54 protein-coding genes and 3 riboswitches are annotated in these 52,821 nt (G+C 64.4%); of the genes, 27 read left to right on the top strand and 27 right to left on the bottom strand.

The window, feature by feature from the left end:
* Positions 1-126: 126 nt before the first annotated feature.
* Positions 127-1,221: a pyridoxal-phosphate-dependent aminotransferase family protein gene (locus AC3WJU_RS15560; protein ID WP_492260302.1), complete on the bottom strand. Its 1,095-nt coding sequence runs from the start codon at positions 1,219-1,221 to the stop codon at positions 127-129.
* 343 nt (positions 1,222-1,564) lie between these two features.
* Here AC3WJU_RS15560 and uraD point away from each other — a divergent pair, with 343 nt between their 5' ends.
* Together uraD and uraH are read left to right on the top strand one after the other, a co-directional pair.
* Positions 1,565-2,095: a 2-oxo-4-hydroxy-4-carboxy-5-ureidoimidazoline decarboxylase gene (gene uraD / locus AC3WJU_RS15555; protein ID WP_284991923.1), complete on the top strand. Its 531-nt coding sequence runs from the start codon at positions 1,565-1,567 to the stop codon at positions 2,093-2,095.
* On the top strand, positions 2,092-2,433 hold the full coding sequence (uraH, locus tag AC3WJU_RS15550) for a hydroxyisourate hydrolase (protein ID WP_265979873.1): 342 nt from the start codon (positions 2,092-2,094) through the stop codon (positions 2,431-2,433). The genes uraD and uraH overlap by 4 nt, the downstream gene beginning before the upstream one ends.
* 53 nt (positions 2,434-2,486) lie before the next feature.
* On the opposite strand, the gene AC3WJU_RS15545 is transcribed toward uraH, so the two are convergent.
* Genes AC3WJU_RS15545 through AC3WJU_RS15520 form a run of 6 tightly spaced genes read right to left on the bottom strand, consistent with a single transcriptional unit; the run spans position 2,487 to position 9,224 of the window.
* Positions 2,487-3,269 (bottom strand): 3-oxoacyl-ACP reductase, encoded by a 783-nt coding sequence (locus AC3WJU_RS15545; RefSeq protein ID WP_171983479.1) that lies wholly within the window; start codon positions 3,267-3,269, stop codon positions 2,487-2,489.
* Positions 3,270-3,312: 43 nt separating this feature from the next.
* Positions 3,313-4,677, bottom strand: coding sequence for an aldehyde dehydrogenase family protein (locus tag AC3WJU_RS15540; protein WP_492260301.1), 1,365 nt, complete (start codon positions 4,675-4,677; stop codon positions 3,313-3,315).
* Complete coding sequence (locus AC3WJU_RS15535; RefSeq protein WP_492260300.1) at positions 4,674-5,474, bottom strand: gamma-glutamyl-gamma-aminobutyrate hydrolase family protein; 801 nt, start codon at positions 5,472-5,474, stop codon at positions 4,674-4,676. The genes AC3WJU_RS15540 and AC3WJU_RS15535 overlap by 4 nt, the downstream gene beginning before the upstream one ends.
* A gap of 3 nt (positions 5,475-5,477) precedes the next feature.
* The gene (locus AC3WJU_RS15530) at positions 5,478-6,890 is read right to left on the bottom strand and encodes a glutamine synthetase family protein (protein ID WP_492260299.1); all 1,413 of its coding nucleotides are present in this window, start codon (positions 6,888-6,890) and stop codon (positions 5,478-5,480) included.
* A complete protein-coding gene (locus tag AC3WJU_RS15525; protein WP_284752949.1) occupies positions 6,887-7,621 on the bottom strand; it encodes a FadR/GntR family transcriptional regulator in 735 nt (244 codons plus the stop codon). The genes AC3WJU_RS15530 and AC3WJU_RS15525 overlap by 4 nt, the downstream gene beginning before the upstream one ends.
* A 58-nt stretch (positions 7,622-7,679) precedes the next feature.
* On the bottom strand, positions 7,680-9,224 hold the full coding sequence (locus AC3WJU_RS15520) for an amino acid permease (RefSeq protein ID WP_306962019.1): 1,545 nt from the start codon (positions 9,222-9,224) through the stop codon (positions 7,680-7,682).
* Between the two features lie 136 nt (positions 9,225-9,360).
* Between AC3WJU_RS15520 and AC3WJU_RS15515 the strand changes: the two genes are divergently transcribed.
* The 3 genes from AC3WJU_RS15515 (at position 9,361) to purM (ending at position 12,583) form a co-directional block, all read left to right on the top strand.
* Positions 9,361-9,744: a hypothetical protein gene (locus tag AC3WJU_RS15515; RefSeq protein ID WP_492260298.1), complete on the top strand. Its 384-nt coding sequence runs from the start codon at positions 9,361-9,363 to the stop codon at positions 9,742-9,744.
* Between the two features lie 62 nt (positions 9,745-9,806).
* A complete protein-coding gene (gene purF, locus AC3WJU_RS15510; protein WP_284991916.1) occupies positions 9,807-11,426 on the top strand; it encodes an amidophosphoribosyltransferase in 1,620 nt (539 codons plus the stop codon).
* Entirely contained in the window at positions 11,423-12,583 is a 1,161-nt protein-coding gene (gene purM / locus AC3WJU_RS15505; RefSeq protein WP_492260297.1) for a phosphoribosylformylglycinamidine cyclo-ligase, read from the top strand. Before purF ends, purM begins: the two co-directional genes overlap by 4 nt.
* Positions 12,584-12,653: 70 nt before the next feature.
* Here the strand turns inward: purM and AC3WJU_RS15500 are convergent, their stop codons facing one another.
* The 7 genes from AC3WJU_RS15500 to AC3WJU_RS15470 are packed head-to-tail and all read right to left on the bottom strand — an operon-like array spanning position 12,654 to position 18,555.
* Positions 12,654-13,439, bottom strand: coding sequence for a VOC family protein (locus AC3WJU_RS15500; RefSeq protein WP_492260296.1), 786 nt, complete (start codon positions 13,437-13,439; stop codon positions 12,654-12,656).
* 29 nt (positions 13,440-13,468) lie between these two features.
* Positions 13,469-14,449, bottom strand: a complete 981-nt coding sequence (locus tag AC3WJU_RS15495; RefSeq protein WP_492260295.1) for a TIGR03086 family metal-binding protein — start codon at positions 14,447-14,449, stop codon at positions 13,469-13,471.
* Complete coding sequence (locus AC3WJU_RS15490) at positions 14,446-14,796, bottom strand: ArsR/SmtB family transcription factor (protein ID WP_253257528.1); 351 nt, start codon at positions 14,794-14,796, stop codon at positions 14,446-14,448. Before AC3WJU_RS15490 ends, AC3WJU_RS15495 begins: the two co-directional genes overlap by 4 nt.
* 43 nt (positions 14,797-14,839) lie before the next feature.
* Entirely contained in the window at positions 14,840-15,640 is an 801-nt protein-coding gene (locus tag AC3WJU_RS15485) for an amino acid ABC transporter ATP-binding protein (protein ID WP_492260294.1), read from the bottom strand.
* On the bottom strand, positions 15,637-16,593 hold the full coding sequence (locus tag AC3WJU_RS15480; protein WP_284991910.1) for an amino acid ABC transporter permease: 957 nt from the start codon (positions 16,591-16,593) through the stop codon (positions 15,637-15,639). Before AC3WJU_RS15480 ends, AC3WJU_RS15485 begins: the two co-directional genes overlap by 4 nt.
* Entirely contained in the window at positions 16,590-17,534 is a 945-nt protein-coding gene (locus tag AC3WJU_RS15475; protein WP_492260293.1) for an ABC transporter substrate-binding protein, read from the bottom strand. Before AC3WJU_RS15475 ends, AC3WJU_RS15480 begins: the two co-directional genes overlap by 4 nt.
* On the bottom strand, positions 17,521-18,555 hold the full coding sequence (locus AC3WJU_RS15470) for a succinylglutamate desuccinylase/aspartoacylase family protein (RefSeq protein ID WP_441433525.1): 1,035 nt from the start codon (positions 18,553-18,555) through the stop codon (positions 17,521-17,523). Before AC3WJU_RS15470 ends, AC3WJU_RS15475 begins: the two co-directional genes overlap by 14 nt.
* A 112-nt stretch (positions 18,556-18,667) precedes the next feature.
* Here AC3WJU_RS15470 and AC3WJU_RS15465 point away from each other — a divergent pair, with 112 nt between their 5' ends.
* Complete coding sequence (locus AC3WJU_RS15465; RefSeq protein ID WP_059389925.1) at positions 18,668-19,294, top strand: GntR family transcriptional regulator; 627 nt, start codon at positions 18,668-18,670, stop codon at positions 19,292-19,294.
* Between the two features lie 156 nt (positions 19,295-19,450).
* Here AC3WJU_RS15465 and AC3WJU_RS15460 read toward each other — a convergent pair whose 3' ends face one another.
* The gene (locus tag AC3WJU_RS15460; protein WP_028265518.1) at positions 19,451-19,684 is read right to left on the bottom strand and encodes a DUF3073 domain-containing protein; all 234 of its coding nucleotides are present in this window, start codon (positions 19,682-19,684) and stop codon (positions 19,451-19,453) included.
* A 221-nt stretch (positions 19,685-19,905) separates the two neighbouring features.
* Between AC3WJU_RS15460 and AC3WJU_RS15455 the strand changes: the two genes are divergently transcribed.
* Positions 19,906-20,622 (top strand): septum formation family protein, encoded by a 717-nt coding sequence (locus AC3WJU_RS15455; RefSeq protein WP_306962038.1) that lies wholly within the window; start codon positions 19,906-19,908, stop codon positions 20,620-20,622.
* On the opposite strand, the gene clpB is transcribed toward AC3WJU_RS15455, so the two are convergent.
* On the bottom strand, positions 20,623-23,292 hold the full coding sequence (clpB, locus tag AC3WJU_RS15450) for an ATP-dependent chaperone ClpB (protein WP_492260292.1): 2,670 nt from the start codon (positions 23,290-23,292) through the stop codon (positions 20,623-20,625).
* 227 nt (positions 23,293-23,519) lie between these two features.
* Between clpB and AC3WJU_RS15445 the strand changes: the two genes are divergently transcribed.
* The 9 genes from AC3WJU_RS15445 to AC3WJU_RS15405 all read left to right on the top strand — a co-directional run bounded on the left by AC3WJU_RS15445 (position 23,520) and on the right by AC3WJU_RS15405 (position 30,243).
* Positions 23,520-23,858, top strand: a complete 339-nt coding sequence (locus tag AC3WJU_RS15445) for a YciI family protein (RefSeq protein WP_492260291.1) — start codon at positions 23,520-23,522, stop codon at positions 23,856-23,858.
* Between the two features lie 106 nt (positions 23,859-23,964).
* Complete coding sequence (locus tag AC3WJU_RS15440) at positions 23,965-24,432, top strand: SRPBCC family protein (RefSeq protein ID WP_059389922.1); 468 nt, start codon at positions 23,965-23,967, stop codon at positions 24,430-24,432.
* A gap of 16 nt (positions 24,433-24,448) precedes the next feature.
* Positions 24,449-25,318 carry a DUF4031 domain-containing protein gene (locus AC3WJU_RS15435; protein WP_284991902.1) on the top strand — a complete coding sequence of 290 codons (870 nt, stop codon included), beginning with the start codon at positions 24,449-24,451 and terminating at the stop codon, positions 25,316-25,318.
* Positions 25,315-26,094, top strand: a complete 780-nt coding sequence (locus AC3WJU_RS15430) for a 2-phosphosulfolactate phosphatase (protein ID WP_492260290.1) — start codon at positions 25,315-25,317, stop codon at positions 26,092-26,094. The genes AC3WJU_RS15435 and AC3WJU_RS15430 overlap by 4 nt, the downstream gene beginning before the upstream one ends.
* 100 nt (positions 26,095-26,194) lie before the next feature.
* Positions 26,195-26,524 (top strand): PadR family transcriptional regulator, encoded by a 330-nt coding sequence (locus AC3WJU_RS15425; protein ID WP_059389920.1) that lies wholly within the window; start codon positions 26,195-26,197, stop codon positions 26,522-26,524.
* Positions 26,525-26,526: 2 nt separating this feature from the next.
* A complete protein-coding gene (locus AC3WJU_RS15420) occupies positions 26,527-26,907 on the top strand; it encodes a DUF1048 domain-containing protein (RefSeq protein ID WP_059389919.1) in 381 nt (126 codons plus the stop codon).
* Between the two features lie 44 nt (positions 26,908-26,951).
* The gene (locus tag AC3WJU_RS15415; RefSeq protein ID WP_492260303.1) at positions 26,952-27,704 is read left to right on the top strand and encodes an ABC transporter ATP-binding protein; all 753 of its coding nucleotides are present in this window, start codon (positions 26,952-26,954) and stop codon (positions 27,702-27,704) included.
* Entirely contained in the window at positions 27,701-28,462 is a 762-nt protein-coding gene (locus AC3WJU_RS15410; protein ID WP_284991899.1) for an ABC transporter permease, read from the top strand. Before AC3WJU_RS15415 ends, AC3WJU_RS15410 begins: the two co-directional genes overlap by 4 nt.
* 41 nt (positions 28,463-28,503) lie before the next feature.
* Positions 28,504-30,243 (top strand): sialidase family protein, encoded by a 1,740-nt coding sequence (locus AC3WJU_RS15405; protein ID WP_492260289.1) that lies wholly within the window; start codon positions 28,504-28,506, stop codon positions 30,241-30,243.
* A 9-nt stretch (positions 30,244-30,252) separates the two neighbouring features.
* On the opposite strand, the gene poxB is transcribed toward AC3WJU_RS15405, so the two are convergent.
* The 7 genes from poxB to AC3WJU_RS15370 all read right to left on the bottom strand — a co-directional run bounded on the left by poxB (position 30,253) and on the right by AC3WJU_RS15370 (position 35,952).
* The gene (gene poxB, locus AC3WJU_RS15400) at positions 30,253-31,989 is read right to left on the bottom strand and encodes a ubiquinone-dependent pyruvate dehydrogenase (protein ID WP_492260288.1); all 1,737 of its coding nucleotides are present in this window, start codon (positions 31,987-31,989) and stop codon (positions 30,253-30,255) included.
* A gap of 109 nt (positions 31,990-32,098) precedes the next feature.
* Positions 32,099-32,500, bottom strand: a complete 402-nt coding sequence (locus AC3WJU_RS15395; protein ID WP_059389916.1) for a YccF domain-containing protein — start codon at positions 32,498-32,500, stop codon at positions 32,099-32,101.
* Between the two features lie 64 nt (positions 32,501-32,564).
* Positions 32,565-33,641, bottom strand: a complete 1,077-nt coding sequence (locus AC3WJU_RS15390) for an ATP-dependent DNA ligase (protein WP_284991896.1) — start codon at positions 33,639-33,641, stop codon at positions 32,565-32,567.
* Between the two features lie 65 nt (positions 33,642-33,706).
* On the bottom strand, positions 33,707-34,183 hold the full coding sequence (locus AC3WJU_RS15385; protein ID WP_284991895.1) for a hypothetical protein: 477 nt from the start codon (positions 34,181-34,183) through the stop codon (positions 33,707-33,709).
* A gap of 138 nt (positions 34,184-34,321) precedes the next feature.
* On the bottom strand, positions 34,322-34,783 hold the full coding sequence (locus AC3WJU_RS15380; protein WP_059389913.1) for an SRPBCC family protein: 462 nt from the start codon (positions 34,781-34,783) through the stop codon (positions 34,322-34,324).
* Positions 34,780-35,130 (bottom strand): ArsR/SmtB family transcription factor, encoded by a 351-nt coding sequence (locus tag AC3WJU_RS15375; RefSeq protein WP_059389912.1) that lies wholly within the window; start codon positions 35,128-35,130, stop codon positions 34,780-34,782. The genes AC3WJU_RS15380 and AC3WJU_RS15375 overlap by 4 nt, the downstream gene beginning before the upstream one ends.
* A gap of 225 nt (positions 35,131-35,355) precedes the next feature.
* Complete coding sequence (locus AC3WJU_RS15370; RefSeq protein ID WP_492260287.1) at positions 35,356-35,952, bottom strand: phosphoribosylanthranilate isomerase; 597 nt, start codon at positions 35,950-35,952, stop codon at positions 35,356-35,358.
* Between the two features lie 133 nt (positions 35,953-36,085).
* On the opposite strand from AC3WJU_RS15370, the gene AC3WJU_RS15365 reads away from it, so the two are divergent.
* From AC3WJU_RS15365 to AC3WJU_RS15345, 5 genes are all read left to right on the top strand, one after another.
* A complete protein-coding gene (locus tag AC3WJU_RS15365) occupies positions 36,086-36,736 on the top strand; it encodes a HutD/Ves family protein (protein WP_307055442.1) in 651 nt (216 codons plus the stop codon).
* Between the two features lie 76 nt (positions 36,737-36,812).
* A riboswitch (guanidine-III (ykkC-III) riboswitch) is annotated at positions 36,813-36,878 on the top strand.
* 9 nt (positions 36,879-36,887) lie between these two features.
* Entirely contained in the window at positions 36,888-37,202 is a 315-nt protein-coding gene (locus AC3WJU_RS15360) for a DMT family transporter (RefSeq protein ID WP_492260286.1), read from the top strand.
* Between the two features lie 2 nt (positions 37,203-37,204).
* Positions 37,205-37,570: a DMT family transporter gene (locus AC3WJU_RS15355; protein WP_492260285.1), complete on the top strand. Its 366-nt coding sequence runs from the start codon at positions 37,205-37,207 to the stop codon at positions 37,568-37,570.
* A gap of 69 nt (positions 37,571-37,639) precedes the next feature.
* On the top strand, positions 37,640-38,659 hold the full coding sequence (locus tag AC3WJU_RS15350) for an aldo/keto reductase (protein ID WP_492260284.1): 1,020 nt from the start codon (positions 37,640-37,642) through the stop codon (positions 38,657-38,659).
* Between the two features lie 36 nt (positions 38,660-38,695).
* Positions 38,696-39,346 carry an MBL fold metallo-hydrolase gene (locus AC3WJU_RS15345; protein ID WP_492260283.1) on the top strand — a complete coding sequence of 217 codons (651 nt, stop codon included), beginning with the start codon at positions 38,696-38,698 and terminating at the stop codon, positions 39,344-39,346.
* 37 nt (positions 39,347-39,383) lie between these two features.
* On the opposite strand, the gene AC3WJU_RS15340 is transcribed toward AC3WJU_RS15345, so the two are convergent.
* On the bottom strand, positions 39,384-41,117 hold the full coding sequence (locus tag AC3WJU_RS15340; protein WP_492260282.1) for a DEAD/DEAH box helicase: 1,734 nt from the start codon (positions 41,115-41,117) through the stop codon (positions 39,384-39,386).
* Between the two features lie 416 nt (positions 41,118-41,533).
* Here AC3WJU_RS15340 and AC3WJU_RS15335 point away from each other — a divergent pair, with 416 nt between their 5' ends.
* Positions 41,534-42,256 carry an SAM-dependent methyltransferase gene (locus tag AC3WJU_RS15335; RefSeq protein WP_492260281.1) on the top strand — a complete coding sequence of 241 codons (723 nt, stop codon included), beginning with the start codon at positions 41,534-41,536 and terminating at the stop codon, positions 42,254-42,256.
* On the opposite strand, the gene AC3WJU_RS15330 is transcribed toward AC3WJU_RS15335, so the two are convergent.
* Positions 42,253-43,737: an MFS transporter gene (locus AC3WJU_RS15330; RefSeq protein WP_492260280.1), complete on the bottom strand. Its 1,485-nt coding sequence runs from the start codon at positions 43,735-43,737 to the stop codon at positions 42,253-42,255. The two genes, AC3WJU_RS15335 and AC3WJU_RS15330, sit on opposite strands and share 4 nt — an antisense overlap.
* A 152-nt stretch (positions 43,738-43,889) precedes the next feature.
* On the opposite strand from AC3WJU_RS15330, the gene AC3WJU_RS15325 reads away from it, so the two are divergent.
* Entirely contained in the window at positions 43,890-45,155 is a 1,266-nt protein-coding gene (locus tag AC3WJU_RS15325; protein ID WP_284991887.1) for an alkaline phosphatase family protein, read from the top strand.
* A complete protein-coding gene (locus tag AC3WJU_RS15320; RefSeq protein WP_284991886.1) occupies positions 45,152-46,303 on the top strand; it encodes an alkaline phosphatase family protein in 1,152 nt (383 codons plus the stop codon). The genes AC3WJU_RS15325 and AC3WJU_RS15320 overlap by 4 nt, the downstream gene beginning before the upstream one ends.
* On the opposite strand, the gene AC3WJU_RS15315 is transcribed toward AC3WJU_RS15320, so the two are convergent.
* Positions 46,300-47,328: an Lrp/AsnC family transcriptional regulator gene (locus AC3WJU_RS15315; protein WP_284991885.1), complete on the bottom strand. Its 1,029-nt coding sequence runs from the start codon at positions 47,326-47,328 to the stop codon at positions 46,300-46,302. The two genes, AC3WJU_RS15320 and AC3WJU_RS15315, sit on opposite strands and share 4 nt — an antisense overlap.
* A 143-nt stretch (positions 47,329-47,471) precedes the next feature.
* Between AC3WJU_RS15315 and AC3WJU_RS15310 the strand changes: the two genes are divergently transcribed.
* A complete protein-coding gene (locus AC3WJU_RS15310; protein ID WP_492260279.1) occupies positions 47,472-48,692 on the top strand; it encodes a M20 metallopeptidase family protein in 1,221 nt (406 codons plus the stop codon).
* A gap of 25 nt (positions 48,693-48,717) precedes the next feature.
* Positions 48,718-50,010 (top strand): MFS transporter, encoded by a 1,293-nt coding sequence (locus AC3WJU_RS15305; RefSeq protein WP_492260278.1) that lies wholly within the window; start codon positions 48,718-48,720, stop codon positions 50,008-50,010.
* Positions 50,011-50,091: 81 nt separating this feature from the next.
* On the opposite strand, the gene AC3WJU_RS15300 is transcribed toward AC3WJU_RS15305, so the two are convergent.
* Positions 50,092-51,378, bottom strand: a complete 1,287-nt coding sequence (locus AC3WJU_RS15300; RefSeq protein ID WP_492260277.1) for an MFS transporter — start codon at positions 51,376-51,378, stop codon at positions 50,092-50,094.
* 102 nt (positions 51,379-51,480) lie between these two features.
* On the opposite strand from AC3WJU_RS15300, the gene trmB reads away from it, so the two are divergent.
* Positions 51,481-52,404: a tRNA (guanosine(46)-N7)-methyltransferase TrmB gene (trmB, locus tag AC3WJU_RS15295; RefSeq protein WP_284991880.1), complete on the top strand. Its 924-nt coding sequence runs from the start codon at positions 51,481-51,483 to the stop codon at positions 52,402-52,404.
* An 86-nt stretch (positions 52,405-52,490) separates the two neighbouring features.
* Positions 52,491-52,589, top strand: a riboswitch (glycine riboswitch).
* A 1-nt stretch (position 52,590) separates the two neighbouring features.
* A riboswitch (glycine riboswitch) is annotated at positions 52,591-52,694 on the top strand.
* Positions 52,695-52,821: the final 127 nt, after the last annotated feature.

Genomic DNA, 52,821 nt, shown 5'->3' with positions numbered 1-52,821 from the left:
GTCCTCCTGCAGATCATGATCTGCAGGAGGACTCTCTATTTTCGGCCAGGAGTGAGCGGGCATTTCGGAATTGGCCTTCATATGTGAGCGGGCGTCACGGCATGAGCGTCGATATGTGAGCGAGGGTCATGCCTTCGCGATCGCTTCTTCCAGCGCGCCAAGCACGAGCTTCACCGACGCCCTGTTGGCATTCGGCCCCATCATGCCGATCCGCCAAACGGTCGACGTAAACGCACCCGCACCGGAGCCGATTTCCATACTGAAGTTCTCCAAAAGGTAGGCGCGGACGGCGGCCGAGTCCACGCCGTCGGGCACTTTGACCGTGGTGAGGCTCGGCAATCGCGAGCCCTCCGCGGCAAACAGCTCGAGCCCCATCGCTTCGAGGCCGTCGCGCAACTCGGCCCCGGCGGCACGGTGCCGCGCTTGAACAGCCGCGAGCCCCTCGGCCAAGATGCGGTCAAGTCCCGCCTCTAGCCCCGCGATCATGGTCACCGGCGCCGTGTGGTGATAGGTCCGGCTTCCACTCGCCGCGCCAACATACCCACCCAGAAGGCCGATATCCAGGTACCACGAACGAGGCTCCCTGACGCGTCGCTCGAAAGCGCGCTCGGACACTGTGAACGGGGACAAGCCAGGGGGCGCTCCCAAACACTTCTGCGTCCCGGCATACCCGACGTCGATCCCCCAGTCGTCAGCCAGGAGTTCCAGTCCGCCGATGGACGTCACCGCGTCCACGATCAGCAAGGCGTCGCCCTTGCCGGCGCCAAGGGGCGCGACGTCGGACAGGACACCCGTGGAGGTTTCGGCATGGACAGCGGCAATCACCTTGGGATGGGGGTGCGCGGCGAGGACCCGCTCCGCATCCACCGGTTGGCCCCATTCATGGTCGACGCGGACCACCGTGGCGCCGCACCGCCGGGCGACCTCACACATGCGCTCCCCGAAAAGCCCGTTGACGGCAATTACTGCCACGTCGCCGTCGGACACTGTATTAACAAAGGCAGCCTCCATGCCGCCGGAACCAGTGGCACTCAATGGCAGGGTGCGGGCATTCCGGGTCCCCCACACCGTCCGAAGCCCCGCGCATGTCCGGTCCAGTCGCTCGATGAACACGGGATCCAGGTGCCCGATCACCGGATACCCCAATGCGGCCGTCACTTCCGGATAGCAATTGCTGGGACCCGGCCCGAACAGATACCGGGAAGTCAGGACCTCTGGCATGACGGAACTCCTTTGGCTCGTTGCTGACATTGTCCACCAGGCGACGAAGGTGAGCGAGCGTTTCGGTAGAACCCACCGAAGGTGAGCGAGCGTTTCGGGAAACGGCGGCATAAGTGAGCGAGCGTCGCAGAGAGGCCAAAGCGGGAAGGAGGGAGGACCGGGGTGCGGTATTCTCTTGACACCACGGCTGTCATTGGATTCACTATTACGTATGCTGAAATAACAGTTCCATGATGTGGAAGGCCTGGAGTGCGGAGGCGCGCAGGTCCATCCGGCAGGAATCGCCGGAGTTCCGCATAGCCAACACCATGGATGCCAGCACTCGCACGAGGAATGAACAAGCATGCAGCTTGAAGTATTCAACAGCGTGGACCGTGCGGACGCCATCGACGTCCTCCGCCCATGCCTCGACATCCAGCGTTGGGTGGAGCACGTCGCAGATGCGCGTCCGTTCAGCGGCTTGGACTCCTTGCTCGATTTCGCCCGGGAAACCGCCGAGCCGTTCACGTCGGACGAAGTGGCGGCCGCGATGGCCCATCACCCGCGGATCGGCGAACGACCCAAGGCGCAGACCACCGAAGCCGCGATGTCCCGCTCCGAACAGGCGGGCGTCGACCCCGGCGATGACGGAGTCGTCACCGCTTTGGCCGAAGGCAACCGAGAGTACGAGGCCAAGTTCGGCCGCGTCTTCCTCATCCGGGCAGCAGGACGGACAGCCAACGACATCCTGGCCTCCCTCCACGAGCGCCTGACCCATACCGCGGAAGAAGAAGACCTGATCGTGGCCGGACAATTGCGCGAAATCGCCCTGCTGCGTCTTGCCGGCGTGATCAGCGAAGACAGCGGGAGCAGCGAAGGAGAGCCCAGCAAATGAGTGTTTCCCAGATCACCACCCACATCCTGGACACCGGTTCCGGGCGCCCGGCGGCCGGCGTCGCCGTCGTTCTCTCCGTGCGCGACGGCGACAACTGGCGCCACGTAGCTAGCGGCACCACGGACGCGGACGGCCGGATCAAGGACCTTGGCCCTGAGAGGGTCGACGGCGGCAGTTACCGCTTGAACTTCGCGACCGGTCCGTATTACAAGGCACAAGGCGTTGACACCTTTTTCCCGGAGGTGGACTTGAGCTTCACGGTGTCCGACGCCGGTGAGCACTACCACGTGCCGCTCCTGCTCAGCCCCTTCGCGTTCTCCACGTACCGGGGCAGCTAACCCATCGGTTCCCCACCCACAGCTGGAGTGGGGAACCGACCTGGAAGCTTCCGCTAGTCGATCGGCGTGACGTAGGCTCCGGAGATTCCGCCGTCAACCATGAAGGTCGAAGCGGTAATGAACGAGGCGTCGTCGCTCGCCAGGAAGGCGACCGCAGCGGCCAGTTCCTCGGGCTCGGCGAAGCGGCCCAAGGGCACGTGGACCAAGCGCCGCGCGGCCCGCTCCGGATCGGAGGCGAAGAGTTCCTTCAGCAGCGGAGTGTTGACCGGTCCCGGGCACAGCGCGTTGATTCGCACCCCCTTGCGCGCGAATTCGACGCCGAGCTCACGGGTCATGGCCAGCACGCCGCCTTTGGACGCGCTGTAGGAGATCTGCGAGGTCGCCGCACCCATCACGGCCACGAAGGACGCGGTGTTGATGATCGAGCCCTTGCCCTGCTCCAACATGTAAGGCAGCGCGTATTTGCAGCAGTAGTAGACGCTCGTCAGGTTGACCTCCTGGACCCGGCGCCAGGCGTCGATTCCGGTGTCGAGGATGGATGCATCGTCCGGCGGCGAAATGCCCGCGTTGTTGAACGCGATATCGACGCTGCCGTAGTGGCTCTTGGCAGCGGCGAAGAGGTCGATGACTTCCTGCTCGTCTGTGACGTTGACCTTCACGAAGATGCCATCGACGGCGGCCGCGGCTGCTTCTCCGGCTGCCGGATCGATATCGGCGATGACCACGTTGGCACCCTCCGAGGCAAAACGCTTTGCGGTGGCCAGGCCGATCCCGCTGCCGCCGCCCGTGATGACGGCAGTGCGGTCCTTGAGTCGGTGTGAAATGAATTCGGTCATGGTGATCTCTCCTTGAATGATGGGGCTTCCAAAGTTGGTGGGTTCAGTGCGCGATGAAGACGTTCTTTACATCGCTGAAGGAATCGAGGGCATCGGGACCCAGTTCGCGGCCCAGGCCCGATTGCTTGAAGCCGCCGAACGGCGTCGAATACCGGACTGAAGAGTGGGAGTTCACCGAGAGGTTTCCGGCTTCCACCCCGCGGGCCACGCGCAAGGCCCGGCCAATGTCTTGGGTCCAGATCGATCCGGAGAGGCCGTATTCGGTGTCATTGGCAATCCGGACGGCGTCCGCCTCGTCGTTGAAGGGAACGACGACGACGACCGGTCCGAAGATCTCCTCCCGCACTGCCGGGTCGTCGAAGGAGTCGGGAGCCAGGACCGTGGGCGGGAACCAGAATCCCGGCCCCTCGGGCACGTCGCCTTGGAAGGCTATGGGCGCTCCCGAGGGCACAAAGCCTGCAACGGTTTCCCTTTGCCGGGCGGAAATCAAGGGCCCCATGACGGTACTTTCATCCGCCGGGTCGCCGACTTTGACAGCCCGAACGGCGGGCTCGAGAAGCTCCAAGAAGCTGTCGTAGGCCGATTTTTCCACCAGGATCCGGGACCTGGCACAGCAGTCCTGGCCGGCGTTGTCGAACGCGCCGCCTGGTGCTGCGGCAGCAGCGGCCTCAAGGTCGGCGTCGGCGAACACGATGTTCGCGCTCTTGCCCCCCAACTCGAGCGTCACGCGCTTCACCTGGTCGGCACAACCGGCCATGATCTGCTTGCCGACCCCGGTTGACCCGGTAAAGACGACCTTTCGCACCGCGGGGTGGGTCACGAAGCGCGCCCCCACAACGGATCCCTTCCCGGGGATGATCGTCAGCACGCCATCGGGCAGGCCGGCCTCGCGCGCCAGCTCACCCAGCCTCATCGCGGTTAGCGGCGTAAGTTCCGCGGGCTTGAGTACCACCGTGTTGCCCGCCGCGAGCGCCGGAGCGAAGCCCCACGCCGCGATCGGCATCGGAAAGTTCCACGGCACAATAATGCCGACAACGCCCAATGGCTCGTGGAACGTCACATCGAGGCCTCCGGCAACGGGGATCTGCCGCCCGAAGTGCCGCTCGGGAGCCGCCGAGTAGTAGCTGATGACGTCGCGCGCATTGCCCGCTTCCCAGCGGGCGTTGCCGATCGTATGCCCCGCGTTGCGGACTTCCAGTTGTGCGAGGTTCTCCAGATCGGCGTCGACGGCGGCCGCGAACCGGCGCAGGAGCAGTGCCCGGTCCGACGGCGACACGTTCCGCCAGGTCTCGAAGGCAGCGGCCGCGCGGGCAATCAGCGCGTCCGTTTCGGCGAGGGATGCCAGCTCAACGGTTTGAAGGAACTCTTCTGTGGCCGGATTGATGATGTCAAAAGTTGTGGCACTCACGCCCAGCTCTTTTCTGTCGCTGTGAATTCCGTCGATGGGTTGAGGCGCTCAGCGTAGAGTTCCCCGTCCCGGTACCTTCTGGCAGCCTCAATGAATCCTTCGAAGAGCCGCACGTCGGAACGATTTTGTTCAGGATGAAACTGAACGCCCAACGCCCAACTTCCTTGGGTCGATTCGACGGCCTCGACCGTCCCGTCCGCCGCACGCGCGGTGACGCAAAGGCCTTCGGCAACCCGGTCAAGAATCTGGTGGTGATAGACCGGCGCCGATGCCTTTTCACCTAGTAGTTGCGCGCTGATGCTGCCCGGCCGAGTAACGAACTCAACCTCCCCGTAGACTCCGGGAGCAGGTTGGTAGTTCGCCTCGGGCAGCACGTCCGGCACGTGCTGGATGAGGTTTCCGCCCAGGGCCACGTTGAGGATTTGCGCGCCGCGGCAGATCGCGAAGAGCGGAATGCCCTTCTCCAAGGCCGCCAGCGTCAACGAGATATCGTGCTCGTCCCGCTCGGGCTGGCTGCGTGTGCTCGGGTGGGGCTCGGCGTCGTAATTTCCGGGGTCGACGTCGGCGCCTCCCACCACAATGAGGCCATCCACGAGGTCAAGGACGGAAGTGTCGGTGCCGATGGGCGGCAGCAGGAGAGGGGTGCCGCCTGCCGCCACCACGGCTTCCAAATACGTTGCCGGCAGTACCGCTGCCCGCGCGTCCCAAATCCCCCATTTCGCGTTTTGAAGATAAGTGGTCAACGCGATGCGAGGAGGCCGGCTTGAACCTGGAGCCTGCGTCTGATTCTGAGTCATCGCCTACAGCCTTTCGAAGCCGCGGCGGAGCTCCCAGTCCGTGATGGCGGACTCAAAAGCTGCCAGTTCGACGTCGGCGTAGTTCACGTAGTGCCGCACCACTTCCTCGCCGAAGACTTCCTTGGCGATCACGGAGTTGGCGAACAGATCCCGCGCTTCCCGCATCGTCGTCGGCACGGTGGGAGCACCCGAGGTGTAGGCGTTGCCAAGGGTTGCGGGCTCGAGTTCGAGCTCGTTTTCGATTCCGTAGAGCCCGCCGGCAAGCATGGCCGACAGTGCCAAGTACGGGTTCACGTCGCCACCGGGCAGCCGGTTCTCCAGGCGCGCGCTTTGACCATGGCCCACGAGGCGCACCGAGCAGGTGCGGTTGTCGAGGCCCCAGGCCACCGCCGTCGGAGCGAACGAGCCTTTGACGAACCGCTTGTAGGAGTTGATGTTGGGAGCGTAGAACAGCGTGAATTCCCGCATCGTGGCCAGCACCCCGGCAATGAAGTGGTCGTAGGTCTTGGTGCGGGCGCCGGTGGCCTTGTCCCAGAAGACCAGTTCATCGTCGAGTCCACGAAGGGACAGGTGGATGTGGCAGGAATTGCCCTCGCGCTCGTTGGGCTTGGCCATGAAGGTAATGGATTGGCCCATGTCATGGGCGATGTCCTTGGCCGCGGTCTTGTAGACGGAATGGTTGTCCGCCGTGGTGACTACCTCGTCGTACTTGAAAGCGATCTCGTGTTGGCCGAAGTTGCATTCACCTTTGGCTGATTCCACGGTCATGCCCGCTGCGTACATCTCGTTCCGGATCCGGCGAAGCAGTGGTTCCACGCGACCCGATCCCAGGAGCGAGTAGTCCACGTTGTATTGGTTGGCAGGAGTGAGGTGCTTGTAGTCCAGGTCCCATGCTTGCTCGTAGGAGTCGTTGTAGACCACAAACTCAAGCTCGGTTCCGGCAAGTGCCTTCCAACCGCGTTCGGCAGCCTTGGCCGTCTGGCGCTTGAGCATGGCGCGGGGCGAAACAGAGACCGGAGTGCCGTCGGTCATGGACAGATCGCACTGGATCAGCGCACTCCCCTCGCGGTAGGGAAGGACACGGATGGTGTCCAAATCCATGTCGAAGAGCATGTCACCATAGCCCTTTTCCCACGAGGAAATGTCATAGCCATCCACGGTGTTCATTTCGGTGTCAACGGCGAGGAGGTAGTTGCAGCCTTCCGTGCCGTGCTCCAGGACGGAATCCAGGAAGAATTGCGCGTGAAGGAGCTTGCCCTGAAGCCTGCCCTGCATGTCGGTGAAGCCGAGAATCACGGTGTCTATGGCGCCCTCGGCAATCCGCGCCTTGAGTTGCTCAACGGTGAGCATGCGGTCATTGCGAGGGTGAACGGTAGTTTTCACGGTGTTCGAAATGTCGTTCATAGTGCTGCTCATTTCAGTAGTCCCTTGAGTAGTGCGGCAGTGGACTCGCAGTGCAATTCCATGACGCTTCGGGCCGCTGCAGGCTCGCCGTCGAGGATGGCCTGCACTATCAATCGATGCTCTTGGTTTGAATGTTCGATGTTCCGCTGCAGAAAGGGGATCTCCGCGAGGAACTCGTGGATCTTTGTCTGGATGGTAGTGCTGGCTTTATTGAGTTCGGACGACCCCGCAACAGCGGAGAAAGCCAGGTGGAGGCGGGCGTCGGCTTGCCTGTATTCCACCGGGGAACCCGCGTTTTCAACCTCGGCCAAGGAATCAATCAGGAGCTGACGCTGATCCTCGCTGAGCCGCATCGAGGCCGCCCGCTGGCAAGCCCCGGGTTCAATCACGGAACGGAAGATGAGGATGTCGCTGATTTCCCCCTGCCTGTCCTTGTTGTCGAGGCGCTCCGGCGGCCGGGCGTTGCCGACCGGTTCCACGATGGTTCCGCCGCCCCGCCCCCGGACGGTCGTGACGAAGCCCGCGGCTCGCAACGCGCTGATCGCTTCCCGCAGCGTGGCCCGGGAGACCTGCATGCGCTCGGCCAAGTCGCGCTCGGGCGGAAGGCGCTCACCGGTTTTGAAGATCCCCAACTGGATTGCCGATCCCAAGTGCTCAACGCATGACTCGAAAGCCATGTGTCCGCGCACGGGAAGCAAGACCGTCTCCAGGAGGGGGGATTCAATCGGTTCGGCGAACAACATGGTGGCCTTCCTTGGTGGGAGGCCGCCGGCGAGAACCGCCGGCGGCCCGCGTGTGTTGCTAGTTGAGCAGCTTATCCGCGTCGATCGTCAGGTGCTCCTGCTCGGCACTCGTCATGAACGTCCGGCGCCCCGTGGTGTACCAAAGCACGGTGGCAAGGAGGAAGACGACCACGACGGCGATGGGCGCGTAGTTGAACGTGTCGATGGTGATGTCTGCGACGGGCGGAAGAACGAAGAGGATCACGATGATGGCGACCCACACAATCGCTACCCAGTTGATGATGGGACTCCATTTCCCCAGGTGCCACGGGCCCGGTACGAAGTTCTTGTTGAGCCTGCGGAGCAACACGGGGGTGATGTACGCGATGTAGAGGCCAATGACGGCCACGCTCGTCACGGCAAAATACGCGGTGGTGTTGAACAGGGCTGGTGAGGCGAGCACGATCGCGCAGCCAACGCAGAGCCAGATGGAATTTGTGGGGGTGCCGCTCCGGGCGTTGACTTTGGCCCAGATGCGGGAGCCTGGCAGTGCATTGTCGCGGGAGAAAGCGTAGGTCATGCGTGAGTTGGCGGTCACTGAGGCCATGCCACAGAAGAATTGTGCGCCCACCACGATGGCCAGCAGGAATTTCGCTACGCCGGGGTTGCCCAATGCATCCAGGAAAATCTGCGCCGGGGGCAAGCCTGTTGCCGTAGCGCCAAGAGTGGTCAGGCCTTCCTCTGAGCCGTCCGGGATCGCCGCGACGAGTGAGTAGAGCAGTATCCAGCCACCAATGATGGAGATGACGACGCTCATGACAATCCCCTTGGGAGCCGCAATGGCTGCGTTCTTGGTCTCCTCGGCAACGTGGGCCGAAGCATCGTAGCCGGTGTAGGTGTACTGCGACATGAGCAGGCCCATGAGGAAGACGTACGGCCCGAAAGTGAAGCCGGTTTCGTTGTGCCACGCGGTCATCGTCCAGTCAAAGGACTGGTGGCTCGTGGGCATGAGCCACAGCGCCGCCACAATGATCGCGACACCCACGATGTGCCACCAGGCCGAGACATTGGACAGGAAACTGACAATCTTGACGCCGAAGCTGTTGAGCAGGGCGTGGATAACCATGAGGACGACGAACAGCGCGAACGTACCGCCCGGGGTGGGCTCAACGCCGAAAGTCAGCGCCGCGAAAGCCATCATTGTCGTGGCGCAGCCGAAGTCGATTGCGGCCGTGACGGCCACTTCACCGAGGAAATTGAACCACCCGACATACCAGGCCCAGGCCCGCTTGTTGCGTTTGGCGAGCCTGCCGGCCCAGAAATACAAGCCACCGGCGGTCGGGTACCGCGAACAAACCTCGGCCATGGAGAGCGCCACGCACAGGACTAGAACGCCAACCAGCGGCCAACCCAGGTTGATGGCAGCCGGACCGCCGGACTTGAGCGCAATGCTGAAGGAGGTAATGCAGCCAGCCAAAATCGAAATGATGGAAAACGAGACTGCGAAGTTGGAGAAGCCGGACATGCCGCGATGTAGCTCTTGCTTGTAGCCAAGCTCGGCGAGGGCCGCAGCATCTGCGTCTTGCACAGCCTGCACCTTCGCTGCCGTAGAACGATCACTCATGATTATTCTCTTTCTAAACGGAAGGGGGGAACGGGCCGACACCGCTCGCATCGATAGTGACCCACTTCACATCACTCTGTCAATGGTCTGACTTCAGACCACAAACCAACCTCCGCGAAACGGTAAGCTGGAAGGCATGGTTTCTGAGGGCTCGAACGCCGACGGCACGTCACAAAACAGCACGTCACACAACAGCGCGGCGCACAACGCCGCGGCAGACAACGGCACTCCGGAACGCCGCGGGATCACGGTCCGCCGTGCGCCGAAGTTCGTTCCCTTCATGGGACTCGGCGGGGTGCTCGGCATCATTGTTGCCGCGTTCGTTGCCTACGGGATCCCCGGCGACCAAAGTTTCGACACGGGGGCGGTCTTCGGTTTTTTCCTTGTGTCCTTCGCCGCGGGCGGCGTGCTGCTGGGCGCCGTCGCGGCCCTCGTCCTCGACAAAGTCAGCGTGCGGCGTTCCCAGCGTGCCGTCGTCGAGTCCGTGCCCAGCCCCACAGAGGACGACGCCGGGGCATAGGATCCGGGTCACAATGTCGCGTGAGGGAAAGTACCACGCCAACATCATGCGACAATTGACCAGTGGCACGTGGCGACGGAAAACTTTCTCATGATCTTCTCCCCGACGAAAAAGGACCTCAGGACGCTTGTGGCGTCTTCGGGGTCTGGGCGCCGGGCGAAGAAGTAGCAAAACTCACCTATTACGGGCTGTATGCGTTGCAGCACCGCGGACAAGAATCGGCTGGTATTGCTACCAGTGACGGCAAGCGCATCAATGTCTACAAGGACATGGGCCTCGTGTCCCAGGTCTTCGACGAGACAACCCTGAACACCCTCACCGGGCACCTTGCCGTCGGCCACTGCCGCTACTCCACCACCGGAGCAAGCCACTGGGCCAACGCACAGCCCACCCTGGGCGCAACCGCCACCGGCACCGTTGCCCTCGCGCACAACGGCAACCTGACCAACACGGCTGAGCTCCGGGAAATGATCCTCGAACTCAACGGCGGTCAGTTGACCGGCGAAATGAAGCAGGGCAACACCTCGGACACCGCCCTGGTCACTGCCCTCCTCGAAGGCGAAGAGGGCAAGACCCTCGAACAGACCGCGCTTGAGCTGCTTCCCAAGATCCGGGGCGGCTTCTGCTTCGTGTTCATGGACGAAGGCACCCTCTACGCGGCCCGCGATACCTTCGGCATCCGCCCCTTGTGCCTTGGCCGCCTCGAGCGCGGCTGGGTCGTCGCGTCGGAACAGTCCGCCCTGGCAACCGTCGGGGCCAGCTTCATCCGCGAGATCGAACCCGGCGAGTTCATCGCCATTGACGAAAACGGCGTCCGTTCCCAGCGTTTCGCGGAAGCGACGCCGGCCGGTTGCGTTTTCGAGTACGTCTACCTTGCGCGTCCCGACGCTTCGATTGCCGGGCGCTCCGTGTACGAGTCCCGCGTGGAGATGGGCCGCCAGCTGGCCCGCGAAAACACCCAGGTAGCGGACATCGTCATCCCGGTCCCCGAATCCGGAACCCCGGCAGCGGTCGGTTACGCCGAAGAATCCGGCATCCCGTTCGCCCACGGCTTCGTCAAGAACTCCTACGTGGGGCGCACGTTCATCCAGCCTTCGCAGACCCTGCGCCAGCTCGGCATCCGGCTCAAGCTCAACGCCCTCGAATCCGTGATCCGCGGCAAGCGCGTGGTGGTAGTGGATGACTCGATCGTCCGCGGCAACACCCAGCGCGCCATCGTCAGGATGCTCCGCGAGGCCGGAGCCGCAGCCGTCCACGTCAAGATCTCCTCCCCGCCCGTCCAGTGGCCCTGCTTCTACGGCATCGACTTCGCGTCCCGCGCTGAACTGATCGCCAACGGCGCCACCATCGAGGAAATCTCCCAGGCCATCGGAGCGGATTCGCTGGCTTACATTTCCGAAGACGGCATGATCGGCGCCACCCAGCAACCGCGCGAACGCCTCTGTACCGCCTGCTTCACCGGCCAGTACCCCATCGCACTTCCGGGTTCGGACAAACTGGGCAAGAACCTCCTGGAGCGCACCGACCTCGGCGGGCTGCCGACGTCGGGCATCTCCGCCGAAGCCGTAACCGCGGACTCGGACGACCCGGCCAACAAGCCCGGCGCCACGGGCTGCGATCCCGGACCCGACGCCGAGTTTGAGAACCTGCTGACCGACGCCGATAAGAAAGAGTCTGTATGACCTCCGCATCCTCCGCCGCTGAGAACACAACCGGCATCACCTACGCGTCCGCCGGCGTCGACGTCGAAGCGGGTGACCGCGCCGTCGAACTCATGAAGGACGCCGTCAAGGCGACCCACAACAGCTCCGTGCTCGGCGGCGTCGGCGGTTTCGCCGGCCTGTACGATGTCTCCAAGCTGCTCACGTACAAGCGGCCCCTGCTGGCCACGTCGACGGACGGCGTCGGCACCAAGGTGGCCATCGCCCAGGCCATGGACATCCACGACACCATCGGCTTCGACCTGGTGGGCATGGTGGTGGACGACATCGTCGTAGTCGGCGCAGAGCCGCTCTTCATGACCGACTACATCGCGTGCGGCAAGGTTGTCCCCGAGCGCATCGCGGACATCGTCCGCGGCATCGCCGCCGCTTGTTCCGTGGCGGGCACTGCCCTGGTGGGTGGCGAAACCGCTGAGCACCCGGGCCTGCTGGGTGAGCACGAGTACGACGTCGCCGGTGCAGCTACCGGTGTTGTCGAAGCCGACGCCCTGCTTGGCCCGGACCGCGTCCGCGCCGGCGACGTCGTGATCGGCATGGCTTCCTCGGGCTTGCACTCCAACGGCTACTCCCTGGTCCGTCGCGTTATCAACCACGCCGGCTGGGCCCTTGACCGCCAGGTCTCCGAACTCGGCCGCACGCTGGGCGAAGAACTGCTGGAGCCCACCCGCGTCTACGCCGCCGATTGCCTGGACCTCGCCCGCGCGTTCCCGGTCAGCGGCCTGGGTACTGCGCCCGGCGCCGTGCACGGCTTCAGCCACGTCACCGGCGGCGGCCTCGCAGCCAACCTGGCCCGCGTCCTGCCGCAGGGCCTCGTGGCCACGGTTGACCGCGCCACCTGGGAACTGCCGGCCATCTTCAAGCTGGTGTCCGAGCTCGGCAATGTTCCGCTGGCCGACCTCGAGCGCACGCTCAACCTCGGTGTCGGCATGGTGGCCATCGTGTCCCCCGAAATCGCCGACGCCGCCGTGGCCCGCCTCAACGAACGCGGCCTGCCGTCGTGGATCATGGGTACGGTGGCCGCGGACTCCGACTCGATCATCAAGAGCGGCCCGGACTACGTCCAGGGCGCCAAGGGCGTCGACGGCGGCGCCGTGCGCCTCGTGAACGCCTACGCCTAAGCGTTCTTCACGCAAAAAGTGCCCACCCCATTGCCGATCAGGCAGTTGGGTGGGCACTTTTGTTTGAGGCCTAGTTGCTTTCGGCGGCCATGACGCTGAAGGCTGCTCCGGCTGGATCACCGAGGACTGCCATGCGGCCGACGCCAGGGACGTCGAAGGCAGGCGCGAAGACCTGGGCGCCGAGCTCGACGGCCTTCGCCACGGACTCGTTCACGTCCGCAACATTGAAGTAGGTCATCCAGAACGGCGGCATTCCCTCGACGGGCTGCTTCATGGCGCCGGCCACGGACTTCCCGTCCACCACGAACTGGGTGTATTCCTGCAGGTCACCGGCCGCGGCCGTCTCGCTGGAGCACCCCGTGACGGACTCGTAGAATGCCACGGCCTTGGGGACGTCGTTCGTCTGCAGCTCGCTCCAGACCACCGTGCCCGGCTCATTGACCAGCCCGGCGCCGTGGTGGGTTCCGGCCTCCCAGAAGCCAATCTGTGCACCCGTGGGATCGGCTGCGAAGAACATCCGCCCGCTTCCGTTGGGGACGCTGTCCGGCGGGAAGAGAACGTTGCCGCCTGCCGCCGTTACGCGCTCAGCGGCGTCATCTACCGAATCGACGGCGAGGTAGTTGGCCCAGAAGGACGGTGCGCCGGCCGCGGCCATGTCCGGCATCTGCTGCATCATGCCCGCCACGTAGCGGTCCTGCAGCTTGGCCATGTAGTAGGTCATGCCGTTGCCGGCATCCATCGCGTCCAATTCCCAGCCGAACAGATCACTGTAAAAGGCCTTGGAGGCCTCAATGTCCGACGACGACAGGTCCACCCAACACGGGGTTCCCTGCTTGTAGCTATCAACCTGCGGCATTGCTATCCCTTCGTTGAGTAGCCTCGAGCTTAGGCGTGAACAGTCCGGCCGGTGAAAGCGACCAGGCGCTCCAGGCTGGATGCCGTCTCGGCGACTTCCTGGGCCTGGGCGAAGCTGCCGCTTGCGCGGACCTGCTCGCTGATGGTGTTCTGCGCGAGGACCTCGACGTAGTCGGTGAGCTCATCCGCCACCGACACCTCGAAGCCCAGGGCCTTGGAGAAGTCCCAAGCGTGGACCAGGAACTCGAGGTTGAGGATGGAGGCGACCATCGTGGCCGGCAGTTCGGCGAAGCCCATGTCAATGGTGCCTTCGAGTCCGCGGCGATAGAAGGCTTCCAGCGTCGGCTGGGCGAGGTCGGCGATGCGCACCTCGGGCGACTTCCCGGCGTCGTCGGCTACTTCGGCGCCCAGGGCCTTGGCGATGTTGGCAATTGAGCCGGCGAGGTGGTCAAGCAACTGCGACACGTTGAAGTCGGCGCACGGAGTCTGGGTCTGCGCGTCGGCTTCGGTGACGTGCGCCAGCACGCGCTGCACGATGGCGAGCGTGGCGTCCGCGGAGGTGAGCTCATTGAGATCGGCAGGGGCAGCTGCCCATTCGTCGGCACCGGCGTCGCCCGTGGACGCCTCGGCGAGGAGACGGTCGAGGTAGTGGTTCCAGCCCTCGGCGTGGCCTGCCAGGGCTTCCGGAGTCGGAAGGCCTTCGTGCACCAAGCGCACGGAGGTGCCGCCATCGGCCGGCTCAAGGGTGATGGCTACCGTGGAGACGTTGTCCGCCGGCGCTTCGGGCTGCTCCCAGCCCCAAGTGAAGACGACGCGCTTGCCCGGCTCGATTTCCGTGAACGTTCCCGCCGCGTGGTGACCCGGGGTGATGGTCCAGCGGTACTCGCCGCCAACCTTGAGGTCGACGCGGGCGGCAACGGTCTGCCAGCGGCGGAGGCGTGCGGGCTGCGTGATGAGTTCGAACGCCTGGTCGACGTTGAGGGGAAGAAGAACGGTCTTGTCGTAAATCATGATGATTCCTCTGTTGTTTGAAGGCGGTCGGTGGTGAAGTTTTGTGCGTCAGCGAGGAGCATGTCCAGCTCAGCGGTCCAGAACTGCTCAAAAAGCATCCGGAGTTCTCTCATGCCGTCGTTATCCAAGCGGTAGTAGCGGTTGCGGCCCTCTTTGCGGGCCGCAACGAGGCCTACCTGCTCCAGCAACAACAAGTGCTGCGAGACAGCGGATCTGCTCACCGTGAATTCGCCAGCCAGCTCCGTCACGGTGCGCTCGCCCGCCGCAAGCAGGTGCAACAGGCGCCGCCTGTTCGGCTCCGCGGCAACTTCCAGTCGGTCGAGCATGATTAATACGTTAGCCGTCACTAACGCATTCTGTCAACCACTTCCGAGAGCGCACTATCAACAACTACAGGACCGCAGACAAGAACGCCCTGGTCCGCTCATGCTGCGGGTTGCCAATGACGGCTTTGGCGGGACCTTCCTCAATGATCCGGCCGCCATGCATGAACACCACTCGATCCGCCACGTCGCGGGCAAAGCCCATCTCGTGCGTCACAACAATCATGGTCATTCCCGTCCGGGCCAGGTCCTTCATCACCCTGAGGACCTCGCCCACCAACTCCGGATCCAGCGCCGACGTCGGCTCGTCAAACAGCATCAGCTTCGGCTGCATGCACAGGGCCCGGGCGATCGCCACCCGCTGCTGCTGCCCGCCCGAGAGGTGCCGCGGATAGGCCCCCGCCTTCTCCGACAGGCCCACCTTCTCCAGCAAATCCAACGCCCGACGGCGGACATCCGCCTTGCGGTGCTTGAGCACCCTGATCGGGGCTTCCATCAGGTTCTCCAGCACGGTCATGTGCGGGAAGAGGTTGAAGTGCTGGAAGACCATCCCGATATCCGTGCGGTCGGCGCAGATTTCGTTGTGGGACTGTTCATGGAGCTTGTCCCCCTTGATCCGGTAGCCCACGGCCCTGTCCCCCACCCACAGCAGGCCACCGTCGATCTTCTCCAGGTGGTTCACGCACCGCAGGAAGGTGCTTTTCCCGGAGCCGGAGGCGCCGATCAGGCAGACCACTTCGCCGCTCTGGACGTGGAGATCGATTCCCTTGAGGACCTCATTGTCGCCGAAACTCTTGCGCACGCCTTCCGCGCGTACCAGCGGAAGCGCCTCCGGCGCCTTACGGCTTTCCTTCGTCTCGATAGTCATGACTGGCCTTCCTTTCCTGAGCCTTGTTTTCCTGAGCCTTGTGCGGAATGTACCCTGAAGAATTTCCGCAACCGCTCGGCGGCGGTCGGCGGGACGGAACGGGACGTTCCCCGGGCGAAGTGCCGTTCCAGGTAGCCTTGGCCCACCGTGAACACCGTGGTGACGATGATGTACCAGATACTGGCGACCAGGAGCAGCGGGACAACCTGCAGGTTCTTCGAGTAGATGATCTGGGCGGAGTACAGGAGCTCGGGGACCGCCAGGACACTGACCAGCGAGGTCATCTTGAGCATGCCGATGAACTCATTGCCCGTAGGCGGGATGATGACGCGCATGGCCTGCGGCAGGATCACCCTGATGAGGGTCTGGATGCGGGACATGCCGAGGGCACCCGCAGCTTCGCCTTGACCTTGATCGATGGACTGGATTCCTGCCCGGACGATCTCCGACATGTAGGCAGCCTCGTTGAGGCCCAGGCCAAGGATCGCCGCGGCGAGGGGTGTGATGATCTGGTTGGCGTCGAGGCTGACGCCGGGGATACCAAAGGTGATCTCCGGATACAGCGCCGACAAGTTGAACCAGAACAACAGCTGGACCAGGACGGGGGTGCCTCGGAAGATCGTCACATAGGCGCTTGCCGAGGCCTTGACCACGGGGTTTGCCGAAAGCTGCATGACCGCAAGCACTACGCCAAGCCCCACCCCGACAGCCATGCAGACAACCGTCAGGAACAGGGTGATGCCGATCCCGTTGACTATGGCAACGTCACGGAAATACAGGGCCACCTTGTCCCAGCCGAAACGGGGATTGCTCACCGCGGAAACAAGCAACAGGATCACGACGGCGCCTACCGCAGTGCCAGCCACCCATCGCCAGGGGTGCCTGGCCGAGACCACGGTGAACTGTCCGCGGTCCGTTGTTCCCATCTTCGGGACGGTGATCACGGTGCTCATTTCGCACCACTCGCGTCCACGGCATCAGCGCTGATGGTCACCGAGTCCGGGATTCCGTACTTCGCATTGATCGCCTTGTACGTGTCGCCAGCGATCAGCGCCCTGACCGCCGCGACCATCGCCTTGGTCAGGGGCGAGCCTTTGGGCATGGCGATACCTACCGGCGTCGGTTCGAAGTCCTGGTTGCCGGCGAGCTCGAAGGCACCGCCGGAAAGCTTGCTTGCGTAACCCATGCCAACAAGGCCTGAGAGGACGCTGTCCACGCGGCCGGAGATGAGTGCCAGGTTGGCTTCGTTCTGGGAGGGAAACAACTGGATGTCGATCGGCGCTTTGCCGGCGACGACGCACTGCTTCGAAAACGCCGGAAGGGTCTCGATCCCTTGCGTGGTCCCCTTTTCGCCACCCACCTTCGTGCCGCACAGCTTCATCGCGTCGAGGGCCAGCTTCTTGGGGTTGCCGGCCTTGACGGCAAGGCCGGAGCCGCTGCTTTGGTAGGAGGCGAAATCGGCATTCATCTTACGCTCGGCCGTGACATTGAAACCCGAGATGCCGACGTCGTACTTGTTGGAGCTCACGCCCGGGAGGATGGTGTCGAAGGTCGCGGGAACCATCTTGACTTCGAGCCCCAGCGTCTCGCCGACTGCTTTCGCAAAGTCCGCGTCCCAGCCGACAACCGTCTTGCTGTCAGCCGCGTAGAACTCATAAGGCGCGAAGGTGGGGTCGGTGCCGACCACCAATGTCCCCTTGGCCTTGACGTCCGGGGGCAAGAGATTCGCGGCGGACTTGTTGAAGGGCGCCGCCGGAATCGCAGCGTCCTTGCCGGGAATCGAACTGGCGGCGGCTTCCTTGCCGGCGTCGAGTGACGCAGTGGTGCAGCCGCTGAGCCCGACGGCGGCGGCCAGCAGCAGAGCGGATGTGGAGATGTATCTAGGACGGTTCATGATTGCCTTTCGCATAGCTTGTTCCATGGTCAACGGCGATGTTGACCACGGTGGTGCCGATATTGACGAGGGCGGGATGCCGAATGATTGCGACCACCCCGTCCATCGGTGAAAAGAAGTCTTTTGGAGGACGCTCGAGTTCTTCCACTGAGTGAACGCGGGCCACGAGCTCTCCGGCCGCGACTTTCTGGCCAAGTCCGACCACCGGCTCGAGGATGCCTGCCATGGTGGAATGGACCGCGGACTGGGCCGTGAGTTCGACCCACTGGATCGGCTCTCCGATCCCTGAGAGGCCGGCGTCCTTGAGCACGCCCCAGTGCCCAAGCAGCGAACGAAGTCCCGTCCGGGCCCTTGCGAGGATCGGCAGGGATACGGTTCCCCTCCCACCGAGTTCGGTCGAGATCATCGGCACGCCGGCCCGATCGGCCGCGCCGCTGATGGAGCCCGCCTTCAGCATGGGCTTCACCACGACGGAATAAGGGGCATTGAATGCGGCGACCGCCGCCACCTTCGCAGCCCATAGCTCCGGCGTCGGTCCTTGGTAGACGAACGCGGACGGCACATACTCCGAGGCGATCCCCCCGGAATGGATGTCCATCACAAAGTCGGCCATGGGGATGAGTTCCTGGGCCACGATCGAGGCGATCTGCAGTGCCGGTCCGCCGTCGGCGCGGCCCGGGAGGGCACGGTTCAGATTGACCCGGTCCACGCTGGAAACACGTCTTCCTTCGCGGACAGCAGGGATGTTGAGGGCGGGCAGGATGATCAATCTCCCGGTCACCTCATCAGGGTTCAAGGTGCGGATGAGTTCCTGGAGAAGGATCTGTCCTTCATATTCGTCGCCATGCGTACCGGCGATCAGGAGGACCGTGGGGCCGTCCCCACCACTCAGGACCGCGATCGGCGAAGGGATGACAGCGGCGTCATTCTCATTGTCCGAATGTTCGATCTCCAGGTAACCCAGCTGCTTGCCGACGGCGGCAAAATCGATGCCGGGTATGCGTGGAATGCGCAGGCTCATAGGGCAACTTTCTTCAGGGTTGGTAGAATTGGATTCACTGTATACAGTGAATCCTGTGATGTAAAGCACGTAGGATTGAACGAGTTTTGATACGAAAAAGGGGATGAGGCGAATGGCCACGCAAGCTGCCAAGGGGATGAGGCCGCTGAGCGAGCACGTCTACGACAGGATCAGCAATGAGATCGTCAACGGAGTGGTCGAGCCTGGCGCTCCCCTGGTCCAGGAACAGCTGGCCGAAGAATACGGCGTGTCCCGGACGCCGGTCCGCGACGCCCTGAACCGCTTGGTCCACGAAGGACTCGCCACTTTGGTCCCGGGCTCGGGGTATTTCGCGACGACGCTGACCCGATCAGCCGTCGAGGAAGTCTACGAAGTACGCAAGGCCCTCGAGATCATGGCCATCAGGCAGTGTGGGGCAAAATACACCAACCTTCAGCTTGCGAGGCTGGAGCTGCTTATCGCCGAGGGTGCGGCAAGCGCCGACCCGGAGGAACTGTTCACCGCCACGCGGGCGTTCCATTTGGGCTTGGCGGCGCCTGCGCCCAACGGATTCTTGCTGAAAACCCTCGAATCCGTCTGGGACAACCCTGTTCAACGGCTCATCAGCCGCTCGTACCCCTTGGACGACGCCAAGCTTGAGCGCGTGGCGGACGCCCACCGGAAGATCCTGGCCGCAGCGCGCGCCAACGACCTCGAAACACTGATCCCCCTGCTGGATCTGTGCCACGAGAAGGACTGACCGGCCAAAGGGCACGAAAAAGGCCCGTAGCGCACGCCAATCATGGCGCGCCCTACGGGCTCTATCGTTTTGGGAGGCATCCGGGGATGCCAAACGACCTCGTGTACGACGGCGGTACGCAACTCGATGCCGAAAGGCACCTGATTGTTGCTACAGCTATCCGATACGGCGGGTGTCTACCTCGTCGTCATCGTCTTCCAAGTCCTGTGCGTACTTGTCCTCGTAAGCCGAGTAGTCCGGCTCCGGCGGATCATCCGCGAATCGGCTCGTCGCACGACTTGATGGCCCAGTCAGCTCGCGCTGAAGGGCCGAATAGTCAGTGTTCGGGGAGTAGTACTTGATGTCCCGAGCCTGCTTGGTAGCTTTTGCCTTTTGACGGCCGCGCCCCATGGCGTGACCCCCTTTTGTACTTGGACCGGAGGTGGTCACCTTGGCGATCGGTGAGGCCCCGGAATGTTTGGTCAATTTGTCGTATGTCTAGATTACATGCTTTCTGGAGCAACTGCTTGCCACTTGCTTCGCGAAAGCGCCGTCACAGTTCCACCTGGCAGTATCTCCATTCATTGGCATGAAAAACTTGGGTAGAGTCGCCCTAATATGGGGCGGCAGGCATGAAAGGCGCGAACTCAGACATGGGCCAGGACAACATGATCCAGGGCAACAACGGTACGGGCGACAATGAGTCGCCGGTAGACCCTGGTTCCGGGACCTGGTATTCCGGGACTTCGGGCACGTACCCCGATGCAGGCATGCCTGGCGAAACCGGGCCCGAGGGCCCTGCTCCCTCCGAGAAAGGCTCGTCCCTGCGGACTGCCCTGGACGCCATAACGCGGTATCGGCTCATCATTGGCGGCATCGTGCTGGCCGTGCTGATCCTGATCGGCGTAGTGATCTGGGTCCTCGTCGGGGCACTGGCCAACCGCCCGGCGGCCGCGCCCATCCCCGCGCCGGCCACGTCCACCAGCCGCGGTCCCCTCCCGGCGGATGTGGAGGCAAAGGATTACCAATTGGGAGATTGCTTCGCCGATTTCGACTCCAACGCCATCAAGTCCAAGGTGGTGGACTGCACCACCGACCATTCGGCCCAGCTGGGCGCCATCTTCCGGTACAAGGCTGACGACACCTTCCCCGGCGCCACTGCCTTGCGTGACAAAGGCCGCGAAATCTGCCGTGACCTGGTGCTCAACGAGGCATCCACGAAGTACGCGCTCCTGCAGCAGAACGTGTACCCGAGTGCCACGAGCTGGGACAACGGCGACCGCCGCGTGGACTGCTTCATCGTGGTGAACTCGGGAAACACGCTCAAGGAATCCGTGCTGCAGAAGTAGCTATTCCTTCCGCCTCACCGTCAGGCCGCTACCCGCCGGAGCACCGCCGTCGGGACCCGTCAAAGCCTCGAGACCCTCGATGGTGAGTTCGTCGACGTCGGCCGCGGTGTCCACCAGTACCGTGTCGCCGTCCGCGATCTGTCCGGCAAGGATTTCCCTGGCCAGGCGGTCACCGATCTCGCGTTGAACCAGCCTTCGCAGCGGACGGGCGCCGTAGGCGGGATCGTAACCGGACATCGCGAGCCAGGCACGGGCGCCGTCGCTGACCTCAAGGGTGAGCCGGCGGTCGTGCAGCCGCTTGGTCAGCTCGTCCACGTGCAATTCGACGATCCTGGCGAGCTCGTCGACGCTGAGCGGATCGAACAGCACAATCTCGTCGAGCCGGTTGAGGAATTCCGGCTTGAAGGAGGCGTTGACCACGGCCATGACCGCATTCCGCTTCGCCGTGGAGTCCAGCGTTGGATCTACAAGGAACTGGCTACCCGAGTTGGAGGTCAACACCAGGATGGTGTTCCGGAAGTCCACGGTGCGGCCCTGCCCGTCGGTGAGGCGGCCGTCGTCGAGCACTTGAAGGAGGATGTCGAACACTTCCGGGTGGGCCTTCTCCACCTCGTCGAGCAAGATCACGGAGTACGGGCGACGGCGGACCGCTTCGGTGAGCTGGCCGCCTTCCTCGTAGCCCACGTACCCGGGAGGGGCACCGACCAGCCGGGCCACGGAGTGCTTCTCGCCGTATTCGGACATGTCGATCCGCACCATGGCGCGTTCGTCGTCGAACAGGAAGTCGGCGAGTGCCTTGGCGAGCTCGGTCTTACCGACGCCGGTGGGGCCCAGGAACAGGAACGAACCCGTGGGGCGGTTGGGGTCGCTGATGCCCGCGCGGGCGCGGCGGACGGCGTCGGAGACGGCGGCCACGGCCTTGGACTGACCGATCAGCCGCTTTCCGATCTCCTCTTCCATGTGCAGCAGCTTCTGGGATTCCCCCTGGAGCATGCGGCCGGCGGGGATGCCCGTCCAGGCCGAAATAACCTCCGCGATATCGTCCGCCGTGACTTCGTCCGCGACCATCAGGGCGGGCTTCGCTTCACCGCGCGCTTCCCGGGCGGATTCTTCCTCGGCTGCTGCGCTGAGCTCGCGCTCCAACGCGGGCAGTTCGCCGTAGAGAATGCGCGAGGCAGCTTCAAGGTCGCCCTCGCGCTGGAACTTTTCGGCGGCGGACCGCAATTCGTCGATCTTTGCCTTGAGGTCGCCCACGCGGTTGAGCCCGGCCTTCTCGGCTTCCCAGCGGGCGTTCAGCGCACCCAAGGCTTCCTTCTTGTCCGCTTTGTCCGCGCGGAGCGCGGCGAGGCGTTCGATGGAGGCCGCATCCGTCTCGCGCTCGAGTGCCAATTCCTCCATGGTGAGACGGTCCACGGCACGGCGGAGCTGGTCGATTTCCTCGGGAGCCGAGTCGATTTCCATGCGTAGCCGGGACGCCGCCTCATCCACGAGGTCGATGGCCTTGTCCGGCAATTGACGGCCCGAGATGTAGCGGTTGGAGAGCGTGGCGGCGGCTACCAGGGCGGAGTCCGCGATGGCTACCTTGTGGTGGGCCTCGTAGCGTTCCTTGAGGCCGCGGAGGATGCCGATGGTGTCCTCCACGCTTGGTTCGCCCACGTAGACCTGCTGGAAGCGGCGTTCCAAGGCAGGGTCCTTCTCGACGTTCTCGCGGTACTCGTCCAGGGTGGTGGCGCCGATGAGCCGCAGCTCGCCGCGGGCCAGCATGGGCTTGAGCATGTTCCCTGCGTCCATGGCGCTTTCACCGGTGGCACCGGCGCCCACCACAGTGTGGATTTCGTCGATGAACGTAACGATCTGCCCGTTGGAGTTCTTGATCTCCTCCAGCACGGCCTTGAGCCGTTCCTCGAATTCGCCGCGGTACTTCGCGCCGGCAACCATGGATGCGAGGTCCAGCGCGATGAGGGTCTTGCCCCGCAGGCTTTCCGGGACGTCACCTGCCACCATGCGCTGGGCAAGGCCTTCGACGACGGCGGTCTTGCCGACGCCGGGTTCGCCGATCAGCACGGGGTTGTTCTTGGTGCGGCGGCTCAGGACCTGGACCACTCGGCGAATTTCGCTGTCCCGCCCGATCACGGGATCCAGCTTGCCGGAGCGCGCGACGGCGGTGAGGTCCGTGCCGTATTTCTCAAGCGCCTGGAAGGTGTTTTCCGGGTCTTGCGAGGTAACTTTCCGGTCACCGCGGACACCCGGCAAGGCGGCGAGGAGCGCTTCGTGGGAGGCGCCGGCGTCGCGCAATAGCTTCCCCACGGCGTCGCTACCGGCAGAGAGCCCCAAGAGGAGGTGCTCAGTGGACACGAAGGAATCGCCGAGTTTCTCGGCCTCGTTCTGGGCGGCCTGGATGGCCTGCATCGAAGGGCGGGAAAGCTGCGCTTGCTGCACTGAACTGCCCGACGACGACGGCAGGGCCTTGATGGCCGAACTCGCCTGGACGCTCACGGCATCCGGGTCCGCTCCAGTGGCGCGCAAAAGCGCCACCGCGACGCCCTCGCGTTGATCCATGAGGGCTTTGAGCAAGTGGGCTGGCTCCAGCTGCGGATTTCCGGCGGTGGAGGCGTTCATGGCCGCCGCGGAAAGAGCCTCCTGGCTCTTGGTGGTGAATTTGACGTCCATGGAAGAGCTCCTCTCGGGAAAGATGACTATTTCTCAAAGTTGAGTCTACTATGCTCAACTTTGGCGAATCGTCCCTCCTGCTCCATGTTTGCCGACGGCGAAACTGCTGTCCATAGCCTTCCCCGCTTACGGTGAAAAGTCCCTCGCTGTTTGCGTTCCCTGGCCCTAGGATCAGGTGTGACCGGGTGGAACACCCCCCCGGGCGCGCATGAGAAAAAGGACACGCAATGAAGAAGTTCGTAGTTCTCTACAATGCACCACAATCGGCGGAATCGATGATGGCTGACAGCTCCCCTGAGGCAGCAGCCGAAGGCATGAAGCTGTGGATGGACTGGGCCGCGAAGGCTGGCGCTGGGCTTGCCGATCTTGGCACACCCCTCGGTGGCGGCAAAGTGGTTGGGAACTCTGGAGTATCCGATGCAGAGACCGGCGTGGGCGGTTACAGCGTCCTCCAAGCCGAAGACATGGACGGAGCGCTGAAGCTCCTCGAAGGCCACCCGCATTTCCTCATGGCCCCCGAAGTCTCGATCACCGTCTACGAAGCGCTCGACGTCCCGGGCATGTAAGGCAGCACCCGCCGTCGAAATCGTGGGTCCGGGCCGCGCGCTGCGTGCCGGAACGCAGCACTCGGCCCGCGCCCACGATCCCGGCAAAGCGCCGTACGATATGCACATGGCACCCTTCACAGTCACTCGCAATGCGCTGATCCCCGCCGCACCCGCCGACGTCTTCCCCTTCGTCAACAACTTCCACGAGTGGACCAAGTGGTCTCCGTGGGAAGCCGTGGACCCCAAGCTGAACCGGAGTTATTCCGGCAACGAATCCGGCGTCGGAGCAAAGTATGCCTGGAGCGGCAACAACAAGGCCGGCACCGGAACCATGGAAATCGTCGGCTCGGAGGAGCCCGGCAAGATCGACATCCGCCTCGAGTTCACCAAGCCGATGAAGGCAGTCAATCCTACGGGGTTCACGTTCGTGCCCGAAGGGGACGGCACCCGCGTCACCTGGACCATGACCGGCGAGAACAAAGGCCTCGGCAAGATCTTCGCTCTGTTCATGAACATGGAGAAGATGGTGGGCGGCGACTTCGAAAAGGGTTTGACCGCTCTCTCTGCGGTAGCCACCCGGAAAAACTCCTAGTCACCTGGCGCTGGCCATGGCCGTCTTCGTTGATCCGCCGCTGTGGCCCGCGCACGGGACCGTGTTTTCCCACCTCGTCTCGGACACCTCGCTCGAGGAACTGCATGCTTTCGCCGGGGCCGCGGGGATTCCCGGGCGTGCCTTCGATGGCGACCACTACGACGTCCCGGAACGCCGCTACCAGGACCTCCTGTCCGCGGGCGCCATCCCCGTGGAGGCCCGGATTTTGGTGCGGAAACTGATCGCGAGCGGCTTGCGGATCCCGGCCCGACAACGCAGCAAGGCGCTCACCGTACCCTTGCTGGAGCGCTGGAATTCGGCTCTTCCAGGACATGAGGAGCTGGGTTTTGAGCTCCTCGAACGCTGGGGCGAGGACCATCGGAAATACCACAGCCGCACGCATTTGCTGGCGGTCCTGGAAGCCTTGGATCTCCTCACCGAACCCGGGCCGCCCGCGCGCTCAGTGACGTTGGCCGCATGGTTCCATGACGCCGTCTACGAGGGAATCGCAGGGCAGGACGAAGAGCAATCGGCCCGGCTGGCCGAGGACCGCCTGGCTCTTGCGGGACTCCCGGAACCGACGATCCACGAAGTTGCCCGGCTGGTCAGGCTGACCTCAACCCACAGCCCCGAACCGGGAGACCGACTCGGCGCCCTCTTGTGCGACGCCGATCTCTCCATCCTCGGCGCGGAACCAACGGCTTACGCCCGCTACCTTGCTGCTGTCCGCGAGGACTACGCCCACGTCAGCGATGCCGACTTCGCTGCCGGCCGGGCCGCCGTCGTCCGCCATCTGCTCGCCTTGGATCCACTCTTCCACAGCGAACGCGCGCGGAGCCTGTGGCTGGATGCCGCCCGCCGCAACCTGGAGGCCGAACTGTCATGACCATGGCGGGAACGGTGCACCGGCAGCTTCCGTTCACCGTGAGGTTTGAATGGGGGCTCGACGGCGCCCGTGCGGTTGCGTCCGGAGCGGACCTCGCCGTCGTGGTTGACGTCATCACCTTCACCACATGCGTCAGCGTCGCCGTCGACCGCGGTGCCATCGTATTCCCGTACCTGTGGAAGGACTCCGGGGCCGAGGACTTCGCCGCCCACCACGACGCCCAGCTGGCTGGTCCGCGGGGTGGAGGCGGACTGAGCCTCTCGCCGTCGAGCCTGCGGGACGCGCGGTCGTTGAGCCGCGTCGTGCTGCCATCGCCCAACGGCTCTTCGATCGCTTATGAGCTCGCCCAGGAATTCCCGCTCATCGCGGCCGTGTCACTGCGGAACGCAGCCGCCACCGCCGAGTGGGTGGCCGCCGAACTCCCTCCGGATTTAGTGGTGGCGGTGATCGCGGCCGGTGAACTGTGGCCAGGCGGCTCCCTCCGGCCCGCCCTGGAGGATCAGATCGGGGCCGGCGCCTTCATTGCCGGACTCGCTGCCGCCGGGCGGGGCGGCTTCACGCCGGAAGACGGCAGGGAAGGTTTCTCGCCGGAGGCTGATGCGGCGATGGCTGTTTTCAACGCCGTCGAGCCGCGGCTCCATCACGCGTTGCAGGATTGCTCCAGCGGCCGGGAGTTGATCGGCGCAGGGCACGCGGACGACGTCGAGATTGCCGCCGAACTTGACGCCGGGACCGCCGTGGCCCTCTTGAGGGACGGCGCGTTCCAGCAGCCCTGAGTGCACTTCGGTGCGGTTTCCGAAGGGGCTTGCGCTTCCACTACTTAGCGGTACTATGTACCAGTAGCTAGTAACACTGAGTAGTGGAAGGAGGTGTCCGATGGGCAGGCAAATGACGGAGATGCTCAAAGGGACCCTCGAGGGCATCGTTCTCGCCCTCCTGACCGGGAATCCCGCGTACGGGTACGAAATCACGACGCTGCTCCGAGGCCAGGGCTTCACCGAGATCGCCGAGGGCACCGTGTATGCGCTGCTCGTCAGGATCGAGCAAAAAGGCCTTGTCGACGTCGAGAAACGGCCGTCCGAGAAGGGCCCGCCGCGCAAGGTCTATTCGCTCAACGAGCAGGGCGAAAAGGAACTGGACGAATTCTGGAATACGTGGAGTTTCCTGTCCGAGCGACTGGAACAGCTCCGAAAGGGAGGAAAGTGAACATGGCCGCAGGGTGGATCGAGCAGCTTACGGGATCGCTCGAACAGAAGAAGCAATACCGGCAAAACAAGGCACGCGTGGAGCAGCTTCCCGCGGACTATCGCGCGGCGGCGACCGCGCTGGAACGGTACCTGATGTACTTCGGTGCCATCACCAAGGGCGATGTGCTGCTGCGGATGCTCGGGGACCTCACCGATCTCTTCGAACAGAGCGCCGCAGACGGGACGCCGATCCGCGACATCGTTGGTGACGACCCCGTGGAGTTCGCCGAAACGTTCATGCGCAACTACACGGTCGGTCAGTGGATCAACAAGGAGCGCGAACGCCTGGTCAAGGCGATCGACGCCGCTGCCGGAGACGATGGGAAGGAGCGGGAATCGTGAGCAATGCATCCACCACCCGCGAATCCGCGATCCGCGTGCAGGGCATGGAAAAGTCCTACAAAGAGCTGCACGTGCTGCGCGGTGTGGACTTCGACGTGGCACCGGGCAGCATCTTCGCCCTTCTCGGCTCCAACGGAGCAGGAAAGACCACGATGGTGAAAATCCTGTCGACGCTGCTCAGTCCGGACGCCGGCACTGCTACCGTCAACGGATTCGACGTCGTGGCCCACCCGCTGCGGGTCCGGGAATCCATCAGCCTCACCGGACAATTCGCAGCGGTCGATGAAATCCTCTCGGGCAGGGAAAACCTGGTGCTGGTTGCCAAGTTGCGGCACCTGAAGGACCCCGGGCAAGCGGCGGACGATCTCCTGGCGCGCTTCAACTTGTCCGAGGCAGCGTCCCGAAAGGTGTCCGCGTATTCCGGAGGCATGCGCCGTCGCCTTGACATCGCCATGAGCCTGATCGGGCAGCCCGAGGTGATCTTCCTCGATGAGCCGACCACCGGACTCGACCCCGAAGCACGCATCGAGGTGTGGCAGGTAATCCAGGAGCTCGCGAAACGGGGCACCACCGTCCTGCTCACCACGCAATATCTCGACGAGGCAGAACAACTCGCGGACAGCATCGCCATCCTGCATCAAGGGCGCATCATCGCGAACGGGACTCTCGCCGAGCTCAAGCAACTACTCCCACCGGCGAAGGTCGAGTACGTCGAAAAACAGCCCAGCCTGGAGGACATCTTCCTCGCACTGGTGGGGAACGAGGGCAAGGTCGCGTCAAGTAAGGAGCAGTCATGAGCACACATTTCTTCGGAGACACGGCCGTCTTGCTGGGCCGCTCCATGCGTCACATCTTCCGCAGCGCGGACACCATCATCACCACCGCGATCACGCCGATCGCCCTCATGCTGCTTTTCGTCTACGTGTTCGGCGGCGCCATCAGGACAGGCACGGAGAACTACGTCAATTACCTGCTGCCGGGAATCATGCTGATCGCGATCGCCTCGGGCATCGCGTACACCGCTGTTCGCTTGTTCACCGACATGAAGAGCGGCATTTTCGAGCGGTTCCACTCCATGCCGATCGCACGATCATCGGTCCTGTGGGCACATGTGCTGACCTCCATGGTGGCGAACGGGCTCTCGCTCGTGATCATCATGCTGGTGGCCCTCCTGATGGGATTCCGCACCTCCGCAAGCCTGCTGGCATGGCTCGCGATCGTTGGAATCCTGGCGCTGTTCACCCTGGCACTCACCTGGCTCGCGATCATTGCAGGCCTGACAGCGAAGTCAGTGGACGGTGCCGGCGGGTTCTCCTACCCGCTCATCTTCCTGCCGTTCATCAGTTCGGCCTTCGTCCCGACGGCCACCATGCCGGGTCCCGTGCGCGCCTTCGCCGAGAACCAACCGGTCACTTCGATCGTCAACACGATCCAGGATCTGTTTGAACAACGGCCGATCGGAAACGACATATGGGTCGCCCTCGCATGGTGCCTCGGCATCCTGATTATCGCGTACTTCTTCGCCACGGCCGCCTACCGGCGCAGGATCAGCTAAGGGTCGTTCTAGCCGAAGGCGCCGTCTCGTATCATGGAGGTGTGACCTCCTACCTCCAGCGCCGTGGTGCCGCACTCCCCCAAGCCCGTCCCGACGTCGAGCACGTCCTGGCAGTGCGCGGCACGGGAGGCTACCGGCAGTACCGCATCCCTGCGCTGGCCGTCTCGACGGCGGGGACAGTGCTCGCCGCCTATGACGGCCGGCCGAACTTGGACGACCTGCCCAATCCGATCGATCTCCTGCTGCGGCGCAGCACGGACAATGGCCGCAGCTGGGAGGAACAGCGCGTGGTCCGCAGCGGCTTGGGGCTCAATGGCTACGGCGATCCGAGCCTCTTGGTGGACGCAGTGACCGGGCGGATCTTCATGTTCCATGCCGCGGGGACGCATGCCGGTTTCTTCGAAGCGGTAGGCGGCCTGGAACCCGATGACGACGTGCAGCACTGCGATGTCAGCTTTTCCGACGACGACGGCGTCACCTGGCAGCATCGGCGGCTCACCGGACAGCTCAAGCGGGGCGGTGTTCCGGGCGCTCGTGCCGGCGCACGCGACCGCGGTATCACGGGGATTTTCGCCGCAGCCGGTCAGGGAATCCAGATGCACGCCGGTCCGTTCGCCGGGCGACTGGTCCAGCAGTTCGTGGTGCTCGTCGACGGCGAAATCATGGCGGCTTCCGCATACAGCGACGACCACGGCGAGAACTGGACGCTCGGATCGCTCATCGGAAAGGGTCCGGACGGAGTCGGCCCCAACGAAAACAAAGTAGCTTGCCTCGACGACGGCCGCCTCCTCCTGCACTCGCGCGCCACGCCCCGGCGGCTGGCGGCAATCTCGCATGACGGCGGCGGGACATGGAGCCAGCTGGAACCGGTCGGGGACCTCCCCGACCCGAGCGACAACGGCTCGCTTGTCCGCTTCGACGGCCTGCCGAATGTGGCATCCCTGGCCACCCCGGCCATGAGCAGCTGGCTGCTCGCGAGCAACAACCAGGACACTTCCCTGCGCCGCAATACGGTCCTCAGCCTGTCCACGGACAACGGGGCCAGCTGGCCCGCCAAGCTGGTCCTCTGCGAGGGAAGCTCGGCTTACTCGACTGCGGCGCGGCTTCCGGACGGCAACATCGGCGTCTTGTACGAGCGGCAGGGATACCGCGAGATCGTCTTCGTTTCCGTGCCGGTGGAGCAGCTGACGGAGCAGCTTTCGGGCCCGGCGGGTGCGCCGGGTGCGCCTGGTGCGGCGGGTGCGCCGGGAACCCAGCCCGACCACCTCGAGTTTCACATGGAACTGCGCTCCATCACTCCCGGCCGGCCCCCTGTGTGGCAGAACGCCGGTGAATTCCATGTCCTCCCCTGTGACAACGATCGTGACTGGGACGTTCAGACGTGGAAGGAAATCGGCCAAGGATACTCAGCGGAGCAGGCGCAGATCCTCGGAACCCGCGAAGCCCAGGACCTCAACTACGGGCCCATCATTCCGGGCTACAAAGCCGGGGACATCCTCGCGTTCACCGGACGCGCCCGCAACCTCGGCACCCAGGCCGCATCCGGCGTCGTACTCCTGGGACCGCACGCGAACCCGGCGGACTTCCCGCCCGCTGATCTGGCATCCGGCGCTGAAGCACTGTATTTCACGCCGGTTTACACGGTCACTGAGGAGGATCTGGCGCGGGACTCGCTTGAGCTGACTTTTGCGGTGGCGCACGACGGCGGCGCGCGGGTGATCGAGCGCAGCTTCAGTTTCGATCTGCGCACCGGAGCCGTGACGGCTGGCCCCGCCCGGTAACGATTCCGGCTAGAAAATCTGGCGGATATTGGTCTTCGCGAGGTCGATGAGCTGGTCGCCGCGGCCGGACAGGACCGTCCGGATCGCGTAGAGCGTGAAGCCCTTGACCTGCTCGGCACTGATCGCCGGCGGAATGGACAGTTCCTGCCGGGCCGTGCGGACGTCGATGAGGGCCGGACCGTCGTGCGCGAAGGCTTCAGCCAGCCCCGCCTTCAACCCGGAGGAGTTGTCCACCCGGATTCCGCGGATGCCCAGCGATTCTGCCAGTTTGGCGAAGTCCGGATTCTCGAGCTCAGTGCCGAAATTGACGAATCCGGCGGCCTTCATTTCGAGCTCCACGAAGTTCAGCGAGGAGTTGTTGAAAACCACCACTTTGACCGGGAGCTTGTTCTGCACCAAGGTGATCAGCTCGCCGAGAAGCATGGTCAGGCCGCCGTCCCCCGCGAGGGCCACCACCTGGCGCCCGGGATACGCGGCCGCCGCACCGATTCCGTGCGACAGTGCATTGGCCATGGTTCCGTGGTTGAACGAGCCGAGCAGCCGGCGTCGGCCATTCATGCTCAGGTACCGGGCCGCCCACACGGTGGGGGATCCGACGTCGCACGTGAAAACCGTATCCGGGCCGGCAAACTCATCCACGAGCCTGCCCACGAACTGCGGGTGGATCGGCTGGCCGTCCTTCGCCGGCGAAGCCAGGTCATCGAGTTTGGCGCGCGACTTGGCGTAATGCTTGAGCGAGGTACTCAGGTGTGTGCGCTTTACCTTGCGCTCGATCAAGGGCAGAAGCGAGGCTGCAGTGTCCCTGACCGTGCCCACCAGGCCAAGATCGATCCGGGACCGCCGGCCGAGTTGCTCGCCCCTAATATCCACCTGGATGATCTTTGCGTTCTCCGGGTAGAACTGTTGGTACGGAAAATCGGTGCCCAGCATGAGCAAGGCTTCGCAGCTCTCCATCGCGCGATAGCCGGAACTGAAGCCCAAAAGGCCGGTCATGCCGACGTCGAACGGGTTGTCGTATTCGATGTGCTCCTTGCCGCGCATGGCGTGGACGATCGGCGCGGCAAGTGCGTCCGCCAGGGCCATGACCTCGGCGTGCGCACCCGCGGTGCCGGCACCGGCCAGGATGGTGACTTTGCCGGCCGCGTTGAGGATGTCCGCTGCCTCGGCGAGCTCCCGGGGGTTGGGCCGGATCTCCGGCCGGGCGGCCCGGATCACGGAGGTCCGGTCACTCTGCGCCTCCGCGAGGGCCACGTCACCGGGAATCACGACGACGGCGACGCCCCGCTTCTCGACGGCCGTCCGCATGGCGATTTCCAAGACCCTGGGCATCTGGGAAGGATGCGCGACGTGCTCGACATAAACGCTGCACTCCCGGAACAACTCCTGGGGATGCGTCTCCTGGAAGTACTGGCTGCCGATCTCTTCGCTGGGAATGTGGGCGGCGATGGCCAGCACCGGAACCCTGGACTTGTTGGCATCGTAGAGGCCGTTGATCAGGTGAAGGTTGCCCGGGCCGCAGGATCCGGCGCACACCGCGAGTTCATCCGTGAGGCCCGCCTCGGCGGCGGCCGCTAGCGCCGCGGCTTCCTCGTGCCGGACGTGCACCCAACGGATGCTCTCCTCTTCCCGCAGCGCGTCCGTGAAACCGTTCAGCGAATCCCCGGGGATCCCGTAGACGCGTTGGACATTGTTGGCTTTGAGGGTGGAGACGATGTTCTTGGCAACAGTGTTCCTGGCGGCGGACATGGACTGTTCCTTTCGAGGGGAGGCAGTGCAGACACCGCCTACGCTACTCCGGAACACTCCATGGCGCCCGCTGCCCGACGCCGGGGTTCGGGTGGCCGGCGTCGCCGTGCTAGCGGTAGGTGCTGACGAACGGTCGGTTGCTCGGCACGATCTGCTTGCCCAGCGGCATGAGCGATACCGGAATGAGCTTCAGGTTGGCTATGGCCAGCGGGATCCCAACGATGGTGATGGCCATGGCGAAGGCCGTGACCACGTGCCCGATCGCGATCCAAATGCCCGCGACCAGCAACCAGATGACATTGCCTAGGAGCGTAAAGACGCCCCCGCTCCCGGGCTTGTCCACCACCATGCGGCCAAACGGCCACAGCGTGTACGAGGCAATCCGGAACGACGCGATGCCCCACGGGATGGTGACGATCAACAAGCAGCAGACGATTCCGGCCATGAAATATCCCAAGGCCAGGACGAAGCCGCCGAAGACGAGCCAGATGATGTTGAGCAGCGTTTTCATATCTCCCATTGTCCCTTGCTGGATGCGGCCTGGGCCTAAGGGTTCGCCCTGAAATCCCCCTGATTTATGGTTTCCCGGTGTCCAGGACCGCTGACAAATCGAACTTCACGGGTTCCTCAAGCTGCTCATAGGTGCACGACTCCGGATCCCTGTCCGGCCGCCACCGCACGAACTGCGTTGTGTGCCTGAACCGTTCCCCTTCCATATGGTCGTAAGCCACTTCCACCACGAGTTCTGGCCGCAGGGGCGTGAACGACAGGTCCTTTCCTGCGCTCCAGCGGCTCCCTTCGGCGTTGCGGGGTGTCCGGCTGCCTTCCTCCTGCTCGGCCCATGCCCAGGGATGCCCCTCGAACCCGGTCACGAGGGGTTGGAGTTCGTCGAACAGTTCCTTGCGCCGCTGCATCGAGAAGGATCCCACCACGCCCACGTTGGAAAGCCTGCCGCCGTCGTCATAAAGCCCCAACAATAGCGAACCAATAAGATCGTCACCCGTCTTATGAACCCGGTAGCCGGCCACGACGCAGTCGGCGGTCCGCTGGTGTTTGACCTTGAACATCACGCGCTTGTCCGGTTGGTAGGTACCATCCAGCGGCTTGGCGAGCAGGCCATCCAGGCCTGCGCCCTCGAACTGGTTGAACCACTGCTCCGCAGTTCCCTTGTCCCGGGTTGCCGCAGTGAGGTGGATGGGAGCGGCGGCGTCTGCGAGCGCTTGTTCAAGCGCTGCCCGCCGTTCGGCGAAGGGCCGTCCCGTGAAGTCCTCATCGCCAAGGGCGAGCAGGTCGAAGGCCACGAATTTCGCCGGCGTCTGCTCGGACAACAGCTTGACCCTGCTGGCTGCCGGATGGATGCGTTGCTGGAGGGCTTCAAAGTCCAAGCGGTCACCGGACGTGCCGACCAGGATGATCTCGCCGTCGAGGACGCAGCGTTCAGGCAGGTTTGCCTTCAACGCCTCGATGAGCTCCGGGAAGTACCGGTTCATCGGCTTCTCGTTGCGACTACCGATTTCGACGTCGTCACCGTCACGAAAAACGATGGAGCGGAAACCATCCCATTTGGGTTCGTAGCTCATGGCGCCATCCGGGACGGCACCAACCGCCTTGGCAAGCATGGGTGCGACAGGAGGCATGACTGGCAGCTGCATGAAGCCATTCTTGCCGCGGCAACGGGACTGCGCTAGCTGTTTATTCGCTTAAGTGGATAAAACCGCTACTTGCAGTTGGCGCTCAGCCAAGTGGTAACGGGAGCCATCGCCTTTTCGAACTTGCCGTTTGAGTAGACGGTCTGGTCTTTCAAGCCGGCAATCGCAGTGTCCTTGAGGTTGGTGAAATCAGCCTTGAGCGCGTCCGGGACACGATCCGCCGTTGCGGCGAGCTCGGCCTTGTATTGCTCCAGCTCGGCGGTCTTGCCTTGCGCCGCCGACATTGGCAACAACGACGCTCCCGTAGCTTCTTTGGAGATGGTGGAGCACATTTCGGCCGCCGACGCGAAGCCCCCGAATGGCCCCGATGATGGAGTCGGGCTTGCACTTGCGGATGCCGGGTCGCCCGTGGAAGAGGACGACGGCGTGCCCGCCGCTGCGGATCCCCCTCCTGGTGTGGAGCATCCGGACAGCGCCAGTGCGGCGAAGAGGGCGACTGTCAGGTATCGGATAGGGCCGTTAAGAAGTTTGGAAGAAATTTTCAAAGGTCGCATTCTGCTTGATCGTCGGTCTCCGGAACCGTTCGGTCTCCAGAGCAATGGCATTCTGTCCCCGCCGTGGAGTGTAGCCCGGATGGGCACCGACCTTCCAAGTTGACTTCGGCCCTCTTTTGGACCGCTTCCCTATTCCCGCACCAGCAACGTGTCCAGTTTGGTGAACGAGGTGCCCCATCCCTCGCGGGTCATGTCCACCCATTCGTCGGAGTCAAAGGGGCCCTGGGTGAGATGAAGCCGGGTGCGGCCGCCATCCAGTACCTCGAACTCAAGGCGCATTTCCAGCAAGAGCGTGATTCCGGCGTCGGGCTCTGCTTTCTGGGTGGCGACCAGCAGGGCGGGCGGGTCGTATGCGGTGATGACCGCGTCGATGGGTGATTCCTTGGCGACCCCGTTCTCGTCCCAGGTCATGACGAGCTGCCAGGCTCCGCCCACACGAGGGTCGACGACGATCCGCTCGCGCGGCGAATCCACTCCGACAGGCCCGAACCATGCGGCGAGCTGCTCGGGGTCCACAAAGGCGTCGAAGACGAGCTCGCGTGGCGCATCGAAATCGCGGGTCATGGTAAGGATGTGCTGTTCGGTGTTCATGGTTTGACTCCTGGATCCTCTGAATCGTGCTGAATCTTGCGTAGGTGGGCGTCGAGGCGGGTGAAACTGGCGTCCCAGAAGCGCCTGTATTTGTCCATCCACTCGGTGGCTTCGCGCAGTGGTTCCACTTCAAGCTTGGAAGACCTCCACTGCGCACTCCGGCTCCGGCTGATCAGCCCTGCTTTTTCCAGGACTTTGAGATGCCGGGAGACGGCGGGAAGGCTGATGTCGAACGGTTCGGCAAGCTCGTTCACGGTGGCGTCACCCTCCGAAAGCCGGGCCAAAATGGCCCTTCGTGTGGGGTCGGCAAGTGCCGAGAAGATGAGACTGAGCCGATCTGTGGACATTTCTTGCGCCTTCATATTTAACACCTCGGTTAATTAGCCGATGCGTTAAATATGCGACGACGGACGGCGGCTGTCAAGGGCTTCTTGCGACGCTCGCTCACTTTTGGGGGCAAAACCGCAGACGCCCGCTCACATCATCTGAGCGAGCGTTTGGCGAAAGGGCGTTAAAGGTGAGCGAGCGTTGGGGGGAAAGGCGTTAAAGGTGAGCGAGCGCTGGGGGGGACGTCAGGCTTTGGCGGCTTGGACGAAGGCGCGCACGAGGTCGAGGTCCTTGACTCCGCGGGAGGACTCCACGCCGCTGGACACGTCGACGCCCCAGGCCTCGGCTTCGAGCGCCGCGGCTCCGACGTTGGACGGGGTCAATCCTCCGGCCAACAACCAGTGGCGCGCACCAAGGCCCAGGTTCCGGACCGAGGCATAGTCCCATGCCTCGCCCGAGCCCGGCACGGCGGCGTCGATCAAGAGAAGGTCCTCGCCCCATTCCTCGAACTCGTCCGGAGCGGCACCCATGGTGACGGCCCGCATGAGCCGCATGCCGGCGTCGTGCACGGTCTTAACGTCTTCCGGCGCGCGGCTTCCGTGGAGCTGGACCCACTCGAGGCCGGCCTCGCGTGCGGTTGCGACGGCATCGGCGGCTGTCTCGTGGCGGAAGACCCCGACGGCGGCGACACCTTCCGGTACATGGGCCAGTAGATCCCGGGCACGGCCGGGCGATACTTCGCGCGGGCTCTTCGTCAGCACGAAACCTACGGCGTCCGCGCCCGACTCGACAGCGGCCTGCACGGATTCGGGCGTGCTCAAACCACACACTTTGACGAACATGCCGCGCCTCCAACCGTTTCCCTCCCTATGACGTTAGCAAGCGCCTCGGGGATTGTTGAACCGCGCCAAGATTGCACCGATGTTACGCGAGCGTTCAGCCGGCCAACCGCGGGCCCGGGCTAGGCTGGAGCGCATGGAGATCATCCGCTTTGCCGAGCTCAAACCCGAACCGTGGCGCAACGGAGGCGGGGTGACCCGCGAACTCGCCAGTCATCCGAAAGCGGCATCGGCGCAGGACGGAGCATGGGACTGGCGGGTCAGCATCGCCGACGTCGGATCGGCCGGCGATTTTTCGACGTTCCCCGGCATGGAGCGCGTCATCACCGTGATCGACGGCGAATTGCTGCTGCTCACGGTGGACGGCGAAGAGCACCCCTTGGAAAAGTACCGGCCTTTCCGGTTTTCCGGCGAGGCGGCTTCGGCCAGCGCACTCCCGACCGGCGACATCCGGGACCTCAATGTGATCGCCAGGGCCGGCGAATTCAAGGGCTACACGTCCATCATCGAGCTCTCCAAGAAGCGCGCACACCCGGTGTTCCAAGGTCAGTTGGCAGTCCTCTTGGAGGGCAAGGCTTCTGTTAGTCCCGGCGCGGAGCCCGCGGAATCGGCTGTGTCCCCGGACGGCCCGGAGGGTGGAACCGCCGTCGCACCCGCTGAGTCCGAGTCTGTGGAACTCGCGCGCTACGACGCGGTAGTAGGTTCCGATACCCGCAGCCCGGAAATCCTGGGCCGTGGCTTCCTCGCTGTCATCTCCATCGACCGCGTGGAGCATGCGCACTCCTAGTCCCAGCGGCGACATGTCCCTTGGTGAGGCTCGCCACCAAAGCTGGCCACCAGGCGTCGGGATTTGCTAGCCTCGAAGGAAGGCCCGCAGAGGGACCTCCGGACGACGGTTCAGTACCCGGCACGCGACAAGACTGGCCAAAGGATCTGTCATGTCGTGGTTAATCCTCATTCTGTCCGGCGCTCTAGAGGCCGTCTGGGCCGCAGCTCTCCACCGCTCCAAGGGCTTCCGCAAGCCGCTGCCCTCAGCCGTCTTCCTCGTCACCGTGGTTGCGAGTACCGCGGGCCTGGCCTTCGCGATGCAATCCATCCCCACCGGAACCGCGTATGCGGTGTGGGTGGGAGTCGGCGTCGTCCTCACGGCGGCATACGCGATGATCACCAAAGTTGAGCGCCCGACGGAGGCCCGGCTGCTCCTGCTCGCCGGAATCGGTGTGTGCGTGGTCGGCTTGAAAGTGGTGGCGTAGCCATGACCGCCAAGTTCGCATGGGCCATTCTGCTGGCCTCCGCCGTGCTCGAAGCTGTATGGGCGACGGCTCTCGGGCTGTCCGACGGCTTCAGCGAAGCCCTCCCCACCGTGGTCTTCGCCGTCACGGCAAGCCTCAGCATGATCGGACTCGGCATCGCAGTAAAACGGATTCCCCTGGGCACGGCGTACGCCGTCTGGGTCGGGATCGGCGCTGCGCTGACCGTTGGCTGGGCGATGGCCACCGGCGTCGAACCGGCCAGCCCGCTCAAGCTGCTGTTGATTGCAGGAATCGTGGGTTGCGCGGCCGGGTTGAAGGCCCTTCCCACGGAGAAGCGTGAAGAAGTGAGCGAGCCCGCCCAACGATAAGCGCGGAATACTCCCCCGCGCCACGGGGTTGCCAGCAGTGAGACGAACACTCGGCGAAGGAGAAGCACCATGAGCCCGGAAACCACGAACGTACAACTCGGTGACGGCCTGACCGTGAGCCCCCTCGGTTTCGGCGGGATGGCATTGACCCCCGTGTACGGCGAGGTGGATCCCGCCGAATCCCTCAAGACGCTGCATCACGCCGTGGATGCAGGCATCAGCTTCATTGACACCGCCGACATTTACGGCGCGGGCGACAACGAAGAACTGATCGCGAAGCTGCTGAGGGACCGACGCGACGAGGTTCAGTTGGCCACCAAGTTCGGCATCGTGGGCAACCCGCGCGAGGGCTACACCGATGTCCGGGGAGATACCGCGTACGTGGCCCAGGCGGCGGAAGCGAGCCTCCGCCGCCTGGGCACCGACGTCATCGACCTCTACTACATGCACCGCCGCGACCTCCGCGTTCCGATTGTGGAAACCGTGGAGGCCATGGCAGAGCTTGTCCGGGCTGGCAAAGTCCGGCACCTTGGCCTGTCTGAAGTGACAGCCGAGGAGCTGAGGGAAGCCAACGCCGTGCACCCGATCGCAGCCGTGCAAAGCGAGTGGTCCATCTGGAGCCGGGACGTTGAGCGCAACGTCGTCCCGACCGCGGCAGAGCTGGGTGTGGGCTTCGTACCCTATTCGCCGCTTGGGCGGGGATTCCTCACCGGCACCGTTAGCGCCGAGCAACTCGGCGAGAACGACTTCCGGCACCGCATCCCCCGTTTTGCGGACGGCGCGCTCGACGCCAACCAGGCAGTTGTTGCCGCGGTGCGTGCCGTGGCCGCCGAGCTGTCCGGGAGCACCGGCCGGGAGGCAACTCCCGCCCAGGTGGCTCTGGCCTGGTTTTACGCCCAGGGCCGCCGCCTCCAGCTCAGCGTGGTCCCCATCCCCGGCACGCGCAAAGCACACCGCATCGATGAGAACCTGGGTGCCTTGTCGCTCGAGTTGAGTGCCGCCCAACTGGACGTGCTCGACGGCGCCGCGGACGCCGTCGTCGGCTCACGGTCCGCGGATCCCACCTGGGTTTCGCAGGGCCGCGAGTAGTCGGTGAGCCGCAGGCGGCTTCCGTAGAGTGGACGAATGGACTCACTCATTCATTCACTGCGTGACATCACCATCCGGCGAATCTCGGTCAGCGAGATGAACAACAACGTGTACCTGCTCACCGCCAAGGCAAGCGGCGCGCAACTCCTGATCGACGCCGCGGACGACCTTCCGGCGATCCAAGCAATGCTTGCGGAGTCGGTCGCCGACGCCGCATCGCCACCGAAACTTGCCCTCATCGCCACCACCCACCAGCATTGGGACCACGTCCGCGCGCTGCCCGGGTTAGTGGAAGCTACGGGCGCGAAGACCTCGGCCGGAGTGGACGACGCCGACGCGCTCCCAGTGCCCGTGGACGTGCAGTTGCACCATGGGGACGTGGGAAACTTCGACGGTTTCGACATCACCGCTGTGCACCTGCGCGGCCACACCCCGGGTTCGATCGCCTACGTGTACCTGGACCCCGAAGGGCCAGCGCACATTTTCAGCGGCGACTCGTTGTTCCCCGGAGGAGTTGGCAACACGCAGAACGATGCCGCCCGCTTCACGTCGCTGTTGAACGATGTGAGCGAACGGCTGTTCGAGGCCTACCCGGACGACACCGTGGTGCATCCGGGCCATGGAGATCCGACCACGCTCGGTGCAGAGCGGCCACACCTTGCGGAATGGCGCGAACGCGGGTGGTAGTCCCTACGGGGACGGGAGCCCCTAGACCCCGCGCGGCTTAGCGGCCGCGGCGCTCGTTCGACGCCGGAGCCGAGGCACGGCGCGGGCCGCTGCGGGCCGGACGACCGGCACCTGAATTGCCCGAGCCCGAGCCGTAGGAGCCACCGGAGTTGCCACCCGTGTTCGAGGACCAGACAGCTTTGTTGCCACCGGTGCGCGTTGAAGTTGCGGATTCCGTGCGCGGGGCCGACGCCGAGCGGTTGCCTGCGGCTGCACGCTGGCCGGTTGCCGGGCGTCCGCTGCGACCACCCTGCGCACCTTGGCCACGAGCAGCAGGAACGTCGTTGCGGTGAGCGGAAGCTGCGTTGCCGCGTCCACGCGTGCTGCGGGCGACGTCGTCGTTCGCTGCTGCGCGGCGCTCAGCGCGGTTGATGTCGGTGCGCACGGGTTCGGCCGCAACCTTGCCACGGCCACCGCGACCACCACGGCCACCCGCAGTGGGTGCAGCCTGGGTGGTGCGGCGGTTGCGCTTGCGCTGGGCGTTGGCACCGGTGGATGTGCCGCCGCCCGGCTGCTGGGTCTTCGCTGCGAGCAGTGCCGCACGGGTGCGGGGATCAACCTTGTCGGCGACCTGGCCCACGAGCTCGGCAATCAGGGGAGAGTTGGCCGTGACACGTTCGAACGAGACGTCGACGCCGGCAGCCTTCATGAGCTTCTTGACGTCGGACTGTTGCTCGGGGAGCGTCAGCGTCACCACGGTGCCGTCGGAACCTGCGCGGGCCGTACGGCCTGAGCGGTGCAGGTAAGCCTTGTGCTCTGTGGGCGGGTCGACGTGGATGACGAGTTCGACGTCGTCGACGTGCACGCCGCGGGCCGCGACGTCGGTGGCCACCAGGACCCGGACCTCACCGCTGGAGAACTCGGCGAGGTTGCGGTCACGGGCATTCTGCGACAGGTTGCCGTGAAGGTCGACGGCGGGGATGCCGCAATCGGTCAGGGTCTTGGCAAGCTTGCGGGCGTGGTGCTTGGTGCGCATGAAGAGGACGCGGCGGCCGGCGCCGGAGGCCAGCTCCACGATCAGCTGCTTCTTGACGGTCTGGTCGTTGACCACCAGGACGTGGTGCTCCATGGTGGTGACGGCGGCCTGGGGGTCGTCCACGGAGTGGGTCAGCGGGTTGGACAGGTAACGGTTGACCAGTTTGTCAACACCGTTGTCCAACGTCGCAGAGAAGAGCAGGCGCTGGCCCTGGGTGGGGGTCATGTCCATGAGCTTCTTGACCACCGGGAGGAAGCCGAGGTCTGCCATGTGGTCGGCCTCGTCCAGGACGGTGATCTCGACGGCTTCGAGGGTCAGGATGCGCTGGCGGATGAGGTCCTCGAGGCGGCCCGGGCAAGCGATGACGATGTCGACGCCGGCGCGCAGCGCCTTTTCCTGGCGTGCCTGGGAGATGCCGCCGTAGATGACCGTGGTGTTCAGGCCCATGGCCTTGGCCATCGGTTCGATGGTGGCGTTGATCTGGGTGGCCAGCTCACGGGTCGGCGCGAGGACCAGTCCCATGGGGCGGCCGGGCTTGCGGAAGTGCTTGGCTTCGCGCTCGGCGAGACGTGCCACAAGCGGGATAGCGAAAGCGATGGTCTTACCGGAGCCGGTGCGGCCACGGCCCAGGACGTCGCGGCCTGCGAGCGTATCCGGGAGGGTCTTGACCTGGATGGGGAAGGCTTCTTCGATGCCATCTGCAGCGAGCGAATCGGCAATGGCCTTGGGCGTGCCAAGGGCAGCAAAAGTAGTCATGTGCTTCAAGGGTCTTTCTGGCGGTGTCCAACGGACATCGTCCCCCGACGCCGGTTGGGCCAAGGGTTCGCCGAGGAAAAAGTCAGTGATCGACCGGTAGGCAATAAGCCGTGGCCGGGACCAGAGAAAACGCGTTCATCGACGCAGGATGTGCCTCTCACATGAAAAAAGCCCACTTCCCAAGTTTGGAACCAAGCCAAATTCGGGGACTAAGCGGGCATCACTGCACATCAAGTAGATCTATTCTAGCATCCGCGGGCAGCCGGCCTTTCCACAGGGCAGGTTCACGCAGGCGGTGTTCCCCCAAGTAGCTCGCAGTTGTTGTCGTTTTGAGTGCTTATAACGACAACAACTGCGAGTCAGTTGGGTGGGGACAGGCGTTGCCTCGCGGGGCCACATCAGGGCACGCTTGAGCCATGACGCACCAGCACGACGGCGGAGCCCACCTTCACGGCGAAATCCACGACAGCGGAGCCCACCTTCACAGCAACCCTGACCAGGACGCCGACCCGGCGCAGTTTTGGGACGAGGTCTACCGGGAGAAGGCGAAGAGGTGGAGCGGGAATCCCAATCCGCAACTCATCGCGGAAGCCAAGGGACTGGCTCCCGGCACCGCCCTGGATCTCGGATGCGGGGAGGGTGCGGACGCCATCTGGCTCGCCCAGCACGGCTGGACGGTGACCGCGGTGGACGTCTCCGCCGTCGCGCTTGAACGGGCAGAAGCCCATGCCGTCGACGTCGGGCTACCGGACCGGATCACGTGGCTGCAACGGAATTTCGGCTCGTGGCACCCGGAAGCTGGCTTCGATCTGGTGTCCTCCCAATTCCTGCATTCTCCGCTTCTTCCGTGGCGCGATTTCCTGGCCTCGGCTGCGGCGGCCGTGGCTCCCGGCGGCGCTTTGTTGGTTGTCGGGCATCATCCGGATGGCCTGACTCCGTGGAGCGGGCACAAGGACATGAAAGACAAGTTCTTCACTCCCGAGGACTTGGTCGAGGCGCTCACAAACGGTCCGGAGACGTGGCGGATCAACGTTGCCGATTCCCGCGAACGCGCGGTGACGGGCCCTGACGGCCAACACGCCACCACCATCGACAGCGTGCTCCGGGCCACCCGGACATCCGGGGCTCACACGTCCTAGGCCCGCACGTCGTCCGCTTCGGCTGCGCGGTGCGCCTCGGCGTCCACCGCATGTTCGGCACCAGAAGGCCGCCGGGCCGCGACCCGTGGCGCAATGACGAGCCCGACGACGGCGATGGCCGACGTCAGGACGAACACCCCCGCGAAGGAACCCGCCGTCGTCGTCAGCGCACTGAAGACGAGACCCGTCACGGCGAGCGAGAGGGCGCCGCCGAGGGAATCGGAGATGGACATCGCAGAACTGTTGAAGCCTTGATCCTCGGGCTTGGAGAGCGCCAGGGTCATGACACTCAACCGCGGGTACATCAGGCCCATCCCGGCGCCCGCGAACAGCCAGCCCGCAATCGCCACTCCGGCGGGCCACGCGAGCACCGTGGTCACGAGAACGATGACCACCGAACCGAGCACCAGCGCAGACCCGATCTTGACTGCAAGGGCGTTGCCGAGCCGGGAACCCATGCGGCCCTGGACTGCGGACGCCGCTGCCCAGGCAATCGCCGATCCCGTCAGCGCAAGTCCGGCGAATGCCGGGGAGAACGAGTACCGCTCCGTGAGGAGGTACGGCACGTAAACCTCGGTACCGAAGAAGGCTGCTGAGGCAACTCCGCGCATGAGGATGACGCTTGGCAATCCGCGGTGCGCGCCGAGCGTGCCGCGGGGGACCAGCGGCCGCACTGCCAGCATGGCGATGACGAGCGCGACGGCGGCGATCATCCATCCGACGCCGGGCAGCTGTCCGGAGAGGTTCAGGCCGAGAACCGCAAGGGCGGCGAGCGCGGCCCACCCCATGCGGCCGAAGGCCCAGGGAACATCGGCGCCTCCAGGCTTCGCCTCTCCGGCGCCCGCCTTGGGGGAGCCTGGCTCCGAGGAGCCCGCCTCCCGCGCGTCCGGCGTGGACCGCACCCCCCGCATGGCGGGAAGGATCATTGCCAAGGCCGGAACCACCAAACCCACGACCCCGAGGAACACCCAGTGCCAACTGCTCAACTCGGCAACCACGCCGGCGGCGAAGGGACCGATCATCGAGGGAATGACCCAGGCCGCCGAGAACGCGGCAAAGACTTGGGCATGCAACCTGGCGGGGTAGACCCGGGCGATCACCACATACAGCGCCACGGTCATGGCGCCTCCGCCGAGGCCTTGGACCAGTCTGCCGGCCACGAGCATCTGCATGGAAAGCGCGGTACCGGCGATGAGCAGCCCGGCCGCGAACAGCGCAACGGATGCGTACAGCGGGGCGGCCGGCCCACGCCTGTCCGCCCAGTTTCCTGCGGCCACCATGCCGATCACGCCCGTGGCGAGCGGACCGGCGAAGGCCAACGCATAGAGTCCGGCACCGTCCAGATCGCGGCTCACGAGCGGCATGATGGTAGTGACGGCCATGGATTCGAACGCTGCCAGGAAGACCAACGCACAGGCACCCGCCGTCGCCAGGAGATAGGGGCGTTGCAGTATGCCGGCTGTTGCGTCGTGGCTTGTCATCATCCCAGCCTAGAAGCCCAAACGAGTTTGGGGCCACCTTCAAAATCCATTCAAGTGATTAATATTCACCTGAAATTAACTCTGGGCAAACTCTGTACTAAATAGCCGACTATCGGTTGTTCCCGTAATCATTCCGTGATGCACTGCTTGGCGTGAACTTCACAAGACGCAACTTCCTGTCCGTTGCCGGATCTGCCACGGCTGCGACGCTTGTCAGCGGCGCCACCGTGAGGACCGTGCCCGCCGCAACCGCACTCCCACAGCCCGGTTCCTCAGGCATCGACCACATCATCGTGGTGATGATGGAAAACCGCTCGTTCGACCATTTCCTTGGCTGGATGCCTGGCGCGGACGGAAAACAGGCCGGACTGACGTTCGTTGACCGCTACGGCATTCCGCATACAACCCACCACCTGACGGATTTCCAGGGCTGTGGGCATCCGGACCCTGACCATTCCTACGAGGGCGGCAGGATCCAGTTCAACAACGGCAAGAACGACGGCTGGCTGCGGGCAGGCGAGAACGATGAATTCGCCGTGGGATACTACGATTCGAGCGACCTCGACTTCTGGCGCCAAGCGGGTCCCGACTGGACCGTCTGCGACCGCTATTTCGCAGCCACCCTCGCCGAAACGTATCCGAACCGCTTCTACCAGCACTCTGCTGCCACGGACAGGCTCCATAACTCGACCGTCACCAGCACCCTGCCCACGATCTGGGACCGCTTGGCAGCCGCCGGCGTTCAGGGAAAGTACTACTACGGCGACGTTCCCTTTACCGCCCTCTGGGGAACAAAGTACCTCGGCATCTCCAGGCCCTACGCCGAGTTCCTCAGCGACTGCAGTTCCGGCAAGCTGCCCTCGGTGTCCTTCGTGGATCCGCGCTTCACGGATGAGTCCAGCGGAACCTCCGGCGACGACCACCCGCACGCCGACATCCGCTCGGGCGAGCTCTTCCTGGCGGAGGTCTACAACGCCGTGACCAAAAGCCCCAACTGGGCGAACACCATGCTGGTGGTCAACTACGACGAATGGGGCGGGTTCTACGACCACGTGCCACCGGAAACGGCACCGGACAGCAATCCGGATACCGCCCGGCGCGGCTTCCGCGTCCCGTCCATGGTCATTTCTCCGCGCGCCCGCAGGCAATACGTGGCGCATGATACCTACGACCACACCTCAATCCTGAAGGCCATCGAGTGGCGCTGGGGGCTTCAAGCCCTGACGCCTCGAGACAATGCCGCGCGCAACATCGCCGAAGTGCTTGATTTCCAATCAGCACCCAATTTGACCGCTCCCACGTACCTCGTGCCGCCTTATGCCGCCGGACCGGCCTGCTCGCCTGTCGGGCCGCCGGCGGAAGAAGAGTGGGCCGGCCTGAAACAGAAAGCACTTGCGGACGGATGGACCCTGCCATGACCTTCAAGAACTTCGCCATTTCCAAGATGCGGCTCGGATTCGCTGCGCTGCTGGTCGTCCTGCTGGGCGCCTCCTGCATCGCCTTCGGATTGCAGCAGACCGAGGCACAAGCGAGCGAACCCCAAACCGTCCAGAGCTCCGGGTACCTCCCGGGAGCCAAGCACGTGTTCGTGATCAACCTCGAGAACAAGGGGTACGACACCACATGGGGACCGGGTTCGGCGGCACCGTACCTTTCCACCACACTGCGCAACCAAGGCGTCCTGCTGAACCAGTATTTCGGCACGGCACACAACTCGCAGCCGAACTACGTCGCCCAGATTTCCGGTCAAGGACCCAACCCGCAGATGCAGGCCGATTGCCAGACGTACTCCCCGTTCGCGAAGACCGGAACAGCAGATCCCGGCCAGGCCGTTGGGGACGGCTGCGTCTTCCCCGCCGATGTGCCCACGGTGGCAGGCCAATTGACGGCAGCGGGCAAGACCTGGAAGGGCTACATGGAGGACATGGGCACGCCGTGCCGCCACCCGGCCCTCGGCGCACCCGATGACACCCAGAAAGCAAGGGTCGGGGACCAGTACGCGGCCCGCCACAACCCCTTTGTCTACTTCGCGGGGATCACGGGATCGCCGGACTGTGCGAAGAACAACGTGGACCTCGGAGCCCTGAAGACCGATCTCGCTTCGGTCTCCACCACGCCCAACCTGTCCATGATCACGCCGAACCTTTGCCATGACGGACACGACTCCCCCTGCGTTGACGGACAGCCCGGCGGCCTGACCAGCGCCGATGCCTGGCTAAAGCAGTACGTTCCGCTGATCACCTCGTCTCCCGCCTTCCGCCAGGACGGCGTCCTGGTGATCACCTTCGACGAATCCGACAGCCCCCAATCAGACGCTTCCGCGTGTTGCGGCGAGGGCCCCGGGCCCAACTCCCCGCTTCCCGGGATTGTCGGACAGGGCGGCGGCCGGGTGGGCGCTTTGGTCATCTCCCCCTTCACCAAGGGCGGCACCTGGTCCACCACGCCGTACAACCACTACAGTCTGCTGGCCAGCATTGAAGACACCTTCGGCCTCCCGTATCTCGGCTACGCAGGCACCCCTGGGCTGAACCGCTTCGGACTAGACGTCTACAACGCCGGCCTCTAAGCCAAGCCGACGGCGGCGGTCGGCACGACGGCGCCGGTCGCCGTCGAGTCCGGGTTCAGCATCCAGCCGACCCGCTTGGCCGTGCTGAGCATCACGACGCTTTCGACGAGTTCGATCCCGGGAATGCGTTGCTGGATGGCGAGTTCCATCTCCATGACCTCGGCCAGCGAGCGCAGCCACATGATGATCACAAAGTTGGTGCTGCCGGTGGTGGAGGCCGTGAACCTGACGTTCCTCACGGCCCGCAACTCGGCGGCCGCGGCCTCGTGCTGGCCTGCTGGAACATTCGCGAACCACTGGCACGTCATGGGATAGCCGGAGAATTGCTGGGCGATTTCGCAACGGAAGGACAGCATCCGGCTCGCGAGCACCCGGCCGAGCTGCCGTTGCACCGTTGCAGGGTGCCGCCCCAGTGCGCGTGCGATTTCCGCGGCCGAAGCCCGTCCGTCCCGGGCGAGGAAGGGAAAGAGCTCCATATGGCTCGCCGGCAACGGGGTGACCTGCGCGTAAGGGGCGGACGGATTGAGCGCTTCCGGCCCGGCGAGGGCGCGGAGGGCCTGCTGCTCCGCCCGGCTCAGGACGTTGAGCCGCCACGCATAGCCGCTCGTGTGGATCCGGGTGCAGAGCGAGGTCCGGTATTTGGTGAGCCCCCGGATTTCCTTGAGCTGGGGCAATAGCCGGCTGCTGAACTCACCGAGGTCCTGGGTGATCACGGTCAGCATGAGGTCACGGTTGCTGGCGGCCTCCTCGACCGTGATGATCTCCGGAATTGCCGCGAGCGCGGCCGTTACCTCTGGCCTGAGGTGCATTTCGCAGTCCACGTCCAACAGGGCAAGGCAGGCATGCTTGGGGTCGCCCATGAGGTGCGCCGTGGTCCAAGCGGCTCCGGATTCCCGCAGGCGGTCCCATCTGGAGGCCAACGTGGTGGCATGGACGCCCAGGACCTCGGCGGCGTCGGACCAACTGATCCGCGGCGAGATCTGGAGGGCATTGATCAGCCGGAGGTCCTCCTCACTGAGTTCCATCAGCGATCCTCTCCTAGTCGATGCGCGATTCTTGTTAATTCTGGCATGTTCCTGAATTTTTACAGGGCTTTGGAAGATTGTGAGGCTAGTCACTCCACAATGGCTATGGATACCTACCAATCGTTCAGGAAACAGGAGAACAGATGTCGATCGCCGCAGACGCCCAAGAGATGCAGGGAGAAATCGCCCGGTTCCGCCACGAGCTCCACCAGGAACCGGAAATCGGCCTGGACCTCCCGCGCACCCAGGAAAAGGTGCTCAAGGCGCTCGACGGACTCCCGTACGAAATCACCCTTGGCGAGAGCACGACGTCGGTCACCGCAGTCCTGCGGGGCGGGGCGGAGCACGCCTCAGCGCAGAAGCCGGCTGTGTTGCTCCGTGCCGACATGGACGGACTCCCCGTCCAGGAGCGCACCGGCGTCGAGTTCTCCTCGAAGATCGACGGCGCCATGCACGCCTGCGGCCACGACCTCCACACGTCCATGCTCGCCGGAGCCGCAACCCTCTTGGCCGAGCGGCGCGATCAATTGGCCGGCGACGTCGTCCTGATGTTCCAGCCCGGCGAGGAAGGCTTCGACGGCGCGGGCCACATGATCCGCGAAGGCGTCCTGGACGCAGCAGGCCGCCGTGTTGACGCCGCCTACGGCATACATGTCTTCTCCTCACTGGAACCTCACGGCCAGTTCTGCACCAAAGCTGGCGTGATGATGAGCGCCTCGGACGGACTCTTCGTCACGGTCCTGGGCGCCGGCGGTCATGGCTCGGCGCCGCATTCGGCCAAGGACCCCGTGACTGCGGCCGCGGAAATGGTGACGGCGCTGCAGGTCATGATCACCCGGCAGTTCAACATGTTCGATCCCGTAGTCCTGACCGTGGGCGTGCTGCAGGCGGGTACCAAACGCAACGTCATCCCCGAATCCGCGCGTTTCGAAGCCACCATCCGCACATTCTCGGAAGCCTCCCGCGAGCGGATGATGACTGCGATTCCGCAGCTCCTCAAGGGCATTGCCTCCGCGCACGGCCTTGAGGTGGACGTCGACTACCGCGGCGAATACCCCATGACCGTCACTGACGAGGACGAGACGCACACCGCCGAGGACATCATCTCGGGAATGTTCGGCGATTCCCGGCTCTCCCGCTGGGCCACGCCGATCAGTGGCTCGGAGGATTTCTCCCGGGTCCTGGCCGAAGTTCCGGGAACCTTCGTGGGCCTCAGCGCCGTGCCGCGGGGCGTGGACCACACCACCTCACCGTTCAACCACTCTCCCTACGCCACGTTCGACGACGGCGTCCTGTCCGATGGTGCGGCGCTCTACGCAGAGCTCGCGGTCTCCCGTATCGCCACCCTCGCCGCCGGCAACTAACCACCCCCAGACCTTGGAGCAAGACATGACCGCAACCGTAGGCGCTTCAGCCACAGCCCAGGTTCACAAGTCCCATCTGCGAACCCTCATCGGCACCGGCATCGGCAACGCCGTCGAATGGTACGACTGGGCCATTTACGCCACGTTCTCGCCCTTCATCGCCAGCGCGCTCTTCAGCAGCGCCGACCCCACGTCCGCGGTCCTCTCCACCTTGGCGATCTTCGCCGTCGGATTCGTGGCCCGGCCGTTCGGCGGCTTCGTCTTCGGCTGGATCGGCGACCGGATCGGCCGCAAGACGTCCATGACCATCGCCGTCGGCCTCGCGGCTGTCGGCAGCCTGTTGATCGGTATCGCCCCGACATTCCAGGCCGTTGGGGCCCTGGCATCCGTCATGCTCCTGGTGGCCCGCCTCATCCAGGGCCTCGCCCACGGTGGCGAGCTGCCGTCGTCGCAAACGTATTTGTCCGAAATGGCGCCCAAGGAAAAGCGCGGCTTCTGGGCGACCCTCATCTACACCTCCGGCACCGCGGGCATCCTCGCCGGGACCCTGCTGGGCGCCATCCTGACCGGCGTGCTGAGCAAGGCCGACATGAACGCCTGGGGCTGGCGCATCCCGTTCCTGGTGGGAGGTGCCCTGGGCATCTACGCCTTAGTCATGCGAGCCAAAATGAAGGAGACCGAGGCGTTCCAAGCCGAAGCTCCGAAGGAAAAGCGCGAGCCCATGTGGCCGCAGATCGTCAAATACCGCAAGCAGGCCCTGCAGGTTATCGGGCTGACCGTCGGCCTCACCGTTGTCTACTACATCTGGGGCGTCGTGGCGCCGAGCTACGCGGCCAGCAGCCTCAAGATGGATCGTGGCGCAGCCTTGTGGGCCGGCGTCATCGGCAACGTCGCGTTCATCGCGTCGCTGCCGTTCTGGGGCAAGCTGTCCGACCGCATCGGCCGCAAGCCCGTGCTGATCGTGAGTTCCGCCGGGGCGGCGTTGCTGCACTTCCCCATGACGTGGCTCCTGAAGGACTCCCCTTGGCAGCTGGCCGTTTCGATGTCCGTGATGTTGTTTTTCATTGCCGGCAGCGCCTCGATTGTCCCGGCCGTGTACGCCGAACTGTTCCCGACCAAGATCCGCACCGTCGGCGTCGGCGTCCCGTACTCCATCTGCGTTGCGGTCTTCGGCGGGACGGCCCCGTACCTGCAGACGTGGCTCGGCAGCATCGGCCAGGCCAACATGTTCAACGTCTACGCCGTGATCCTGTTGGCCATCGGTATCGCGTTCGCCTTCATGATCCCGGAAACCAAGGGCAAGGACCTGACGCACTAACCTCCCCCTTTCGGACCCAACTGACTCGCAGTTAACGTCGTTTTGAGCCCTGAAAACGACAACAACTGCGAGTCAGTCGGGCTAGCCGACGTAGCGGTTCCGCCCGGCGCGGAACCCGAAGAAGGCCCCCAGGGACCCCACCACGAGGAACAGGATGCCGGCTGCGGCGAAGCCACCCGTCGCTTGGTGCAACTGGCCGACCATCAGTGTTCCCGTGGAGCCCAAGCCATAGCCGACGCCCTGCATCATGCCCGAAAGGTGCGCGGCGGTGTGCGAATCGCGGGTACGCAGCATGATCATGGTCAACGCCACGGCCGTGAGGCTCCCCTGGCCAAGGCCCAACAGTCCGGTCCACACCCAGATCAGGTCCGTGGGGCCGAAAATGCTCAAGGCAAAGCCACCCCCGGTCATGAGCGCCACCACGGTGTTGATGACGCGCTGATCCTTGAACCGGGCCGCTAGCCCCGGAGCAACGAACGAACCAAGCATCTGCAGGACAATCGACACCGACACGATCAAGCCGGCCGTCCCGCCGTCGATCCCGCGGTCACGCAGGATCGGCGCCAACCAGGCGAACACGCTGAAGGACATCATCGCCTGCAACACCATGAAGATGGTGACCTGCCAGGCGACGGCGGAACGCCAGACGTTCGCACCGCCGTCGGCCGCGTTGTGGCGGACGGGGTGCTGGCGGATCGCCAGCGGCAGGAAAAGCAAAAGTACGACGGCGGCGGGCAGCGCCCAGAACCACAGCGCCGAGGTCCAGTGCCCGGCCGCCGTGAAGACGGGGTAGGTGAAACCGGCACCAAGCGCGGCAGACGCGCAAATCGCCGTCGTATACAGACCGCCCATGAGTCCGAGCCGATGCGGGAAGTCGCGCTTGACCACGCCGGGCAGCAGCACGTTGCACAGGGCGATCGCGGCGCCGCACGCCGCGGTTCCGGTGAGCAGTGCGGGCAAGTGCCCCGCTCCGGCGAGGTCCACGGGTCGGATCAGCAGCCCCGCTGTCAGCACGGCCATCGCGCCGAGCAGCACCCTCTCGGCACCGAAACGGCGGGCCAGGATGGGCGCCAGCGGAGCGAAGACACCCAGCAAGGTCACCGGCACGGTGGTGAGGACAACCACCGCCCAGCCCGGCAGACCGGCGTTGGCGGTGACTTCCGGAAGGACAGCCGAAAAGCTCGAGAAGACCGTCCGCAGGTTCAGCCCGATGAGCACCAGGCAGATCCCCAAGAAGACGAGTCCGCCGCGCGTTTTGACCTGGGTGGGCTCGGCGGCGGGGAGCTCGTCGATCTCGGCGTCGACAAGTATCTCGGCGACGCCGGAGTGTGGCTTGGTGTTCTTGGGGGCGCTTGAAGCGGGGGTCACCAACCCATTCTGGCAGTCACTCCCGTGCGCGGACGCCTCGTGACGGGAGAGTGCGCAGGTTCCGCCGCGGGCGTTTGGTCCTGCAACGGTATTCTGGAGGGGATGAGTGAAACCCCAGAATCCCCTGAAACACCGCAGTCTTCGCGCCCCGTGACCCCAGGGAGCCAGGCCTCCTTCGGCACCTACGGCGGCCGGCCGGTCAGTTTCGTGCGCCGCGGGACGCGCCTCCAGGGCCGCCGCCAGGCAGCGTGGGAAGAGCACTCGGACCGCTGGGCCATCCAGGTTCCGCGGCATGTCGCCAACACCTCGGTGCACCCGGACTACGTGTTCGACGCCGAAGCGGAGTTCGGGCGCAAGGCACCGCTGATCGTTGAAATCGGCTCGGGACTCGGCGACGCCGTATGCCACGCTGCGGAGGAGAACCCGGACAAGGACTTCCTCGCCGTGGAGGTCTACACCCCGGGCCTGGCCAACACCATGATCAAGATCAACAGCCGCGGGCTCAGCAACGTCCGGGTGGTCGAAGCCAACGCGCCCGAGGTCCTGGCTACCATGCTTCCTGCCGGTTCGGTGAGCGAGCTCTGGGTCTTCTTCCCCGACCCCTGGCACAAGTCCCGGCACCACAAACGCCGCCTCATCCAGCCCGCGTTCGCCGAACTCGCTGCGCGGTCCCTCAAGAAGGGTGGCCTGTGGCGGATCGCCACCGACTGGTCCAACTACGCCGTCCACGTCCGCGAGGTCCTGGCCGGCTCAACCGAGTTTGAAAACCTGCACGACGGCGAGCGGGCCGGCGCGGACAGCCCCCTCACCCAAGTGTGGGAATCCGGAGTCGAATCCATGGTGGGCGGGGCCCCCGTCAAGGAAGGCCGGGCACCGGTCAGCACCGAGCACACCGGCCCCAACGAGGGAGTGGACCACGTAGGCGGATGGGCTCCGCGCTTCGATGGCCGCATCCGCACCAGCTTCGAAAACAAGGCCCACGAGGCCGGGCGCATGATCTTCGACCTTAGTTACCGCAGGATTTAGCTTCACGAATGCTCACGTGCCCTTTGCGTGCCGCACAGGCACCGGATACCATGTGAGACGTGTCACCGGAAGGCGGCACACGCTTATGATCTGCGGCGGGAGAGCCCTGCCGGTACGTTTCAGCAGGCGCCGTAGGAGCAAATCCTCCCCAGGAATCTCTCAGGCCCATGTACCGCCGCGGCAAGGCAACTCTGGAAAGCAGCCCGGGCAACCGGACTCACCGACGGTGCAAGCGTCCAGCCGCAAGGCAGGGACGCGGAAACTCTCAGGTCCAATACAGAGCGGGGAGGAACCGAATCATCGTGGTGCGTCCGCGCCACCTGAATTATGGAGTTCCTCATGACCCTGGCACCTGAAGGCCGTAAGCTGCTGCGCGTTGAACAGCGCAACAAAGCCGTCCCGGTCGAACGCAAGCCC

The sequence above is a fragment of the Arthrobacter sp. FW306-1B-F12A genome, from assembly GCF_058781865.1.
The sequence above is the reverse complement of the archived record's forward strand: the minus strand, read 5'-3'. Positions and strand labels throughout refer to the sequence as shown.

Excerpts from the sequence above, each read along its gene's own strand:
- AC3WJU_RS15560 (WP_492260302.1), bottom strand. The coding sequence starts at position 1,221 with ATGCCAGAGGTCCTGACTTCCCGGTATCTGTTCGGGCCGGGTCCCAGC.
- uraD (WP_284991923.1), top strand. The coding sequence starts at position 1,565 with ATGCAGCTTGAAGTATTCAACAGCGTGGACCGTGCGGACGCCATCGAC.
- uraH (WP_265979873.1), top strand. The coding sequence starts at position 2,092 with ATGAGTGTTTCCCAGATCACCACCCACATCCTGGACACCGGTTCCGGG.
- AC3WJU_RS15545 (WP_171983479.1), bottom strand. The coding sequence starts at position 3,269 with ATGACCGAATTCATTTCACACCGACTCAAGGACCGCACTGCCGTCATC.
- AC3WJU_RS15535 (WP_492260300.1), bottom strand. The coding sequence starts at position 5,474 with ATGACTCAGAATCAGACGCAGGCTCCAGGTTCAAGCCGGCCTCCTCGC.
- AC3WJU_RS15530 (WP_492260299.1), bottom strand. The coding sequence starts at position 6,890 with ATGAGCAGCACTATGAACGACATTTCGAACACCGTGAAAACTACCGTT.
- AC3WJU_RS15525 (WP_284752949.1), bottom strand. The coding sequence starts at position 7,621 with ATGTTGTTCGCCGAACCGATTGAATCCCCCCTCCTGGAGACGGTCTTG.
- AC3WJU_RS15520 (WP_306962019.1), bottom strand. The coding sequence starts at position 9,224 with ATGAGTGATCGTTCTACGGCAGCGAAGGTGCAGGCTGTGCAAGACGCA.
- AC3WJU_RS15515 (WP_492260298.1), top strand. The coding sequence starts at position 9,361 with ATGGTTTCTGAGGGCTCGAACGCCGACGGCACGTCACAAAACAGCACG.
- purM (WP_492260297.1), top strand. The coding sequence starts at position 11,423 with ATGACCTCCGCATCCTCCGCCGCTGAGAACACAACCGGCATCACCTAC.
- AC3WJU_RS15500 (WP_492260296.1), bottom strand. The coding sequence starts at position 13,439 with ATGCCGCAGGTTGATAGCTACAAGCAGGGAACCCCGTGTTGGGTGGAC.
- AC3WJU_RS15495 (WP_492260295.1), bottom strand. The coding sequence starts at position 14,449 with ATGATTTACGACAAGACCGTTCTTCTTCCCCTCAACGTCGACCAGGCG.
- AC3WJU_RS15485 (WP_492260294.1), bottom strand. The coding sequence starts at position 15,640 with ATGACTATCGAGACGAAGGAAAGCCGTAAGGCGCCGGAGGCGCTTCCG.
- AC3WJU_RS15480 (WP_284991910.1), bottom strand. The coding sequence starts at position 16,593 with ATGAGCACCGTGATCACCGTCCCGAAGATGGGAACAACGGACCGCGGA.
- AC3WJU_RS15475 (WP_492260293.1), bottom strand. The coding sequence starts at position 17,534 with ATGAACCGTCCTAGATACATCTCCACATCCGCTCTGCTGCTGGCCGCC.
- AC3WJU_RS15470 (WP_441433525.1), bottom strand. The coding sequence starts at position 18,555 with ATGAGCCTGCGCATTCCACGCATACCCGGCATCGATTTTGCCGCCGTC.
- AC3WJU_RS15465 (WP_059389925.1), top strand. The coding sequence starts at position 18,668 with ATGGCCACGCAAGCTGCCAAGGGGATGAGGCCGCTGAGCGAGCACGTC.
- AC3WJU_RS15460 (WP_028265518.1), bottom strand. The coding sequence starts at position 19,684 with ATGGGGCGCGGCCGTCAAAAGGCAAAAGCTACCAAGCAGGCTCGGGAC.
- AC3WJU_RS15455 (WP_306962038.1), top strand. The coding sequence starts at position 19,906 with ATGAAAGGCGCGAACTCAGACATGGGCCAGGACAACATGATCCAGGGC.
- clpB (WP_492260292.1), bottom strand. The coding sequence starts at position 23,292 with ATGGACGTCAAATTCACCACCAAGAGCCAGGAGGCTCTTTCCGCGGCG.
- AC3WJU_RS15445 (WP_492260291.1), top strand. The coding sequence starts at position 23,520 with ATGAAGAAGTTCGTAGTTCTCTACAATGCACCACAATCGGCGGAATCG.
- AC3WJU_RS15440 (WP_059389922.1), top strand. The coding sequence starts at position 23,965 with ATGGCACCCTTCACAGTCACTCGCAATGCGCTGATCCCCGCCGCACCC.
- AC3WJU_RS15435 (WP_284991902.1), top strand. The coding sequence starts at position 24,449 with ATGGCCGTCTTCGTTGATCCGCCGCTGTGGCCCGCGCACGGGACCGTG.
- AC3WJU_RS15430 (WP_492260290.1), top strand. The coding sequence starts at position 25,315 with ATGACCATGGCGGGAACGGTGCACCGGCAGCTTCCGTTCACCGTGAGG.
- AC3WJU_RS15425 (WP_059389920.1), top strand. The coding sequence starts at position 26,195 with ATGGGCAGGCAAATGACGGAGATGCTCAAAGGGACCCTCGAGGGCATC.
- AC3WJU_RS15420 (WP_059389919.1), top strand. The coding sequence starts at position 26,527 with ATGGCCGCAGGGTGGATCGAGCAGCTTACGGGATCGCTCGAACAGAAG.
- AC3WJU_RS15415 (WP_492260303.1), top strand. The coding sequence starts at position 26,952 with ATGGAAAAGTCCTACAAAGAGCTGCACGTGCTGCGCGGTGTGGACTTC.
- AC3WJU_RS15410 (WP_284991899.1), top strand. The coding sequence starts at position 27,701 with ATGAGCACACATTTCTTCGGAGACACGGCCGTCTTGCTGGGCCGCTCC.
- poxB (WP_492260288.1), bottom strand. The coding sequence starts at position 31,989 with ATGTCCGCCGCCAGGAACACTGTTGCCAAGAACATCGTCTCCACCCTC.
- AC3WJU_RS15395 (WP_059389916.1), bottom strand. The coding sequence starts at position 32,500 with ATGAAAACGCTGCTCAACATCATCTGGCTCGTCTTCGGCGGCTTCGTC.
- AC3WJU_RS15390 (WP_284991896.1), bottom strand. The coding sequence starts at position 33,641 with ATGCAGCTGCCAGTCATGCCTCCTGTCGCACCCATGCTTGCCAAGGCG.
- AC3WJU_RS15380 (WP_059389913.1), bottom strand. The coding sequence starts at position 34,783 with ATGAACACCGAACAGCACATCCTTACCATGACCCGCGATTTCGATGCG.
- AC3WJU_RS15375 (WP_059389912.1), bottom strand. The coding sequence starts at position 35,130 with ATGTCCACAGATCGGCTCAGTCTCATCTTCTCGGCACTTGCCGACCCC.
- AC3WJU_RS15370 (WP_492260287.1), bottom strand. The coding sequence starts at position 35,952 with ATGTTCGTCAAAGTGTGTGGTTTGAGCACGCCCGAATCCGTGCAGGCC.
- AC3WJU_RS15365 (WP_307055442.1), top strand. The coding sequence starts at position 36,086 with ATGGAGATCATCCGCTTTGCCGAGCTCAAACCCGAACCGTGGCGCAAC.
- AC3WJU_RS15360 (WP_492260286.1), top strand. The coding sequence starts at position 36,888 with ATGTCGTGGTTAATCCTCATTCTGTCCGGCGCTCTAGAGGCCGTCTGG.
- AC3WJU_RS15355 (WP_492260285.1), top strand. The coding sequence starts at position 37,205 with ATGACCGCCAAGTTCGCATGGGCCATTCTGCTGGCCTCCGCCGTGCTC.
- AC3WJU_RS15350 (WP_492260284.1), top strand. The coding sequence starts at position 37,640 with ATGAGCCCGGAAACCACGAACGTACAACTCGGTGACGGCCTGACCGTG.
- AC3WJU_RS15345 (WP_492260283.1), top strand. The coding sequence starts at position 38,696 with ATGGACTCACTCATTCATTCACTGCGTGACATCACCATCCGGCGAATC.
- AC3WJU_RS15340 (WP_492260282.1), bottom strand. The coding sequence starts at position 41,117 with ATGACTACTTTTGCTGCCCTTGGCACGCCCAAGGCCATTGCCGATTCG.
- AC3WJU_RS15335 (WP_492260281.1), top strand. The coding sequence starts at position 41,534 with ATGACGCACCAGCACGACGGCGGAGCCCACCTTCACGGCGAAATCCAC.
- AC3WJU_RS15330 (WP_492260280.1), bottom strand. The coding sequence starts at position 43,737 with ATGACAAGCCACGACGCAACAGCCGGCATACTGCAACGCCCCTATCTC.
- AC3WJU_RS15320 (WP_284991886.1), top strand. The coding sequence starts at position 45,152 with ATGACCTTCAAGAACTTCGCCATTTCCAAGATGCGGCTCGGATTCGCT.
- AC3WJU_RS15315 (WP_284991885.1), bottom strand. The coding sequence starts at position 47,328 with ATGGAACTCAGTGAGGAGGACCTCCGGCTGATCAATGCCCTCCAGATC.
- AC3WJU_RS15310 (WP_492260279.1), top strand. The coding sequence starts at position 47,472 with ATGTCGATCGCCGCAGACGCCCAAGAGATGCAGGGAGAAATCGCCCGG.
- AC3WJU_RS15305 (WP_492260278.1), top strand. The coding sequence starts at position 48,718 with ATGACCGCAACCGTAGGCGCTTCAGCCACAGCCCAGGTTCACAAGTCC.
- trmB (WP_284991880.1), top strand. The coding sequence starts at position 51,481 with ATGAGTGAAACCCCAGAATCCCCTGAAACACCGCAGTCTTCGCGCCCC.